Genomic DNA, 56,377 nt, shown 5'->3' with positions numbered 1-56,377 from the left:
CAACGCCCCCCGGCGACTCCGACCGGAACGGACGGAGCGGGAATCGGACTGGCAATCATTGACTATCAATAAGATAAGTAGTACAGACACGCTCTTGAGTTCTCAAACCACCACCACACGCAAGGACCCGGCACCCGACCGGAAACCCCGGAAGGACCGCGCCGTGCGGCAGCAAGATGAAGAACTTACACGACCCCGCCCACGAACGCAACCCGACCGGCACACCGGACCCCGAAAACCATTGCAAACACACACAACCATCGGCGTGTCGAAAAACCACAAATCCACCGACGAATAGCTCCGCGAACGACGGAAATACGACCGCCGTGCCCTGAAAAATCCCAGAGCACGGCGTGTCACATGTCGTCATATCCGCAGATCGCGCCGATCAATCCTGATGGATGCGGAAGATCCTGGCCGAAGGCCTGTCCGTTACGGCGGCGGTCAGCCGCACATGGTTGCGGTCGGAACGGGTGATGCCCCATTCGGCAGCCTGCGGCGCATGGTCGCGATTCGCCGGCGAGGGGAACACCTGCTCCATATGCGCGCTTTCGGGGATTTCGATATCGACCGATGCTTCGCCGTCCCGTCTCCACGCAATCACGTAGCCGTCTGCGGCAGTGCCGAATCCGCGCAGGCCGGAAACCAGCCAATCGCCATTGAAATCAGGCAGACCGGCCGGCCACCATGGAACCAGATCGTCGGCGATTTGTTCGGCCAGCACCTGACGATGCAGGGCAACGGCATCACGGACCAATCCCAAACGCCGCTCGTCCATGCGATTGATGAAGCCGGACAGGTACAGGCGTCCGAGAACACCGGTCGCCAAAGTCAACACCGCGGTCTCATCATCCATTTCCTGCTGCGCGTAACCCCAGTTGCCCTGCTGCTCCGGCAGAATCGTCAAGCCCGCTCCGGCGGCGATCGCCGCATAGATCAGCGGATCGCACTGGTCGGAAGTGGATTGCAGGTCCAATCGCGCCAGCTGCGCGTAGTCGGCACGCATCGCGCCCGACCCGCAATTCTCGATCATGACGTCAGGATGCCTACGACGCAGGTCGTCCAGCCAGTCCAGGTATGCACGGCAATGGCCGAGCAGCGCGTCGCCTACAGACTGCGTATTCGTATCGGTGCCGACACCGGGAATCGTGTTGTAGTCGAATTTGAAGAATACCGCGCCGAATTCATCGATCAGACGGTCAACGGTGCGAGTGACGTGCTCGCGAGCGGCGGCGCAGCGGAAGTCCAGCAGATATCGGCCGGAATCGCTGACCCGGGCGCCATGACGGGTGAAGAACGCTTCATCCGGCAAAGCCGCGGCCAACGGCGAATTCACGCCGATGACTTCCGGTTCGAGCCACAAGCCAAGCCGCATGCCATGCGCGCGAATATTTTCGGCCAGCCCCGCAAGGCCTGCATCGCCGAATCGATTGGTGGAGGGCGCCCATTCGCCGACCATGTCCCACCATCCGCCATCGGTGCTGTCGTACCAGCCTGCATCGATGCAGAAAACATCGGCGCCGACTTTCGCCGCGCCTTCTACCAATGGAAGTTCCTTGTCGATACGCGGGTCGCCGAACAGCGTATTCATGTAATCGTTGTACACAACAAGGCCTTGCGTATGCTCGAATTCAGGTAAACGATCAAGCTCGGCGGCCTTTTCCACGCGCAGCGCGCGGCGTTGCAGCGTCATTTCGGCGACGGCCTGCTGCCAATCACCTGCGGTTACGACGAAGGAGACGGGAACGGTGACGACGTCATTGCCGCTCCCCAGTGTGCTGAACCACTGATGGTCCCATTCTTCCGGGCCGAACGCGGTGATGCGCAATCCCGGATCGGTTTCGCTGATTTCCCACTCCCACGGGCCGTTGTGCTCGACCTGCCACATCACGGAAAACGGCCGGGAAGAGACGTGCCGCCCGCTCTCATCGACGTCTGCGGCATGATCGCCGCCGGCGGCGGCGCCGTCGATTCCGGCGTTGCCGCCGGGATTGATCTGCACGATACCGTCCGGAAGATGCTCACCCGTGCTCCATGTGGACAACGATTTCAAGGCGAACCGCGAGCTGGCAACGCCAGGATTGATGATCTGGTTGCGATCACGCAATGCCGTTTGACGGAGCGGGGCGCTATGCCAATCGTTTTCAACGGCCCACGCCGAATCGCCCCAGTAGAGGATGCCGGATTCCACTGTGCCGCCGTTGCAGTTCATCGGCACGGTCAGTTGCAACGATGAAATCGCTTCGACCGGATACCGTTCCGGCGATGCCACCTTCGTGTAGGCGCGCACGGCGGACAGGCCTTCAAATGCTTCGTATACGGAAATCACAGTCAGACCGCCTTCAATATATGATGACGTTCCACGTGAAACAATCCTGTCCGACAGATGTTCACATGTCTTATCGAGACGCTTGTATCGCGCGTCGGGCCGCAAATCATCAAAAGCCGCGTACTGCACGATTTCCAGTCGGTACAGTTTCAGGCCGCCAACGGAACCGCCCTTGCCCGAGACGCCTTGCGAGACGTTCTGCGGAATCTCCCGCACGGAAGTCGTCGCCCGAACAAAACGCAGACGGGATCCGGCCACGGTCTCGATGAACGTGAGACGGTTGTCGTTCGATCCGGTCGCGGTGGCATTCATCTCCACGATCGGACGCGGGTCGTTCTGCACGGACGGCCACTCGCAGATGCGATCCGCCGCGCCGCCGGCGGCGCAACCGCCTTCAAGCCCATCGACGGCGCCGGCCCCGCCGCCGGTCATGCCACGCCCCGCAAGGCCGCACATAAGCACAGGAGCGTCGCCCCGAACCTCGAACATCATCGACACCACGCCGTTGCCCCATACAAAACGCCCTTCGGCATTCGGGCATATCGCGGTTTCTTCAGCCACATTGCCTCCTCAAAACGACCGACGCGCAACGGAAACGCACCGGAAGCACCTCGACATGACGCATCGATACGCCATGCTGCAACACACTATTGTAGCGCTACATTTTTTAGCGCTACAATTCAATCAGTCATTCACACAAACGACGTGTGCAATGCAACATCCCATACGCTCTCAGGCAGTGGAGGCGAAAAGACACATGAGCTCAAATCCCGCGGAAATCATTCCCGCAACCACATTCACCACCGGCGACGGCGCCATCGAATGGACCGGCGACGGCGAATTCCTGCGCATCGAAGCGTGGGGTTCCAACAGCGTGCGCGTGCGAGCCCGCATCATGCAAGACATCGCCGACGCCGATTGGGCGCTGCTCGCGCCAGAGGCGACGGCAGCGACGACACCGGTCACAACCACCGTCACCGGCACAACGGCAACGCTCGTCAACGGCCTGATCACGGTGACCGCCGAAACCAACAACGAAGGCAGCGCCTGCCGCCTCACCTTCCTCAATACCGAAACCGGCGAAATCCTTCTGCGCGAAGCCGGTGACGGCGGCGCCCTACGTCTGCGCGCCCGCGCCCATCATCCGTTGGAAAACGGCTCGGAATCCCCCACCGTCACATTCAACGCATGGGACGGCGAACACATCTTCGGCATGGGCGAATACCAGCAGCCCGTCCTCGACCTCAAAGGCTCCACCCTGGAACTCGCGCACCGCAATTCGCAGGTCAGCGTGCCGTTCATGATGTCCAGCCGCGGCTACGGCTTCCTGTGGCATAATCCGGCGATCGGCACGGTCACATTCGGCGCGAACCGCACCGAATGGCACTCCTCCGTCTGCGATCAGATCGACTATTGGGTCACCGCAGGAACCACACCGGCGCAGATCGAATCGCAATACGCCGACGCCACCGGCCACGCGCCCGTCATGCCGGAATGGGGACTGGGCTTCTGGCAATGCAAGCTGCGCTACTGGAATCAGGAGCAGCTGCTTGACGTCGCCCGCGAATTCAAGCGCCGCGACATTCCGATCGACCTGATCGTCATCGACTTCTTCCACTGGCCATTGATGGGCGACTTCCGCTTCGACGAGGAATTCTGGCCCGATCCGAAGGCGATGGCCGACGAACTGCACAGCATGGGCATCAAACTGATGGTGTCGATATGGCCGCAGATCGACCTGCAGTCGGAAAACTACGATGAAATGCGCCGCAACAACTACCTGGCGAAAACGCGCCAAGGCAAGGACGTCGGCATGTGGTGGCCGCGCGACAACCAGTTCTTCGACGCCACCAATCCGGCGGCGCGCGGCTGGCTGTGGGACAAAATCCGACACAACTACACCGATCTCGGCGTCGACGCCTTCTGGCTGGACGAGGCGGAACCGGAATGGGGCGCCGATTACGATTACGCGCACTACCTGTATCATGCAGGCCCGGTCGGCAAGGTCGGCAACATCTACCCGCAGCTGTACAACAAGACCTTCTACGACGGACAGATCACCATCGGCCGCGAAAACGACATCGTCAACCTGACGCGCGCGGCGTGGGCCGGTTCGCAGCGTTACGGCTCGCTGGTGTGGTCGGGCGACGTGCATTCCACATTCGACGATCTGAAAGCCCAGATCACCTGCGCGATCCACATGGGCGTGGCCGGCATTCCCTGGTTCACCACCGATATGGGCGGTTTCGCCGGCGGCGACCCGAACAGCGAGGATTTCCGCGAACTGTACGTGCGCTGGTGCCAGTTCTCGTGTTTTTCGCCGGTGATGCGCAACCATGGCGACCGTATGCCGGCGACCCGCGTCCCCGGAAAACCGACATTCGACCGCATCGGCAATCCGATCGATCACATCCACACCGGCGCCGACAACGAGCCTTGGACGTACGGAGAAGAGGTCGAAGGCATCATGCGCAAATACATTCGGATCCGTGAAACACTGCGCCCGTATTCACGCGAGCTGTTCGACGCCGCCCACACCGACGGCCAGCCGCTGGTGCGCGGCCTGTTCTACGAATTCCCGGATGACGAGGCCGCCGCAAACGTGCCGGACGAATACATGTACGGCCCGGATCTGCTAATCGCGCCGGTCGTAGAGCTTGGCGCACGCAGCCGCGACGTGTATCTGCCGGGAGGCGCCGACACGACCTGGACGAATCTGCATACCGGCGAACGCTTCGCCGGGGGCCAGCAGGTCACGGCCGACGCTCCGCTGGACGTGGTGCCGCTGTTCGCCCGCAATGACGCCGACCATGGTCTGGCCGGCATGATCTGATTGCGGTTTGCGACGGCGGCGGACGCATACTTGAATACGACAGAAGGAGGATCCATGGTCACATTGGACGATGTCGCAGCACTGGCAGGAGTGTCTCGAATGACCGCGTCCAATGCGATGAACGGCAAGCCCTTCGTCAAAGCCGAAACGGCGCGGCGCGTGCTGCAGGCGGCCGCCGAATTGGGGTATCGCCCCAATTTGGCGGCGCGCCAGCTCAGCTCCGGGCGCACGCATGTCATCGGCATCACCATTTCCGATTTCGATCTGACCTTCCCCGCCGACGTCGCCGCACGCCTGTCCGATCTGGCTCAGTCGCGCGGCTATCAGACAGTGCTGCAGCAGACCCGATATTCCACTGATTTCGAGCAGCAGGTGCTGTCGAGCGCGGCGATGCAGATGTGCGACGGCACGATCGTGTGCTGGCCGAGCGGCACTGCGGCGCCCATCGTGGAATTCAGCCATGCGCATCCGGTGGTGGCGTTGGACGGCTTCACCTTGGCGGGGCATGTCGATTGCGTGTTCTCCCCATCATTGGAAGGCAGTGCCGCCGCGATTCGCCGTTTTGCGAATTGCGGGCGCACACGAATCGCGATTTTGGGAGTCGCGCCTTCCGATGCCGGCACGTCGGCGGAACGGCCGAATTCCGCCGCCTTACGTCTGGATGGCGCGTTGGCGGCCGTTCGCGATTATGGCCTCCCGCCTGTCGCCGATAGCGGCATCGCGCCTTGCACATGGAATCGACAGGGCGGCTATGACGCGATGTCACGGCTGATTCGCGAGCGCGGCAAAGGCGGGACGGCATTGGATTTCGATGCCGTTTTCTGCCTGACCGATTCGATTGCGGTCGGCGCGATGCGGGCGCTTGCGGATGCAGGCATTCGCGTACCGGGAGATGTTGCGGTCATCGGTTTTGACGGTTTGGATGAGGGCGCGTATTGTTCGCCGCGCCTGACCAGCGTGGGCGTGGATGCCGGCGAGGCTGCGCGCATTTGCTTGGATATGCTGGTTGAACGCATTGAAAACGCCGCATCCGAGCAGCCACGCTCCGTCACGCTTGACTATCACTTGCTGGAACGTGCGTCGGCTTAGGCGCCCCATTGCGATGACCGTCATTCCATGACTGCGATCGATCACACCGTGCATATTCACTGCGTATTGAACAATCGCCTTGGAAAAGCCGCCCTGTACTGGCCCGGCGTCAGGCCGACGCGGCGTTTGAACACCCGCATGAAATATTTCGGATCGTCATATCCGATTTCATGCGCGATGTCGGCGACGCTTGCAGCCGTGGAGGTCAGCAGCTCGCAGGCGCGGTCGATTCGGCATTGCGCGATCTGTTCGGCGATGCCGATGCCGAATTCGCTGCGGTACCTGGCGGTGAGATAGCTGGGTGAATAGTGGAATCGTTCGGCGATGCCCGCCACCGTGATGGGCTCGAACGCGTTGGCGCGTATCCAGGAACGCACCGCGGGCATCGCGACGCCGGCCGCCTTACACCGACTGCGCGCCCCCACACTTTCATGCATCCGCCTCATCTGCAGATTGACCTCAAGCAGTATGCATGTGGCGCAGTACGCCCCGTATCGGTCGGGCCGGGAGGCCGCATCGGAAAAGACGTCCACCAATTGTCCGAACAGCACGGTGAGACGGTCGGGATCGACCAACCGCATCTTTTCGGGCAATGCCAACAGGCTTTCGTCGGACGGCAGGCCGCCGTCCATGCCCGGCTCATGCCAGTGGGAAAGCTGGAAATGCATCCAGAAGAAATCCAATTCCTCCGCGATCGGCTCCGTTCCGGCATGCTCGATTCCGGGAGGCAGCAACGCCACTTCACCGGCCACCACGTGCAGCGAACGCTCGCCGACGCGTATGGGCAACGTTCCCCGACGTACGAATATCAGTTCGAATGAGTTGCTGATGCGTCGCACATGCCGCCATCCGGCTCCGGACACGAACTGTCCGACCACGAAGAAATCCACCGGTTTATCCAGTCGGCTGCATATGACCTTCACGCCCATCACCTTATCAGCCGCAAGCAACACGGCGACGAGCCGCGACGGGCGGCAGCCGACTGGGTCTTCTGACGGTTGTGGGCCGCCGTACGCGACGCGTCGCGGTCACAACCGTCAGAAACCCGGGCGCAAAGTACGCGAAAGCCGCGGTTATGCGTGCAGGAACACCGTCATTTCGGTTTCCCCACGGTTGGCCCAGGCGAAATACGGGATCAGCGTGACGCTGGTGGCTTCACGCTCGGCCGGCCGCCATGCCGCATACAGCGGACGGTGTTCGGCGTCGTCGGCCTTTTCCCGCCATGCGGGAACGGCAAGCGTGACCATCGGACGGTCGACCGCGTCGACTTCGCCCAATCCGGACTCGTCCTGCCCGGCGGCACCGGCATGGAACATCACATCGGAAACGGTGACGCGATTCGGGTCCTCGGCGATTCGTGCGGCATCGACATGCAACAGGTGCAGATTGCCGCCGTTGTCCACGCCTTCCGCGCAGTAGGCGATCGGCCCGCGTACGAATGCGACCTTGCCCGCATCCTCGCGCACCAGCGGATTGGCGGCTACCATGCGCACAGGCATCGGGAAATCGAAACGGATGACGTCTCCGTCATGCCATTCGCCGCTGAAATACACGTATCCGTCGCGAATATCACGGGTGATGCGACCGGCCGATTCGCCGCCGGATTCGCAAGAGACCTCACAGGAGGCCTCGCCGGAGGCATGAATCGCCGACGCCGCCTCTTCTCCGGCCCAGGCAGGCAGGCGGAACGCCAGCGTCGCCTTGGCCGGGGCGTCCACATGCACGGTCGCCGCTCCGTCGCCATGCCAAGGCAGATTCGCCGTCATCTCCAGGGTCAGCGCGGCGTGCGCGAAATGCGCGGAGACACGGCCTCCCATATACAGATGCGTATACAAGGTGGATGTTTCGTCGTTTACCGTATATGCGTACTGCTGCACGGATTCGACGATGCGGGCGATATTCGGCGGGCAGCAGGCGCAGCCGAACCATTTCTGGCGGACCGGCTTGACATGGAATTTGCGTTCGTCACGACGGCAGGCCTCCGGCACCACTTCCAACGGATTGACGTAGAAGAAGCTTTTGCCGTCCAGCGCCATGCCGGCCAGCGTGGTGTTGTACAGCGCGGATTCCATGACGTCCGCGTATTCGCCTTTCGGATGGATCTGCAGCATGCGGCGCGCGAAGAACGCGAGCGCGATGGCCGCGCAGCTTTCCGAATACGCGGTGTCGTTGGGCAGGTCGTAGTCGTAGGAGAAGGATTCTCCGACATGCGTCGCGCCGATGCCGCCGGTGACGTACAGTTTGCGGTCGACGATGTTGCGCCACAATGTTTCGCAGGATTCGAGCAGCGCCGGGTCTTCGGTCAGCCGGGCCACGTCGGCGACGCCGGAGTAGAAGTAGGTCGCGCGTACGGCATGGCCGACGGCCTCGCGCTGTTCGGTGACGGGGGTATGTGCCTGATAATAGGCGTAGGGCGCGGGAACATTGTCGTTCGGACGGTAGGTTTCGCCGTTCTCCTGCGCACGGCGATGGTCTTCCTGTTCGAAGTAGAGCGGCTGCCGGCCACGCTGGCGGACGAAGTATTCGGCCAGATCGGCATAACGCCGTTCGCCGGTGGTTTCGGCGAGACGCACCAGCGCCATCTCGGCGATTTCATGGCCCGGGTAGCCGCGCAGCTTGCCTTCCTCCGTGCCGAAGACGGAGCCGACGTAGTCGGCGAATCGGCATGCGGCCTGCAACAGCTTGTCTTTTCCGGTGGCCTGATAATATGCGACAGCGCCTTCGACGAGATGGCCGAGGCAGTAGAGTTCGTGATGGTCCTTCAGATTGGTGAAATGCCGGTCCATGCCGTTGAGGATGTAGTACGTGTCCAGATATCCGTTCTCGAGCTGAGCCGCGCAGACGATGTCGATGGCCGCGTCGGCGGTGGCTTCCAGCTCGGCGTCCGGATGTTCGGACAGCGAATAGCCGACCGCTTCGATCCACTTGGAGAAGTCGGTGTCCTGAAAGACGAATCCGTAGAATTTATCGGGTTCCGGATTGTTCGGGTCGTCGGGCAGCGCTTCGAATCCGCGGAACGTGTAGGTCGGTGGCGTAAAGTCCTTGCCTTGCGCCTCTTTGCGCGCGTTCTGCGCGGCGGCCGCCTTGAAATTATGCATGCAATAGCTGGGGGCTGCGCCCGGAACGTCGTCGTTCAGCGCTTTCCACTGGTATGGGATCACCGTTGTGCGCACCAGCTCCTGTTCGGCGCTCCAGAACGCATCGTCGACGACGACGTCGTTCAACGGTAGGGGCTTGCTGGTTTCCAAATCCGCCATGATAAGGTCCTCCTTGCGTAAGCGGCGACGCATATGCGGCATTTTCGTCCGTATATTCTCCGCATAGGCGCCCCGCGGCATACGCTGTCCACATTAGAAATCAGGACGCATTCCAAAGGTGGACAAATCGTTGTTCAGGAGTATTTTTCCAAGCCACGCAGTCATTCGAAACCGCCCGGCGTCACCGGCTCACGCCGATCGCGTCGACGGCAAGCACGTGCGCGTTCGCCAGGCGGAACGTCACCGTATGGCGGGCATATTGCAGGCCTTCCACGCGGAACATCGTACGCAGCGCGCCTTGAGTGGCGACCGTCGGCAGCGCCTCGCCCACCGCTTTCCCGTCAACGACCACATCAAGCCGGGCGCCGCCGTCGCTTGGCCCGAACAGATCGACGCCGGTGCCGTAGAACGTGTGCGACAATGATGCGCCGACCTGCGACGTGCGCGAGATCGAACGCATATAGGTGAACATGCTTTGGCCGTTCTCATGCGTCCAATCGCCGTCGTACACCAGCACCGGCGTACGCGAATCCGACCATGACGTCATGTGCATGTCGTCGATCAGCGCCGTATAGTACGGCGAATATCCGGCGACGCGTTCGACGCGCAGGTCGGAGAAGCGTACGCGGTCGAAGCTGGTGCCCAGATTCACGCGACCGGCCGATTGCGGGGCGTCATCCTTCCAGCAGGCCACGACCAGGCCGTTGACGGATGCGGTCACCGTATTGCCGGCGACTTCCAACATGACGGTGTTCCACGCGCCGGCGCCCGCCGCGAAAGGCTTCATCCCGGCCTTTTGCGCGGCCTTATGAGGGTCTTCGCAGTCGCCGCATATTTTTTCGTCGCCGTATCGCCGCAGCGCGAAACCGCCGTCCGCACGCAATCTGAAATCGTATGCGCAGATCGCGTTCGTGAATTTATCGCCGCCCATTTCGCGAGCGCCAAGCAGCATATACGGCGTCCGCCCGGCATACGCTTCGAACATCACGTCGACCGATACGCGGTAGTTCGTCCAACGCATGTCGCCGATCGCGGTGCGCGGGTCGCCTTCGATCCATGCGTCGCCGGCGTGCGGCGAGTCGATCTGCTGGCGCAGGACGCTGCCGCGGGAGGCGTTCTCGCAGACGGCGTCTCCGCAGACGGCGTCTCCGCAGACGGCGTCCGACACGATTTCGAATGCGCCGTTGCTGTCGGTGGTGTAGCGCGGCACCGCGCCGGAAGCGCCGCCGCGCGCGTCGAGATAACGCCTTTTGCGTTCCGCATAGGCCTCGCCGCTGCGGCTGACGCCGACTTCGGGCTCGTCCTCGTAGCGGAAATCGTCCGCATACAGCACGCCGCTGCCGGGGTCCACGTCAAGGACCGCGCGCGCCTGTTCGCTGGCGGCGGGCAGGCGCAGAGGCTGCACGTCATCCAGCGTCGACGCCGTGACCATCGACCAAGGTGCGACCTGCAGCACATACGTCACGTGGCCGGCATGGTCGCCGGATCGCTGATCTTCGGCGGAGACGTCGCCGATATGCCGCATCCAGCCCGCATCGTAGCGTTCCCCCGGCCGCGCCGCCGCGGTCTGCCATATGTGCAGGGGCGAATGCGACGCCGCGAGCGCCGTGTCGATCGCGATGCGGTAGGTTTTCGTATAGGCGCTGTCGTTGACGATGATGATGCTGCAGTCGCCGCCGTCGGGTGCTGCGAGCGTCAGATAGCTGGGTTCGCCGTGGCGGGCGCCGGATACGGGATTGCGGCCTGCGACCCGGCAGTCGCTGGCCTGCGGGATGGCCCGCCATATCGTATCGTCGGCGACGATGTCGGAGTTGACGGCCGGCGCCCATCCGAGATGCGCGAATTTCGCGAAATGAGCCAGCACCGCGCAGCCTGCGTCGTAATAGATCCAGCCGCTCCACGGATCGCGCGCGCTGATGATCTCCTTGGCCGCGTATTCCATATGTTCGTAGCATGAGCCGATGGCGGGCTGGTATATCACGCAGGTGCGGCGTGATTTCACGAATCCTTTGATGATGGTGTTCGCCATTTCCAGCGGGCCGCCGATGCCGCCGACCCCCGTGCCGGTTTCGCCGTTATCCAGTCCTTGGTCATTGGTGTTGTTGGGGCGATCGGCGGAATTGGAGAACACCGCCTGCGCTTCGGAATTCCAGATTTCCTTATCGAATTCGTCGGCGAGACGGGTGAAGCTGCCGTCCTCGTCATCGTCCACCGAATAGTGGTATGCGGCGATGTCGATGGCGTCGCGCAACGTCGCGCTGCCGGTCAGGGCCGGGCCGAACGTGCCGGTGGACTCTTCGTCGGAGGTGATGATGCGAATGCGATGGAACAGGTCGCGTTCCCTGTCGCTCACCCAGCCTGCATGCGGGTCATCGGCGGCCGCGCCGAGGAAGCCTTCGGCATCCGTGCGCACACGATGCGCGAACTCAGCCACCCATTCGAGATCGGCGGCGCGCTCGTTGATGTCGGGATTGACGGAATCCACCATGAACCCGTATTCGCGGTAGCAGGCGAGGATCGTGTTCTTGTACCAGCGATATACGTCGTCGTCATCACGTACCCAGGTCGGCGTGCACCAGCGCAGGATGCTCACGTGCAGACCGGGCTGGCAGCGCATGGCGTCGGCCGCCAGCTGGAATCCCGGCTCGCGCAGCACATTCGGGTAATCATCGCGATCGCGCATGGTGGCGGCGTTCGGACCTGTCGAATTGTTGCGGTCGTTGCCCATTTCGACCTTGACGGTGTTCATCAGCGGCCGTTCGCCGCCGAACAGGACTTCGACCAACCGCCAATACGCTTCCGGATGCTCCGCCTTGTAATCCATCAGCAGGGCGGAGGTGGCGTTGCCCGACAGCACACCGAAGCCTTTGAAGGTCAGGCCGTTGCGACGGCGCGCCGCGGCGCGCACTGCGGCCGAGTCGACGCTGATGTTCACGGGTGGATTGTCGTATGCCGACATACATGGTCCTTTCGTATCGTTGATGCTTCTTCCGCCTGCGCCGCGCTCACGGCCGGGTTGATCGCGAGGATCTCCTGCAGCACCGACACCCCGACGTCGAGGATCATCACGGAAAGCTGGAGGGAGATCCTGGCGAAAACCGGTCAGGCCACATGCACGTTCGCACTGGAACATATACCGCCATACGATGCGGGCGGCGTCCGTCATCTCGCCGATATGGTGGCGGACACCGGAACGACCGCCATGCTCGTCCACTCGGATTATCTGGCGATAGCCCTCGTTCAGGCGCTGGAGCATCGCGGATTGAACGTTCCGGATGACGTGTCGCTGATCTCCATCGACGGATTCGCCACGCCTGGCTCCAGACCGCTCACCGTGCTACGCGCGCATGGCCAAGCCCTTGCCCAGACGGCGGTCCGCCTGCTGGCCGCGCGCATCGACGATCCACAGGCACCGACCATGCACATATGCATCGACCCTATTCTCATCGACCGCGGATCGGTGGCGCAGCTGCGCTGAACGTGCATCCGCGGCACGGGCCGGCATGTGGACGGCACCACGGACGCACGTCACAGATCGAACAGATAATCGACCAATGCCCGCGGATATTCCGTGCCCGTCTCCGTCACGTTTGCGAACGCCAGCAGCACGTCGTCGCCCATCTCATCGGCGCCGTCAAGCGAATTCCACACCGAAGACTTCGTCAGATCCAGTGCCGCGTCCACGTCCTCCCTCTCCCCGCTACCCGGGTCAGGCGTCGTCATCTGCACGACCGCTCCCCGCTCCTCCAATGCGGTCACACGATCTTTCCCTAGAACATCAGCCAAGGGCGACACCAGTCCCCGATCCGTGCACATCATCGTGGTGGTGTCCGTATCGGCAATCAGCGTATTGACGTCACCGGCGGCCACCTCGGCGAAAAGCTGGACGGACGAGTCTCCATACGCGCTAGTCACGTCCCTGCGAATCATCACATCGTCGCGGTCTGCGATCAATTCAGCATCCAAACCGCTCTCCTCGACGAAACCTTGTTCAAGAGCGTCCAGCTGAGAGGTCACATCTCCCAGATTCACGCTCGCGATCGAAAGCTTCGCCTGTGGCGGCTTGGTCAGATATGTGATGGTCATCGCGACGACGAAAACGACCACGGCAAAGATGATGACGGCATACAGCAGGAAGTGTTGGACGAAATACGGCCACTTGTCCTTCATTGGAAGCTCTTTGAACGTCGTCCATATAGACTGGTGCTCATATTTGTTCGTTTTCGACAGCTCGGCAACCGCTTCCTGCTGTTCCTGCGTCAAAATGCCTTTGTTCGCCATTCAAGCCGCCTTTCCTCGCATAACGGGTTGCATTGTATAACGGCCGCAACACGAAAACCTGAAAGACCGGGATGACGCACGGACGCACGAAAACCCGACTCAGTAGTGAATCGGATTCACCTCCTCCGGCAATTGTCCGAACGCCGGGCACTCGCCCAGCGCCACCGGATACAACGACGCATGACACGCCCTCATGGCGTCAGCCATGTCTTCGTATTCCCGTAGGCATACGTCCACAAGACCAATCTGATAGTTTTCGCCATCGAACCTGCCCAACGTACCTTGGTCGTTGTACTGGAAGTAATGTGCGCCAACGAAATACTTACTGAGCAACGCCTGCTCAACGTAATACCGATAGGCTACGCCACGCTCATACTGCGTGGTCACGCCGCGTATACCGTGTGCGCTCAGCCCACGGTCACATGCACCGTGATGGAATTCACCCACCATCACCGGCATATCCAATTTGCGCCCCAACGACTCGACCTGGTCGAAACAGGTGCGCTGGTAACTGTTTATGGAAAACACGTCATAGCAGTCGGAACCAGCCAGCAAGGTGTCTTCGGTAATGTACGCATAACGCATACCGAGATTCAGATGATGTGGGTCGGCCTTGCGCAGTTCCTGCGCCGGAATACGCACATAACGATCGATAAGCACACGAGAGAAATCCTGCAAGTCCTTGGCGCACCGCCTATTCCCCTGCGCCAAGCGATATCTCGGTTCGTCGATGATCTCCTCGAAATTCCGAAAACCGGTGCCCCAAGCCTCGTTGAGGGCGCAGATATCACCGTCATAGCGGTTTCCCGCCCAAGCGACGAAATGACGTTTCGACGCCAGCTGCGCCGGATTGTTCAGCATTTCCTCAGCGAGATTCAACCCATGCACGAATGCCCAATTCGGCTCGTTGCGCATGAAGTATCCCACCATATTGGCATCGTCCTTCCATGCACACAGACCATGCGCGTACCGAGACGAATTCCGAGTGTATTCTTCGGAAAACACATCGGGGAAGTCACGGAACAGCATCGTAGAGGTCGAGGGGAATCCGACGCCGCCAAGATCATCGGCGGGCAACACATACGGCATATCGGCGTATCGAATAAACTCCGTATCCGACCAGTTGCCGATTGTGTTGATGCCCCACTCCTGCAAATGCCGCTTGGTAATACGGTTCCACGCGCCACGCGTCGCTTCGGGAAAGGCCCGGCGCAGGTTGGCCATCGCGTAATCGTAGAATGCGACGATACCTCCGCAGCCTTTCGTGTCATTCCGCCAGGAAAAATCCGGATCCTTGGCATGGACGTGCAGGTGTCCGGAGCCGTCCGCCGAATCGAATGCATGATACCCATCCGACACCTCGTCCAACAGACTCTTCACATGCTTGTCCACCCACGGGCGCACGGGATCCACACGAGTCTGGACACCCGGACGCACGCAGTCAACACCCGTGGACAGAAATGCGGCGCCGTCCGGGTCCACAAGCCAGAATCTGCCTTCATCATCCCTGGCAACATGGAACCATCCCGTCGCGTCAAACCGTCGTGCGGTATAACCGCCACGCCGATCCCAATGAGGAAACCGATCATATCCGGCCGACGACTCTTCGGCAAGCATCCGCATCATCGCGGTGCAGCGTTTGCGGTCGACGGTTTTCCCAGTCCAGTCGCGCCGATTCGATTGTCCCAGTTCATCGACCAACGGCCTCCATTCGTCCCGGACGCCTTTTATGTCGGCGACCGCCTCATCTCGCAGTTCCGCATCCCAAACACGCAACGGCCGCCCTTCAAAGCTCGGCATCGTCGACAACACAACGCGCTCCACATCAGAACGTCGCATGGGCTTGCCGAAAATCGTCATTTTCAGCCGACCCATCGTACGCGGGGCGAATAATGTCTGCCCGTCCAACCAAGTCAAGTCAAACGACACGGTGACGTCCGTGCCGGGCAGCAACCCAAACACGGCCCGCAATGTCGGACCGTCGCCCCGTTCAAACTGCCCGTTCTCGTAAAATGCCAGCTGCGCACTGACGGAATACCGATCAAGGCCCAACATCCGTACGGTCAGGCATGCCGCGGTCTCAAAATGCACCGCCGCATCGGGCATGCGGTCCCTGTCATAGACAGTCCAGCCGCAACCCGCTGCCGGACATGTCGTATCAATGGCCTCGCCATTCACACGTTCACCCGCATGTAGCGGGAGCAACGTCACCGTCATATCATTCAACTCCTTGGAATCAGCGTCCTAAAGGGATTTGACTCCCCCGATACGTCCGTCCCATGCCGCCAGACGCTCATATTCATCACGGGTCAGCGACAGCACTCCGCCATGCTTGGTATGAGGAGCCATATGGAAGCGATCCAATGGCAGGCATTCAAATCCGTCATCAAGATCGACGCTGACCATCGGACGATACCCGATGGAAGGAATGACGTCCACATACAGGTACCAGCGTTCGTCGCTGTGCGAAGCGAACAATGCCGGTCCTTCCACGCCGCCCGGATTGCCGTTCTCCACCCACTGCGCGCCGACGTTCTCCTGCACTACGGTCCATTGCGTATCCGGATGCCACCAACGCGGCGCATCCGTACGGTCCAGCCAGATATTGGCTTGCGGACCGTTGTCTTTGGTGGCGCGATACGTGCGCAGCGTGCCGTCCGGCAGCCGACGTTGCAGCATGGTGGCGTCGATGGTGGCATGACCTCGATCGATGAACACACCACCGAACCGGAATGTAGCGTTGGTGAAATCCATGGTCACGCCCCACATCACGCGGTCATATACCGACGGATCGGCATGGCTCTTGTCGTCATCGTCGAACAATGTGCTGGACCAATACATGACGAATGCGCCGCGTCCTCCAGGATGTCCCTCCGGGTAATAGTCCGGAACCCACATCGCTTCAGGAGCCCATGCCATGCCAAGCTCGGCGTGGCTGCCATCGGCGCGACGGCTTACATCCAAAGCATGAGGGCCGTTCCAATGCACCAAGTCATCGGAATGCCAAACGATCAGCTGTGTGCTGCCATGATGGGAGAACGTGTACCAGTCGCTGTTGGAATCCGAGCCTCCGCCTTGCCCGAACACACGCAGATCGGTGGCGATGATATATACGCGCCCGGTCTGCGGATTGCGCACCAGATACGGGTCGCGCACGCCTCCGGTGCCAATCGTCGAGGTCAGGATCGGAAGCCCGCCGTTCAGAGGAATCCAACGCTCCGGATCGTCCCCATCGGAAAGGTCAAGGTAGATGCGTTCCGCATGGTGTTCTGGGTCCTCAATGAAATGGATCAGCAGATAACCATACTGTTCACCGTCCAAATCCGAATTCATAGCAGATTATCCCATTCATCCCGCCAAGACAGCGTCGCCGACGCATTTCCGATTTCAATCGGCAACGTCACCAGCTTGGAGTTGCCTAAATCGTCGCGTTGCCAACGATCACCGATGTAAAGAAAACGCGTGGCATGCCACTGGTCTTCGCCGTCAAGCGGAATGATGATATCGCATTGCGACTGGAAAGTATGTGACCCTTCTGGAGCGAACGGCTTCCAAATACTCCAAGGACCGTACAGATCAACCGCAGTGGCGTACATGTTGTCATTGCAATCCCACCCTGTCAGCTGAGAGCCGAACCAATAATAGACGCCGTCACGTTTTATCATTATCGGACTTTCATAGCCAGCCCAATAATTCGTGCCCTTGAGACATGCCACATCCTCGACGATGCTGAGATAGTCTTCGGACAGACGATAAATATGAGTACCGTGCGGACGATCTTCACTCAAAACATAACCGCTGCCGTCTTCATCCTGGAACACTCCGATATCGCGAGACTCATACCCTTTGAACTGCATGGTGTTAAGAAATTCGAACGGCCCGGTCGGACTGTCCGATACGGCGGTGCCGATATGCGCATATGCATAATCGTCAATACCGTCTATATGCAGGTACATTACGTATTTACCGGTTGTCGGGCAACGCATCACCTTCGGACGTTCGATCACCCGATCGACGCCAATGATGGTGCCTTCCTCGCCGGCATCCAACACCACACCTTCATTATGCCAATGCACGAAATCCATGGTGCTGTAGCAGGCCACGCCTTTAAATAGGTGCCCGTTATCCGTTTTGATTTCGCCATATGCATACCAACGACCGTCGAATCGCTGCACGCCAATGCCATGCAGCTGCGCCACAGCCCCGGTGTCGTCATAAAACAGCTGAACGCCTTGCATCAAGGCCATTGAAAATCTCCCTTATTCGCTTACTCGTAATATGCCGCCGCCTGAAACAGCGGGTTTCTGTCTGATCACGGATTGCGCGCCGAATGACTCAGCAGTCCATGGAGGGATCAACGATGCCGTCCAAATCGGAACGATGCCGCCCCAATACAAAGCCGTCGTCGGTGATTTCGATCTCATAGATGACGCCATGCGAAACCAAAGGCCGGTCGTTCTGGTCACGACGGGTCATATTGGTATGCATGATCAGCAGCGGCGTTCCTTCGAAGGAACGGAAAATCATCGCGTGCCCGGCATCGTTCCGGTCAAGAGGCGGTAGCTGACGCCACGGTCCGCACATTTCGCCGGATTCGCTAATCGCTTGGGAAAGCACATATTCGCCGCCACTATATGACGTCCACAGACTCAGCAACGAGCCGGATGGGGTTGCAAGCACATATGGGCCGTCAGTAACGTAACCACCTTGTCCGTGACGAATCAGACCGTCCGCCTGCGGCGTGGAGAAATTACGATGCCACCCACCGACCGGCGCTTCGCCATCGTCTTTGTGCCACAGGCCTTCGCTGGCATCCCATAGATGCACCGGCTGCCCGACGGATCGCGAAACATCGTGGGGATCCAGCCTGACCGCCTCCATCGTGCCATCGAAAATCTGCACCCATTCATGGGCATAGACCATCCAAGGCATCCCATCGCGATCATATGCCAACGTGCCATCCAATGTCATATCATCTTCCGCGGTGATCGAATGACTCGGGTTCACCACGGTGAACGGCCCGGACGGAGCGTCGGCGACGGCTACGACCATGCCGCGACGTTCCGAAATCCATTTCTCATCCTTATACCACTGCGGACCGTCAATAGGATGCACTGGTCTTGGACGCTTGGCATGAAGCGTCATGAACATCCAAAAACGACCGTTCCATTCGTGAACTTCAGGAGCCCATGGGCAATCACAGTCGTCATACCATGCATCTTCGGGAATCATTTCCAAGTCAAAGACGTTGGCCGGCTCGGAAAAATGAACGAGATCCGGGCTGACGTAAAGCACCACTGACTTGCCATGTCCGAATTCCGCAGACGTGTATTGTCCGTAATTAGCGTTGTACAGGTAATACAAGCCCGTTGTTTTATCCGCCAACACGTATGGATCATGCAGCATGAAGTCATGCATGCGCAGACGGTATTCATTTCGAGGCATCATCGCACTCACTTCCGATAAGACTTCAACGGATATGGCCCATACCATGCCGGCCATCGGACGCGCATGGGCCATATCCTGTGTTGCACATCAGTCACCGACCAGGCATCAGCCCTTCACGGCGCCGATCATAACGCCCTTGTTGAAATACTTCTGAAGGAACGGATACAGAACCAGCAACGGCAGAGTGGAGACGATGATGACACCGTACTTGATCTGATCGGCCAGCTGCTGCTGTTCCATGACGTTCTGGCCACCGGAGCCAGACCCGAGCTGACTGGTCTGGTTCGCCAACAGGATGTCGCGCAGCACATTCTGCAGCGGCTGCAGTCCGCTTTCCCTGATGTAGATCAAACCAGTGAAGTAGTCATTCCAATGTCCTACAAAGTAATACAGGCCAATCACCGCGATGATTGCGGAGCTTAACGGAATGACTATTTTCACGAAATACCCGAAATAGCTCAGACCGTCGATCTGCGCGGCATCATGCAGGTCTTCGGGAATGGACGTTTCGAAGAAGGAGCGTGCGATGATGAGATTCCAGACACTCACAGCTCCCGGGAGGATGAACACCAACGGGTTGTCCAGCAGGTTCAGATCCTTGTACAGCAGATAGTTCGGCACCAAGCCGCCGGCGAAATACATGGTGAATGTGAACAGGAACAGCAGCGTACGACGCGGCTTGAACTCCAACCGAGCCAAGGCAAACGCAGCGGGAAGCGTCACGACAAGGTTCAGGATGGTGCCGACCACACTATAGATGATGGTATTGGTGTAGCCTGTCCAAATACGCGAATCCTGGAACACGCGCATATATCCGGCCAAGGTGAACCCTTTGGGCCAGACAGTGACTTCGCCGGCCGACACCGCCGTCTGATCCGAGAACGAGGCGACGACCACGAACCACAACGGATAAATCACGACCGCGACTATCACGACCACGAACAGTGCGATGATGATGTCCACGGTCCAATCGCCAAAGCTTTTCCGCTGATGCATATGCTTGTTCCACGGTATTTCCGAAGAATCCGTCTTGGGCGCGACGGACGGCGAAAGACTTGCAACGTCACTCATGATGATTCCCTTCCAATCGATCGAGATGCATCAGAAGATGCTCGTGTCGGACACACGCTTGGAAATCCAATTGGCGAGTATCAGGAACACAAAGTTGATGACAGTATTGAACAGGCCGATGGCTGTGCCGTAGCTGAATTGGAACGATTGAATGCCGATTTTGAAGGTGTATGTCGAGATGACTTCGGACCCAGGCATGTTCATGGCGTTCTGCATCAGCCATACCTTTTCGAAGCCCACATTCAGGACCGACCCCATGTTCATGATGAGCAGAATCACGCAGGTGGGCATGATCGCGGGCAAATCCACGTAACGAATCAGCTGCAGACGCCCGGCCCCGTCCATCTTCGCCGCCTCATACAGGCTCAGGTCCACGGATGATAGCGCCGCGAGATAGATGATGGCGTTCCAACCACAATGCTGCCAGACCTCTGAAATCCAATAGATCGGAGCGATCGCGTCCGGATTGTCCAGAACGCTCTGACTACCCAGGAAACGCCCGATCAAACCCGTCTCAGGCGTCAGGAAAATGTTCAGCATCGCCACGATGACCACAGTGGAGATGAAATGCGGCATGTAGGTAATCGTCTGGACGAAGCCTTTGATGCGCTTGGACCCGATCTGGTTCACCAGGAGAGCCAGCACAATCGGCGCCAAAAAGCCCAAAACCAGTGTTCCGAAGCTGATCTTGAAGGCATTGATCATCGTCGACGCGAACATCGGCGAGGTGAAGAACTGTTCAAAATATTGGAAACCGACCCATTTGCCGCCGGTCAGACCTTTCGCCGGAACAAATTCACGGAAAGCCAGCTGAATGCCATACATCGGCACATATGCAAACAGGCCAACGAACGCCATAGCCGGCAGAGCCATCAGCCACAGCTGCCAGTATCGCTTGAAATGCCACCCCAACCGCTTCGACAGCGGCCATGCACGACGAACCGCATTGTTATCGACTACACCGCGCTCATCCGTAACGGCAACCGCACTTTTCCTTGCCACTTGAAACTCCCTTGTCGTCTATGACCTGGCCGGATATACACGGTCGCCGACACCGATTCCGGGTCGGCGACCGAGGGCGTCTGGATTACTTCACGTACTTGTCGTACGCCTTCTGCCAGATTTCAGTGTTCTGCTCGATGTTGTACTTCTTCAGGTTCTCCTGGAACTCATTCCATTGAGCGTCATCTTCCGCGCCACCTTGCGCCAGCCACTTGGACACGACCGGAATCGCATAATTGAACAATGCGGTGTTGTTGTTAGCGATCGTGTTCTGGTCGGCCTCGCTGACACGCACATAAATCGGCATCAAATCCTTTTCATGGTCGTAATTGTCATACTGATCCGCGTACGGCTTATCGGCGGCAGCCACATGGTCCATGCCGCGATCGCCTTCAACGGTGACGTCATCGGAAATCCAACCCGCAAGACGGTCTTCCAGCGCAGGCACCTTCAGCTCATCCTGAGCCGCGTGGAACTTGTCCGTGACCTTATAGGAATGTTCTCCGGTCTGTTCGACGTAGCCGTCCGTCATGGAACCGTACAGCTGCTGGATGGAGTATTTCTCCGAATACAGCAGATCGATGACCTTCAGGCAGGCTTCCTTGTTCTTGGCATTCGCGGACATCGCCATGTGGTAGTCCTCGAAGCGATTCGCTTCCAAGGAACCGTCCCATACCGTCTCATCAGCGGACACACCATCCGCGGACGGAATCGGGATGGCCTCATACTGGCTGGCCAGCTCGGAGCCGTATGCACCGAACGCCGACTCATCCCAGCCGAATACCATGCCGACCTGAGCCGTCTTGCCGTCGGACTGGTTGCGTGCGTTATACTTGTCGTCCTTGATGGTGACCCAATCGGACGGAGCCCAACCGTTCTCCACCATCTCGTAATAGAACTCAATCACCTGTCGGAATTCGTCGGTCTGCATCCAGTTTCCGACCGTTCCATCCTTGACGTAGATGCCGGTCTGGGACGGACCGGAATTGAAATGAGTCGCGATACCGGTCGCATTCATCATCAGGAACGGGTTCCACCAATCACCGATCTTGGCCGTGACCAGCTCACGCGGATTGAAGGCGATTTCATCCGCCTGTCCGTTGCCGTTCGGATCCTGGGTCTTAAACGCCTCCATCACAGTGCGCATCTCATCCCAAGTGGTCGGGGCTTCCAGACCCAACTTGTCCAGCCAGGTCTTGTTGATAAGGAAATGCTGCCCAGACGACATGAATCCGGAGGTACGGCTGGAGGGCAGAACGGTGACCTTGCCATCGACCGTCACGAATTTCTCCGCAGTGGGCTGTTCTTCGAAGAACTGCTTGACGTTCGGCAGGCTGTCCAGATCATCGCCCAACACCTCGAAGGCAGAGGGATTACGCGAGGCGTCATCCGGATTGAAAGCGCGGATATTGAGGTCCGCGATATCGCCTGCAGCCAGGGAGGCGTTCTTCTGCTGGCTCCACTGATCGTCGGAGACTTCCTTCCATTCGATCGAGCAATCGCAGTCCGCTTCAAGCTCTTTCGCCCAGGTCATGTCCGACATCGGAGTCTGATTGGAATTCTTCACCACCAGCACGGTTACGATCGGCTTGCCGTTTTCGTCGGTCGCCGCCTCATCCGATCCACAAGCGGACAAAGCGGTCGCGATCATGGCAAGAGAAGCTGCGGCCGCAAGGGCTCGTACCGATGCTTTTTTACGAGTCATCCCATTGTTCCTTTCTGTGACCCCTTATGAGCATCAAAGAGCTGCTGCGTTGCAACGAAGTATGGCAGTATGTCTGTTTACGCTAACATGCATACATTCGCCTCGGCTCTCCGACACCTTCTGCGATTTCTTCATTGAAAAATCGCAACGATTCGATTATTGAGCAAAATAAAAAAAAAGTCAAATCATCAAGACACGCGCCGAAATCAAGCCGTTTAAAGCATAAATGGATACCACTCACAACATACTTCACTCAGTTACCAAACATGGATTCGCAACGATTCGATTTGCTTACGATATAATGAGGTTCCAGCAGTGATAATGCCTGCATGTTTGCAATAACATCCTCATAGGAGAAGGTGTTTATGGTAACGCTTAAACAGGTGGCCGCGGAAGCGGGCGTCTCCGTGTCGACGGCTTCGGCGGCGCTGCGCGGCATGGATATCGTCAAGCCGGACACCGCCAAAAAAGTCCTATCCTCCGCGGCAAAGCTCAATTACCGCACCAACCTGTCGGCAAGGGCTCTGCGTTCAGGCCGGTCCGGTATTTTCACCATGATCGTTCCGGATCTCGAGAACCAGTATTACGCGAAACTCGCCAATTCGCTTTCCGCGGCCCTGCTTGCGGAGGACAACCACCTCATCGTGCAGATATCGCAGTACGACAAATACAAGGAACTGGAGCAGATCAGGCAAATGAACACATCGTTGTGCGACGGGCTGTTCATTTGCTCCACACGAAACACAGGCAAAGAGGTCCACGCCACGGCCGGTCGATACCCGGTGCTGATGTTTGACGACATGAGCGAGTCGGAAAACGCTTATTACGACTCCATCGAAACCCCGAGCCAAAGCGGCATGCGTGCTGCGATCAAACATCTGGTCGAGGAGTGCGGACGCACCCGCATCGGAGTGGTCGGTACATACGATGCCGCATGCATGGAACACACCTTATCCGCCACACTGCGCCAGAATCGCTTCGACTTCGCGTATCAAGCGCTGCACGCCTATGGGCTCGCCGATTCCCATACGAAGGTGCCTTCGGATTGGGGGCTCAACGCCGGAATCGCGACAGCCCACACCTTGGTGGACAGAGGGCTGCCATATGACGCCTTATGCTGCATGAACGACGAACTCGCGCTTGGTGTCATGCGAGGCCTCGCCGAATGCGGGGTCAACGTGCCGGACGACGTCGCGGTCACCGGCTTTGATGGAATCGCCAGCGGCAGCTACACCACCCCGACGCTGACCACTATCGCCGTGGATTTCACCAGCATGGCCCAGACCGCGGTGCATATGATGCACGAGCAGATCGAGCGGACAGACGACATCCATGTCGAGCATCTTCCCAAACGAATCATCGTCGGATTCCAGCTGCTCAGACGAGAATCCACGATGGGACGGACCGCCTCCACCGGATTCACCACGCGCAGCCGTCAACAGGCAGCGCCCACAGGGCGATAAATCCGATCTGCCGTCACACAACCGACAAGGAGACTCATGAAACGCATTGCTCTCGGCTATGAATACCTCTGCCGCATGATAATGATGATTCTGACCGTCCACGTGGCGTTCATCCTGCATACGGCGGCAGGCCTGATCGTGGCCGGAACGTTTCCATCCATAGCAGCCGCGTATGCCACCTACCGGACCTGGTTCCTCGACGTGCACGACCGTTCCTGGACCATCAAACAGACATGGACGGTCTTCCACAAGGCGTGGAAATCCGAACTGCGCAGCGCCAACGCCTTCGGCTGGCCGCAATTCGTTGTCTGGGGATTCCTGATCTGGGAATACTGGCTTGTGCAGAACAACGACATGGGCGTTACCGGCATCGCGGTTTCCGGTGTGCTGCTGCTGCTTAACCTCCTATATGGGCTGTTCGTATTCGTCAGCTGGGCGATTCATACGAATTTTGATGAAAGGCCGCTATGGACGTTGAAGACATCGCTGTCCATGGTGATCGCACGCCCCTGGTGTTCCTTCATGATACTTCTGCTTTTCGTCGTCACAGTATGGGCATATGCGGTCTGGCCGGGACTGTTTATGGCATTCGGCCCATCCCTGCCGATTTTCGCCGTGATGTCGGCCATATATTCATGGGGAAGGATCCCCGGCATGGACATACATGTGCTTGAACCGCGTCAGTCGGCATAATCAGTAAGAATATGGCTGGCGTCTATCCCGACCGGGGCAGACGCCAGCCATATCACACGGCTGCCGCTACTGCCCCGCCTTGATCATCGCGTACTGCGATTCGTACAGGCGATAGTATGCGCCCTTCAACGCCAGCAATTCGGCATGGTTGCCATGCTCGACGATCTGCCCATGGTCGATGTAGCAGATCTCATCCGCATTCTCGATGGTGGACAGACGATGGGCGATGATGAAGGACGTGCGGCCCTTGAGCAGTTCGGCAAGGCCGGCCTGCAACGCCTCTTCCGTTCGCGTATCGATATTCGACGTCGCCTCGTCCAGGATCAGGATGCGCGGATCGGCGAGCAGCACGCGCGCGAAGGCGATGAGCTGACGCTGGCCTGCGGACAAGGTCGAGCCGCGCTCCTCCACCACGGTGTCGTAGCCGTTGGGCAGTTCCATGATGAATTCATGCGCGTGCACGGTCTTCGCCGCGGCCTCGATTTCCTCGTCGGTGGCATCCAGCTTGCCGTAGCGGATGTTGTCGCGAATATTGCCGGAGAAGATGAACGTGTCCTGCAGCATCACACCCATCTGGCGGCGCAGCGATTCCAGCGTCACGTCGCGCACGTCGTAGCCGTCGATCGTCACCGAGCCTTCCGCCACGTCGTAGAAACGCGACAGCAGGTTGATGATCGTCGTCTTGCCGGCGCCCGTCGGGCCGACCAGAGCGACCGTGCGGCCCGGTTCGACATGCAGGTCGACCAGGTTGAGGATGTTGCGGCCGCCTTCCTCATAGCGGAACACCACGTCGTTGAAGTCGACCTTGCCGCGGATCTGCGGCAGGTCGGCCGCGCCCTTGCGGTTTTCGATTTCAGGCTTGACGTCAAGCGTTTCGAAAATGCGTTCCAGATAGGCGGAGCAGGTGATGAGCTGGTTGTAGAAGTTGCCGATGTTGATGACGGGATTCCAGAAATTATTCGCGTATCCGATGAATGCGATCAGCACGCCGGTGGTCACGCTGACGCCGGCCAGGCCGGTGACGCCCACCAGATAGATCAGTGAAATCGTCATCACGGAAATGGTCTGCACGCCCGGCCACATCAGGAACTGCACGTGCACGGCCTTCATCCAGGCGGAGCGCACTTCGCCCTGCTGCTCCTGGAAGGTCCTGAACTGCGTCTGCTCCTGCGCGAAGGTCTGCGTGGTCTTCACGCCGGCGATCGACTCGTGGATGTAGGCGTTGAGGTTGCTCTGCTTATTCGACAGCTTCTGATACGCACGGCGCTGGAACACCTTGAGCACGCTCACCCATACGATCAGGACCGGGAACAGGATAAGGCTCCACAAGGCCAGTCGCCAGTCGATGACGAACATCACGATCAGCGTGATGAAGAACGTGAACACGTCGGAGATCACGTTGATCAGGCCGGACGACAGCGTATCGGACAGCGTGTTCACGTAATTGACCACGCGGATGAGGATCTTGCCGTGCGGGCGCGAATCGAAATAGCTGAACGGCAGCGTCTGGATATGCGTGAAGATGTCGCGGCGCATGTCCTTGAGCATCAGCTGGCCGACGCGCGTGATGGCCACGGTACGGTAGCGCAGGCCGAGCTCGTAGATCACGATCAGCATGGCGAGGATGCCGGCGAGCATGCCCAGCTGGCCCAGATCCTTGTTCGGAATCGCCTCATCGATCATGATCTTGGTCAGATACGGCACGCTGACGGCGATGCAGCTCATCGTCACGACCACGGCGAGGATGCGCAGCACGCGGCTCGTGTATGGCTTCAGATATGCGCCGATGCGGATGATGTCATGAAAGTTGATCTGCTCTTCAAGCTCTTCGTCTTCACGGTAGGTATTGCGTTGTGCCATGATGGCTCCTCCTTTCCTCGTGCCGTCGCCTACTCTTCGAATCCCTGCGAGCAGCCGGACTGCAGGCCGAGCTGCTTGCGGTATATCTCCCAATACCGCCCATGGGCCGCGACGAGACCCTCATGCGTGCCGCGTTCCACGATGCGCCCGTGCTCCAGGACAAGGATCAGATCGGCGTCCTTGATCGAGGAAATGCGATGGGCGATGGTGACGATGGTTTTGTTGTCGTCCATTTCGCGCAGATGCTTTTGGATCTCCGCTTCGGTTTCCATGTCGACGGCGCTCGTCGTGTCATCCATGATGAGGATCGACGGATCGTCGGCAAGCGCGCGGGCGAGGCTGAGGCGCTGCTTCTGGCCGCCCGACAGGCCGACGCCGCGTTCGCCGACGACCGTGTCGTAGCCTTGCGGCATTGCGCGGATGAAGTTGTCGGCGCCTGCGATGGCGGCCATGCGGCGAATGTAGTTTTCGTCGCGGCCGGCCTGTTCGCCCGCGCCGAATCCGATATTGCCGCCGATGGTGTCGGAGAACAGGAAGGTGTCCTGCGCGACGACGCACACCTGCGAGCGCAGCGTGGACAGCGGCCAGTCGCGCGCGTCGATGCCGTCGATGAGCACGTGGCCGACCGTCGGATCGTAGAAGCGGGAGATCAGGTTGACCAGTGTGGATTTACCTGCGCCGGTCTCGCCGAGGATGCCGAGTTTGCCGCCTGCCGGTATGAAGAAGTCGAGATCTTTCAGGATCGGCGTTTCCGGATCGTCGGGGAATGCGAAGCTGACGTGGTCGAAGCGGATTTCGCCGCTGATGCGGTCGGGGGCCGCCGGATGGGAGCCGCCGACCTGGCTGGCGATGGAGACGGCCTGCTTGACGGAGGCTTCCGCGTCGGGCTTCTCCTGGATGCGGGATTCGGCGGTGAGCAGCTTGCGGATCTTGATGCAGGACGCGTTGAAGCGCTGCCAATCGTTGATCAGCCAGCCGGATTGGCGCACCGGGCCGTCGATCATCCACAGGAAGGAGTTGAAGCTGACGAGGTTGCCGAGCGTCATGTCGCCGCGGATGACGAGGAAGCCGCCGAGTCCGAGCGTGATCAGCTGCAGCGAGAATCCCAGGCCGTCCAGCCATGGCATGTAGCGGCGGGAATTGTAGGCCAGGGCCATGTTGCGCTGCATGTAGTCGTCGTTGCGTTCGTCGAATTTTTCGGTTTCGTGGTCTTCGCGCACGAAGGCCTTGACGACGCGGTTGCCTTCGATGTTCTCCTCCACCATGGAGTTGAGCGAAGCGAGGGAGTTGCGGATCGCGTAGAACAGCGGATGCGCATGCGTGGACAGGCCTCTGGTCAGCAGGAACAGGAACGGCGTCACGCAGGCGAGCGCCAGGGCCAGCCGCCAGTCGATGGCGAACATGACGCACAGCGCGCCGATGAACATGACGACGCAGTCGAGCACCTGGTAGCTCACCCAGCTCAACGCATGACGGATGGCGTCGGTGTCGGACGTCATCCGGCTCATGATGTCGCCGGTGCGCGTGTGGTTGAAGTAGGTGAAGTCAAGCTCGTGCAGTTTTTCGTATTCGTCGCTGACGAGACGGTAGACGGAGTTCTGGCCGAAGCGTTCCATCCACATCTGGTAGCCGTAGCGTGAGGCGACGCGCACTATGGTGAACACGATCATCATCGTGCACAGGCGGCCGAGCTCGTCGACATGCCCCTGCATGATGACGCGGTCGACGATGAGGCCGGAAAGCAGCGGAATGATCAGGGCCATCGTGTTGTTCACGCAGAACAGCACGATCGAGCCGAGGATTCGCGGCAGGTCGGGTTTGCAGTAGGGCATGATCCATCTGAGATTGCCTTTGTCCTTATTACGGTTCGGATCGACATACATGGTTCTGGGGAACCCTCTCGTTCCTTGGTGATTGTTTGCTGGCTGGGTTTGTTTTTTCGCTGTGTTACGGCCATTCGTTGCCGTCACGATTCACGTCCGTCGTGTGTTCGAGCGTCCCGTTACCGGCGTTCTCTTTCGCCGGCCGAAACCCCTGTTCGGATTCGCAAACGGGGTTCATTTTATGCGAAACGGTATGGGATGCAAGTGGACTGTATGGCGTGTTGCGAAAACTGTCCGCCATTCGTCAAAAGCATTGCGCGGACTGGGGAAAAGCGGATTAATGTGTGTCATGAACACATGCATGACACACAGTCAAGCGCTGCACTCGTCCTTGCGGCGGGCTGCGCATGGAAACATCTGTCAACGAGCATGCATCGACAATGAAAGGACGACGATGAAGACGTATCCGCATCAGCTATCGGAGGAACAGATCAAGGCGGCCGAGGCATGGAGCGAGATCGACGGCGACCTTGCGGGCCTGCCGCAGGAACGCGCCGCGGCGATCCTGCGATCCCGGCTGGGATCCGTGGCCGCGGATACGCCCCGCTCCGAGCGATGGCACATTCCGGAAGGCATCGACATGATCGCCGATATCCCGTATCTGCCGGACGGCGGATACGACAAGGAGACCGGCCAATGCCGCGGCCACCTGCTGGACGTGTATCTGCCGCATGACGCAGTGCTGCGCTACGGCCGCACGCTGCCGGTGTATATCGATATTCACGGCGGCGGTTTCACGTATGGATACAAGGAACTGAATCGCCATTTCAACGTGCATCTGGCCGAGCAGGGATTCGCGGTGTTCTCATTGAGCTACCGGCCGGCGCCGCAGGCCGATCTGAAAGGCCAGCTTGCCGACATTCAGGCCGCATTGCGCTGGATCCGCGATCATATCGGCGATTATCCGGTGAATCCGGATGCCTTCTTCCTTACCGGCGATTCCGCCGGCGGCGCGCTGACGATGCTGACGCTGGCGATTGAAAACAACGCCGAAGCCGCCGCCGCATTCGGCGTCGACGAGCCTTCCGGCATCCGTTTCGCGGGCGCGACGCCGGTGTGCGGCGTCTATAGCCTTGCCGCGCCGGAACGTGTGCCGGGCGGCGGCATCGCGTATGACGCCGGAAAGCGCCGGATGCTGACGGATATGCTGGGCGAGGAGTTCTTCGCCGGCTTGGAGGACGCGCAGCGCTTCATGAACATCGAAGGATTGGTGGACTCCGTCGACCTGCCGCCGCTGTTCATCGTGACCTGCAGCGACGACTTCCTGGAGGCCGAAAACCTGGCGTTGGCGACCGCGCTTTCGCGCAAGGGCGCCGATTTCGAGCTGTTCGACCCGAAGGTCGGACGCCATGATGCGCTTGGCCACGTGTTCGTCATCGGCATGCCGTGGCTGGACGCCAGCCGCGAAGCCCTCGCTCGGATCCGCGACTTCTCCTACGCACGCTGCTAGCGCGTCCGCATCGGCTGGACGCCGGCCAGTGACAGGCGCCCAGCCGATGGCGTTCAGCCATTCAGCCATTCGGACGACGTGGCTCAGACAATGACGTTCACCCGATGACGATCAGCCGATGTGGCGTTCGAACCGGCGGAATCCCAGAATGTCGTCGATTTCCGCAAGCGCGTCCGCCGGTATGGTCACGCCGCTGGCGGCCAGGTTGCTTTCCAGCTGGCTTGGCTTGCTGGCGCCGACGATGACCGACGAGACCGCCGGCAGGCGCAGAATCCAGGCCAGGGCCAAAACCGGCATGGTCACGCCGAGCCCGTCGGCCACGGCGCTCAGCCGTTCCACCTTGTCGAGGTTGTCGTCGGTGAGCAGCGCATTGATCTGGCGGTCGGCCTGCCATGTCGCGCGCGAGCCTTCCGGCAGCGGCGCGTTCTTGTGGTATTTGCCGGTGAGCAGGCCTTGGGCGAGCGGGGAGAACGGCGTGATGCCGATGCCGTAGCGTTCGCAGGTCTCCACGATCTCATGTTCGATATAGCGGTCCAGCATGTGGTATTGCGGCTGGATGACGCTGAGCGGGTGGAGTCCCCGTTCGGAGATGATGCGCTGCGCACGTTCCAGACGGGCCGCGCTCCATTCCTCCGAAACGCCGTAATAGAGGATCTTCCCCTGGTCGACGAGGTCGCTGAGGGCCTGCAGCGTCTCCTCCATCGGAGTCCGTTCGTCGAATCGATGGCAGTAGTACAGGTCGATGTAGTCCGTGCCGAGATTGGCGAGGCTGCGTTCGCAATTGTTGAAGATGTGCTTGCGGCTCAGGCCCTGTCCGTTGACGCTGGCGCCGGTTTTGAAGAACACCTTGCTGGAGACGACGACGTCTTCACGCGGGAGGTCGGCGATGATGCGGCCCAGGAACCGTTCCGCGTCGCCGCCGGAATACGCGTCGGCGCAGTCGAAGAAGTTGACGCCGGAGTCGAATGCCCGCCGGGCGATCGCCGTCGCGTTCTCCACAGCGTCGGTGTCGTCCAGACGCGTCATCCAGCTGCCCAAAGCGATTTCGCTGACTTTGATGCCGGCTTTGCCTACGTTGCGATATTGCATGATGCTTCCTCTGCTGCCAATGGGTCCGAGTGGGTATCGGACGACCTCACGGTCGACGTATATGTTTCCTCCACACCCTAAAGGCTCAAGTGGGCTTGAAGTCAAACCGGACGCATGGCGGAGTCCGTATACCATGCAAAAGGCCGGCCCCCGTGGGCCGGCCTGCGACGTCGCGTCTTGGATCAGCGGCGCATCTCCGCCTCGATCTGCTCCAACGACTTCCCCTTGGTTTCGGGGATGAATCGCATCACGAACGGGATCGAGAGCGCGGCGAACACGCCGAAGATCGCGAACGGGCCTCCGACGTTGTTGCCGAATGCGGCCAGCAGCATCAGGAAGAACTGGGAGACGATGAAGTTGCCCAGCCAGTTGGCGGCCGATCCGAAGGAGCTGCCGATGCCGCGCACGCTCAGCGGGAAGATCTCACCGATCAGCACCCAGGCGATCGGGCCCCAGGAGACGGCGAAGCCGAGAATGTAGACGGCGATCAGGATCATGGTCGGCACTGCGAGCACTGCGACGTCGCCCATGAAATTCAGCACGGCAAGCGCGCCCAACGATACGGCCATGACGACGGATCCGAACATGAGCAGCTTCTTGCGCGGGAAACGGTCCATGATCAGCGTGGCGATGATGGTGCTGACGAAGTTGACGACGCCGATGCCCACCGACACCCAGATCGCCTGGTTTTCCGGGAATCCGAAGCCTTTGATGAACACCTGCGGCAGGAAGTAGATCACCGAGTTGATGCCGACGAGCTGCTGGAAGAGCATGATGCCGACCGCGGCCAGCAACGCCGGGCGGGCGATGCGGAACAGTTCGCGTACGCCGCCCTTGGTGTCCTGCGCGGCGACGGCCTTGATCTCGTCGAGTTCGGCGACGACCTGCGCCTGGTCGACGTCCTTGCGAATCAGGGTGAGCACCTTGAACGCGTTGCGCTCATCCCCCTTGCCGACCAGGTAGCGCGGGGATTCCGGCAGCAGGATGCCGCCGATCAACAGCAGAGCCGCGGGGATAAGCGCGGAGCCCAGCATCCAACGCCAGTCGCGGATGCCTGCGATGTTCTGCCCGAGGAATCCCAGGTTCGATGCGTAGGCGAGCAGAATGCCGAATGTGATCATCAGCTGGAACAGGGTGGACAGCGAGCCTCGACGCTCCTTGGGGGCGAGCTCCGCCAAGTATGCGGGAGTCAGGGCCGAAGCGGCGCCGACTGCGAGACCGAGGAGGATACGTGCGACCACCATCATGAGGAAGCCGGATGCGAGCGCGCACATGCCCGAGCCCAGCAGGAACAGCAGCGCGGAGACGATCAGCAGCTTCTTGCGGCCGAATCGGTCGGACAGCGAGCCGATGGACAATGCGCCGACGCAGGAGCCGATGAGCACGGACGAGGTGATGAAGCCGGTCTGCGCGACGGACAGATGGAAGTCCGATTCGATGAGCGGGGAGGCGCCGGAGATGATGCCGGTGTCGAAGCCGAACAACATGCCGCCGAGGGCTCCGAAGGTGAAGATGAATGCGCTGTTGAGCGGGAAGCGCGTGGACGTTTTGGAGCCGATGCTCTCCGGCAGTGCGGCGGTTCCGGATGCGATGGCGTCCGCCACTGCGGCGTCCGGCAATGTGGCCGAGGTGGTGCGGGCCCCTTGTGCTGCGGTCATGGTGAAAAGTCCTTCTATCCTCGTTGATGGCTGATGCGGGAGCGGCTTGCTGGCAAGTTCGCGGGGACGGCGCAGAGCGGCGTCACTGCGGCAACAAAAAAGACCCGGGAGGCACGTCCTGTGCCGTCCCGGGTCTTGCCTCGTTGTGAGTAACAATCCCATCTACAACGTCTTGGTGGATTCAGTATAGCGTCGGACAGGGCGCGACACTCCCGAAAAAATCATTTTTCAGCAAACGTTTACACAAAACGTTTCAACCGTCCACGAATCCTCTTCCGTTACAGGCGGGCCACACGCGCCTGGATCACCGCAACGGCCTGCCCGCGCAGCACGATGTCGTCGCCCAATTCGCAACGCCTCACCTTCGGCGCATGATGGAAGCGCGAATCCGTCAGCGCCGCCAGCTGGCGCGTCGCCGCGTCGAGGAACGTATCGCCGACGATATCGGCCGGACCGAATACGGAGACGTCGCCCATGTCCAGCAGGCAGGTGGGCACGGCCAAAGCGGTGGCCAGCATCGCACCGGCACCCTCGAGGATCTCGCGACGGCGCTCGGGCTCGCTTTCCAGCAGCTTGTGCAGCCGGACGGCGGAAATCATGGTTTCCAGGCATCCACGTTTGCCGCAGGGGCATTGCGGACCGTCCGGATCGACGACGGCGTGGCCGATTTCGCCGGCCGCGTTCGACGTGCCGTACACCAACTGGTCGTTCACCAGCACCGCAGAGCCGACGCCACGCGACATCTGCACGAATATGCAATCGGACGAGCCGTTGCCGAGGAACCGCTCCGCAAGCAGCGCCACGCTCACCTCGTTGCACACGTTCGTGCGCAATACGAATTCGCCTTCGATCATGTCACGCAATTCAAGGTCGGACCAACCGAGATTCGTCGACTGGACCACGCGCCCTTCCTTCGTCACCACACCGGGAACGGCGACGCCGATTCCCAGAACGTGGTCCCCGGCCTTTGCGAGCAGCCTGCGGATCATGTCGAATACGTCGTCGAGATCCACCCGGTTCTCGTCCTCCAGCGGCATCTCCATACGCAGCACGATGTTCCCGCACAGGTTCAGCAACGCGCCGCGCAGCACATACGGCTGCGAAAGGTCCACCGAGACGATGCGCCACACGTCGGGATTGATGGCCAGCATCACCGCACGCTTGCCGCGCCCGGTGCGCTCATCCACGCCTATCTCACGGAGCACATGCTTGTTCAGCATGTCGCCCACGGCCTCCGACGCGGCCACTCTCGACAGACCCGTCTGCCGGCCCAGTTCCACACGGGACATGGTCCGGTCCGGGAACAGCAGATCGAACATCAGCAATCGGTTGGTGGCGCGGACATCCGAGGGGTCCGCTTTGGAGCCGCTAAGGCGAAAAGTCATGGCCGTCCCCTTATCGTTCACCAGCGGAACCGGCACGTTGCGCCAGTGCAGCCACCGGTCCTTGAATACGTAAACCATCCTAACAGATTTTTTCCATGCCGGTGAAGCGTTTCTCGCAATCGCGTCCGGATCGCAGTATCCGGATTACCTCATCCGGATCGCCACATCCGGATGGCCACATCCGGACTGCGTACGCATCGCACGCGAACCGCGCGCAGGCCGCGCCTCATATGCCCCGAATCGCGCTTCATGCACGCTCTTCCAACAAGCAATGGTCCGCCACGCCCCATATGTTTCGAGTCGCGATCCACTCATGCCGGCTCATGCCGAATTAGCCGGCTCATGCCCTCGCCCTATTGCGGCTCATACCAACTTACGCCCAGCATATGCCCGGATGGCGGGCAAATCATGCTCGCCCCACCATCCGGATCCCGCCCGGCTCAAGCACGGCTTCCGTCCTATCTTCGCCCAATCAAAGAGAAAGCCGGCGGGGAGAGAAGGCCCGCCGGCTGAGAGAGAAGAGAGAAGAAGGGTTCAGTTATGGGGTTCAAATGAACCTCATCAGTAGCCTGTAACTGCTGACATGTCCTATATAACCGCCTAATACTTGGAGGAACGATACGTGTTCCTGTCAAATTCCTGAAAAATATGTATCAAGGATGTGACGGAACGTCGAAGCCTCCCGAACGCAGTTTCAAGGAATGCCGCAGCACGCTCCACCCACGGTTTCCGCGGCTTCCGTGGCTTCCGTCCGCGCAATGCGTCAGCGCCAGCCGCCATCGCATGCGCTCCACCGCATATATCCCACACCAGGTCTCCCACGGCACGAATCCCGCTGTGCGCATCCCAACTGCGCGCGTCCCGCTGCATGCATTCCGCTCGATATATTCCACCGCGCATATTCCATCAATTCCACCATGCATATTTCACCAAACGCGTCCCACACCGCACAGTCCGCCTGCGCATCCCGCTCGGGGCCACACGGCACATCCCATTCCGAGCGTTCCACACGGCGTCCCGCACCGCGCGCTCAAATTCCACCCGCGCACCCCGCGCTGCGCCCCAACACCACACCCCCAACACCACGCCCCAACACCATGGCATCCCACACTATGCTTCCCACACTATGCTTCCCACACTATGCTTCCCACACTATGCTTCCCAGCACTGCGCACCCCAACGCCACGCATCCCACACGCACAATGTGTTAGTGCCACCAGCACAATGTGTAGGTGCCACCCACACAATGTGCGCAGACCGGCCGCCACACGCACAATGTGCCCCGAACCAACGCACATTGTGCGCCGAATCCACGCACAATGTGCGCAATGTAAGCATGCGACGCACAATGTGTAGGTGCCACCAGCACATTGTGTAGGTAGCACCAGCACATTGTGCGTATGGAAAAGCGCTATGGCATTCGTGACCGCAGAAGCGCTGAAGTGCACCAGCACATTGTGCGTATGGCAAGCGCACAATGTGTGTGTGGAAACCGATCGGGGCAAGGGAAAATCGGTTATGACGGCGAAAAGCGCCGCCTATGACGAAGTCGCTGCGCGAGACCAGTCGTTTCCGTCCGTTTCTATAACGGTTTTGCGCAGCATCTTCGTTCAAGACGGCAGCTCCAACCGCCAATAATGCTGGCTACAGGCATCTGGGCGGATTGACACACGGCTGGTTTGCTCGGTTAGCGCCAATGCCAACTCGACAGAGACAGACAACACAGGAAACGCAACGCAAAAAAGCACAACGCAAAAAAGCGCCGACCGGCACGCAACGCGTGCCAATCGGCGCCCATGTCAGTTGAACGAATGCAGCCGAAAGCCGCCTACGCCAGCCGGCATCCGCATCGACCAGAGCCAGACGCCAAAGCGCCCGCGCCAGCCGGCCAGGCTTAGCCGGCCAGGACCGCCGGATCAGCCGTTCAGCTTGGCCTTTTCGGCAGCCAGACGCTGTGCTTCGGCCTCGCGACGGGCGGTGAGCGCCTCGTCGAAACGGGCCAGCTCCTCTTCCACGGCTTCCTTCGGAATCTTCGCGAAAATCGGCGTCGGCTTGGCGACCGGCGTGCCGACCACGATCGGCTCGCTCTTCCACGGATGCACGGTCTCACCCAGCACATAGTCGCCGGTGATGATCGGATACATGAAGCCCGGCTTGTCCAGATCCTCGACCTCTTCCATGCGCGGCAGCGGCGAGAACACGCCGGTGCCGCCGAGCGCCTCCCACACCTTCTGCGCGGAGTGCGGCAGGAACGGGGCCAGCAGATGGTTGGCGTCGGACACCGCCTGGGCTGCGACATGCAGCACGGTGCCGAGGCGGGCCGGATTATCCTTGATCTTCCACGGCTCTTCGGCGGAAATGTACTTGTTGATGTCGCCGACGACGCGCATCGCCTCGCTGAGCGCGTTCTTCTGACGATGCTTGTCGATCATGTCGCCGACGGTATCGAAGGCGGCGGCGGTTTCGGCCAGCAGCGCACGGTCGGCATCGGTCATGGAAGCCTCGTCGATGGCCGGGATCTCGCCGAAGTTCTTGTGGATCAGATTGGCCACGCGATTGACGAGGTTGCCCCAGGAGGCGGCCAGCTCTTCGTTGTTGTGGCGCACGAATTCCGCCCAGGTGAAGTCGGCGTCGGAGGTTTCCGGGCCGGCCACGGAAATGTAGTAGCGCACGGCGTCCACAGGATAGCGGGCCAGAATATCCTTCACATAGATCACGATGCCGCGCGAAGACGAAAACTTCTTGCCTTCCATCGTCATGAATTCGGAGGAGACGACCTGCTCCGGCATGTTCAGCGGGCCGAGCTTGCCCGTCTCGCCGCCCTTGGAGCCTGCGCCGTTATAGCCGAGCATTTCGGACGGCCAGATCTGCGAATGGAAGGTGATGTTGTCCTTGCCCATGAAGTAGTAGCCGGGCGTGCTCGGATCGTTCCACCATGCGCGCCACGCCTCCGGGTCGCCCTTGCGGCGCGCCCATTCGATGGATGCCGACAGATAGCCGATGACGGCGTCGAACCACACGTACAGCTTCTTGTTCGGGTTGTCGATCCAGCCTTCGACCGGCACCGGGATGCCCCAGTCGATGTCGCGCGTGATGGCGCGCGGCTTGACTTCCTTGAACAGGCCGATCGAGAAGTTGATGACGTTGGTGCGCCAGCCTTCGCGGGTCTTCAGCCATGCGAGGTTCGCTTCGGCGAGCGCCGGCAGGTCGAGGAAGAAATGTTCGGTTTCCTCGAAACGCGGGGTTTCGCCGTTGATCTTGGAAACCGGATTGATCAGCTCGTCCGGATCGAGTTCGTTGCCGCAGGCGTCGCACTGGTCGCCGCGCGCGCCATCGGCGTGGCAGATCGGGCATTCGCCTTCGACGTAGCGGTCCGGCAGCGTGCGGCCGGTGGACGGCGAGATCGCGACCTTCTGCGTGCCCTTGTAAATGTAGCCGTTTTCGAGACATTGGCGGAACATCTCCTGCACCACCCGCTCATGATTGCCGGTGGTGGTGCGGGTGAACAGATCATAGCTCAGGCCCAGATCGCACAGGTCCTTGGCGATCACGCGGTTGTAGCGGTTGGCCAGCTCCTGCGCCGTCACGCCTTCCTTGTCCGCCTCAACCAGGATCGGCGTTCCGTGCTCGTCGGTGCCGGACACCATGAGCACGTCGTTTCCTTTCATGCGCTCGTATCGCGCATACACGTCGGACGGCACACCAAAGCCGGCGACGTGGCCGATATGACGCGGGCCGTTCGCATACGGCCATGCAACATTCACCAAAATATGAGTCATAGCCCCGATTATCAGGCCCAGCGGGGACAGTCACGGCAATGGTCACGGCAATGGTCGCAGCGGCAATCACAGGACATGGCGCAAGCGGTCGCAGTGCCGTCGCCGGTAGCGTCACAATCCGAAAATCAGAAAAAACAAACGAATCAGACTGATTCGTATATCCGAATGATCGGCGATGCCGTCTTTCCTCAGACTTATCCACATTTTTATGCCTTCAAATACGGGTTATCAACAATTTCACAGATTCCTACAGCGTCCTGCCGTCACGCGCCGCCGCTCCGCTACGGTCGGTTTCATGACCGACACGACGAACGCAACAGACACAGATATGGCGGACGCTGACGCGATATCCGCAAACGCAGCGCCCGCGGGCGACGCAAGCGATGCCGCCGGCGCAGCCAACACCGCAACCGCAGATGACGAGGACACCGCAACACTTGCGGCCGGCGCCCATAGCACCGCCGCAAACAGCACCGCCACGAATGACACGCACAACACGGGCGCCGCAGCCGCCATGAATCGTGCGCCGTCCAGCGCCCGCTCGCTGACGCTGCCAACGCTGCTGAAGGATTCCGATTTGCCCGGCCCGCTCAGTCTCAATCGCCTGTCTTCGCTGGGATCGCTGCATAAAATCGACGCATCGAGCGCATATCTGACGCAGGACGCCAACACGCTGTACGGCCGCGCGTCGATCATCGCCGGCGTTACGCCGGACAGGGCCGCAGCCTGTGCGATGAGTGCGGTTTGGGTATGGTTGGGCGGCGAATTCCCCGCAACGATTGATGTGATTTCGTCCTCGCATTTTCGCGCACCGGTGCACGGCAGACGGATTCGCGTGTTCAATCGCAAGGCGCCGCCGGAGCATCTGATCAATATCGGCAGTTTGAAGATCACGACGCCTACGCGCACCGCCTGCGATCTGATCCTGATCGACATCGACGGCCTCGCGTCGGATGCCGCGATTGAATTCACATGCACGCTGATGCAGGAATATCATTTTCGCCCGGATGATTGCCTTTCGATCCTGCAGGCGAACCGGTATTGGCGCAATGCGAATCGGGCGCGGGCGTTCTTCAGGTCGATTCAGGGGTGCTTTCGATGACATTGCGGCGTTTGAAGCAGTATTTGAGACGTTTTGCGAAAGGGCGCGGGACAAGACGCCGGCATTCCGCAAGATTGCGCCGCGCCGCGTACGGTCGCCGATTGCGGGGCATTCGTCCTTCGCAAAATGCCGCGCCGAAGGAGCAGCCGCCCTCTCCCCCGTTGAAGCTGACGCCGGCGGTCGCCTGCGATCCGGATACGGATATGGAGATTTTGTGGCATATCGCCCGCGAGGTGCCTGAATTGCGGCGTTGGCTGGCAGCGAATCCCGCCGCCGACGCCGAATTGTTGGAATACATTTCGCAGGCCGGCGGCCCCGGTGTCAGGCATGCCTTGCAGGTGCTGCTGCAATCGATTGATGATTTCGAACAACGCACGAAGCGGTAGCGTCACACCCGAAACCCCTCGAATCCCTTTTGCCTTCCATTTGATTTTCTTGTGGCTCTCTTTTGCCTCGTAAGCATGAAAATGCGATCGCACGGCCACAAAACCGCCATTTTCCAACGAAAATCTCTTTTGCTTGTCCTTTGCTTTTCTTTTGCCAATAAAATCAGAAGAAAAGCAAAGGACGACCGGCCAAGCGCACGGCGACGCCGCACAACAGCGCGTCGCAGGCCGAAATTAAACGGCTGAGACGCTCAGGATTTTCCGGCGAGCACCGCCGCATACACTTGCTTGCGATTGGCGTAGCTGCCGTCCGGAAGCGGATGCTCCCTGACGACCTCGGTGATGGCGTCCTTGATGCGCACGCCTTCCGCTTCGGACCGTTCCACCGCCAATGCGGCCAGATCCTCGACGGAAAGCGTCGCGGGAGACGCCGCCGTCACTTCCTCGTCCGAAGCGCCGGCGATGACCAGCACCATTTCACCGCGCGGCGGCTCGTCGATGACGCTTTGACGGATTTCGGCGATGCTGCCGCGACGGATCTGCTCATAATCCTTCGTCAGTTCGCGGCATAGCGCCATGCGCCGGTCGGGACCGAAGACTTCCAGCAGATCCGCCATGGATTCGTCGATGCGATGCAACGTTTCATAGAACACCATGGTGCGGCGTTCGGCATGCAGCATGCGCAGATGCTGCACGCGCTCACTGTGCTTGCGCGGCAGGAATCCCTCATAACAGAAGCGGTCCGTGGGCAGGCCCGACAATGCGAGCGCGTCCAGTACGGCGGAGGGGCCGGGCGCGCAGGTGACGGGAAGGCCGCGTTCGATGGCGCGGCGCACGATGGCGAGGCCGGGATCGTTGATGGTCGGCATGCCTGCGTCGGACACGACGACGACGCTGGCGCCAGCCTCCACCTGGTCGAGGATTCCGTCGGATTTTTCACGTTCGTTGTGATCGTGATATGCGATGACGCGGCCCGATACGTGGATGCCGAGCCGGTTGGCGAGCGCGTAGAGGCGACGCGTGTCCTCCGCCGCGACGATGTCGGCGCGCTCCAGCAGTGCGACGAGTCTGGCGGAGGCGTCGGCTGTGTTGCCGATCGGCGTCGCCGCGAGGATTACCGTGCCGCTTGGAATGACGACCGTCGATGACGATGCGTTGGCCGTTTCCCGCTCAGCCGATGCCTCTTCGCCGTTTTCTCGCTTTCCGTCTGCCGCCTGCGCCGCCGGCGTTTGCGCCGCGAGCGTTTCCTGTTCCGATTCGTTAGTCATATCTACCAGTATCCCGCAGACGGGATACCGATGTCTTCATGCGCGGCGACACGGCGAAACATTCTTATTTATAACTTTATAAATAGGGTGGTATTCTAGTTTTTGTAATGCAAACGGCCTCAGACGCAATGATGCAGACCGAAAGGAAAGAGGAATGAAGTACGGACATTTCGACGACATCGCTCGCGAATATGTGATCGAGACACCAGCGACGCCGCTGCCGTGGATCAACTATCTGGGCAACGAGGACTTCTTCTCGCTGATCTCGAACACCGCAGGCGGCTACTCCTTCTACAAGGACGCCAAGCTGCGTCGAATCACCCGCTATCGCTACAACAACGTTCCGGCCGATGAAGGCAGCCGCAACTACTATCTGAGCCTGATGGACGGCAACGGCACCGACGCCAAGCCCGTCGACTCCTGGTCCCCGACCTTCCTGCCGTCCAAGAAGGGACTCGACTCCTACGTCTGCCGCCACGGCATCGGCTACACGGTCTTCGAAAGCTCCCGCAACGGCATCGCGTCCAAGCTCACCGCCTTCGTCCCGCTGCATACCCCGGCCGAGATCAACCGCATGGACGTCACCAACACCACCGACAAGCCTGTCGTGGTCGACGTGACCGGTTCCGTGGAATGGTGCCTGTGGAACGCAGTCGACGACTCCTCCAACTTCCAGCGCAACCTGTCCACCGGCGAAGTCGAAGTGGAACGCCTGCAGGACGCCACGCTGCTGTACCACAAGACCGAATTCAAGGAACGCCGCAACCACTACGCCTTCTACGGCGTGAACGCCCCGGTCATCGGCTTCGATACGAGCCGCGACGAATTCCTCGGCAAGTTCAACGGCTGGGACACCCCGCAGGTGATCGCCGAAGGCAAGGCCCACGATTCCGTCGCCCACGGCTGGTCGCCGATCGCGGCCAACCGCGTACGCCTCGAGCTGGCGGCCGGCGAAACCAAGTCCCTCGTATTCGCGCTGGGCTACATCGAGGTCCCGAACGAACTCAAGTGGGAGGACCCGAACGACCCGGCCAAGGTCGGCATCATCAACAAGAAGCCGGCCCATGATCTGTTCGGCCGCTTCTCCACCGTCGAACAGGTCGAGGCCGCCCTCGCCGAGCTCAAGGCCTACTGGACCGACCTGCTGAGCACCTACAGCGTGGAATCCGGCGACGACAAGCTCGACCGCATGGTCAACATCTGGCATCAGTACCAGTGCATGGTCACGTTCAACATGTCCCGTTCCGCATCCTACTACGAATCCGGCATGGGCCGCGGCATGGGCTTCCGCGACTCCAACCAGGATCTGCTCGGCTTCGTGCATCTCGTGCCGGAACGCGCCCGCGAACGCATCATCGACATCGCCTCCACCCAGATGGAGGACGGCTCCGCATGGCATCAGTACCAGCCGCTCACCAAGAAGGGCAACGCCGACATCGGCGGCGGCTTCAACGATGATCCGCTGTGGCTGGTGGCCGGCGTCAACGCCTACCTTGCCGAAACCGGCGACGCCAGCATCCTGAGCGACCCGGTGCCGTTCAACAATGTCGAAGGCTCCGAAGTCCCGCTGCTGGAACACCTGCGCCGCTCCGTCAACTTCACGATCACGCACAAGGGCCCGCACGGCCTGCCGCTGATCGGCCGCGCCGACTGGAACGACTGCCTGAACCTCAACTGCTTCTCCGACACTCCGGGCGAAAGCTTCCAGACCGTCGAGAACAACGACACCGGCATCGCCGAATCCGTGTTCATCGGCGGCATGTTCGTGCTGTACGGCGGACAGTATGCCGATATCCTCGAACACTTCGGCACCACCGTCGACATGAGCGAAGCCGAGATCGCCGACGAAGTCGCCGCCATCCGCGAGCAGATCGCAGCCGTCAGCGAAGCGGTCAAGACCGCCGGCTGGGACGGCGAATGGTTCCTGCGCGCCTACGACGCGTACTCCCGCCCGATCGGCTCCCATACCGACACCGAAGGCCAGATCTACATCGAACCGCAGGGCATGTGCGTCATGGCCGGCATCGGCCTGGAGGACGGCAAGGCCAAGCAGGCGCTGCAGTCCGTCAAGGACAAGCTGACCTGCGATTGGGGCACCGCCATCCTGGCTCCCGCATATTCGACCTATCGCATCGAATTGGGCGAGATCTCCACGTATCCGCGCGGATATAAGGAGAACGGCGGCATCTTCTGCCACAACAACCCGTGGGTCTCCATCGCGAACGCCCTGGCCGGCAACGACGATGAGGCCTTCGCCGTGTATCGCCGCAACTGCCCGGCATTCGTCGAAGACAAGTCAGACATCCGCAAGGTGGAACCGTACGTCTACTGTCAGATGGTCGCCGGCCCGGAAGCCCCGACCCCGGGTGAAGGCAAGAACTCCTGGCTGACCGGCACCGCCGCATGGACGTTCGTGAACGTGTCGCAGTATCTGCTCGGCGTGCGCCCGACGCTGGACGGCCTGGCCATCGAGCCGCATCTGCCGGCCGAATACACCGACCTGACCGTCACCCGCGTCTATCGTGGCGTCACCTACCGCATCACGATGCACCGCACCGGCGAACGCTCGGTTGCCGTGAACGGTACCATTGTCGAAGGCAACACCGTTCCGGCTCCGACCGACGGCGCTGTCGAGGTCAATGTGAACGTCACGTTCTGATCCGCATATCTTCGACCATCAGGAAGCGATATGAAGTATTTCGAAGACACAATCACCGGAATCGACGGCACTGAAGCCAAATTCGTCGGCTATTGCATCGACAACAGCGACGAAGTCGATCCAAACCGTCACCGCCCGGCAGTGCTGGTCATCCCCGGCGGCGGCTATGCCATGACCTCGGACCGCGAAGCCGAGCCGATTGCGCTGCAGTTCGTCGCAGCCGGCTATCAGGCGTTCGTGCTGCGCTACTCCGTAATGCCTTCCGTATATCCGACGGCATTGCTGGAAGCGGCGGAAGCCGTCAGGCGCATTCGCGAACATGCCGACGAATGGCATGTCGATCCGAACGCCATCGCGGTGTGCGGTTTCTCCGCAGGCGGCCATCTGGCGGCCAATCTTGCGACCACCGCCGGCGACGACGTGATGCGCGAACACGGTTATGACCCGGACGCGGTGCGCCCGAACGGCCTCATGTTGGGATATCCGGTAATCACCTCCGGGCCGCTCGCCCATCGCGGCAGCTTCGAAGCCCTGCTGGGCGACCTCAAGGACGACGCCACGATGCTGGATGCCGTGTCGATCGAAAAGCATATCGACGCGAAGACGCCGCCGGTTTTCGTCTGGCACACCGTGCCGGACGATTGCGTGCCGTTCGAGAACACGCTGATGCTGGTTCAGGCCTGCAAGGACGCCGGCGTCACCGTCGAAGCGCACCTGTTCCCCGAAGGCGGCCACGGTCTGGCGCTCGGCACCGAAGAAACCGCTTGGGGCGGCAAGGGCAACGTGTTCGAATGCATTCAGATCTGGCCGCAGCTGGCCGTCAAGTGGATGCGGCGCGTCTTCCGCTGATGCACCCCTGATCGCAGCGACGCATCATCCGCTGCAAAACGCATAGGAATGACGGCGGGAATCATCTGATTCCCGCCGTCATTTTCATATCGCAAGCGGATGACCGTCGTAGGTCGCACCCATAGATTGTTTTTCCGCAGGCCGGACGTGACCCCGACCGAACCATGTGCCGAAATCGTCAAAACCCAAACTGGCATCATGGTCTTGGACGTCTTCGCGTGCATCAGAATTAGCTATGACAAAAACCAGCGTGTCTTCGAGGATGAGCTCGTCGCCGATTCAAGCGTTGAAGATGTGGACGTCGAAGTCCCGGGCCGGTACAAGGCCCTGCTTAGGACGGATGCGTCTGCCGAGCAGGTCCTGCGAAGCCGCCGATTCATGCGCGATGGTCGTCTCACGGTGGCCGGGTTGCTGCTGTTCGGAAATACCCTTCCGTCTTCCTGCCGCAGGCCCGTGTGCGCATACTACGGTTTGACGGCGTCACAATGGAAACGGGCAGAAGCCTCAACATCACCAAAGGTGTCACGTTCGACGGCCCATCCCGAAGGTCGTCGACAGCGCATTCAATCTCATCTCGGGCATGCTGAGGGAGTTCCAATTCCTTGGCCGCGACGGCAGGTTCCAGACCGTTCCCGAATACCCTGAGTTCGCCTGGTTCAAAGGTCTGGTGAACGCCGTGGCACATCGCGATTACGCCTACGCAGGCGACTACATCCGTATATCGATGTACGACGACCGTCTTGAGATACTGAGTCCAGGAAGACTTCCCAACACTGTCACATTGGACAATATGCGAGAGACCCGTTATTCGAGGAATCCCAGAATCGCGCGCACTCTTGTCGAGTTCGGATGGGTGCGCGAGCTCAACGAGGGAGTAACGCGCATCTACAGCGAAATGCAGGCGATGTTCCTCAACGCCCCATCCTTCAGCGAACCAGACAAATCGAAGGCGCAACTCACCTTGGAAAACAACATCGTCGCTAGGACGTTAAGACAACGCGAGGCCGTCAAAAGCCGAATCCCCCAAGAGGTCCTGAACAACCTTGATGAGTACGAGCTCACCGCGGTCCGGGCCGCCTACGCCAGAGGAAGGATCACGACGAAGATCCTGTCAGAACTCATCGGCAGGAGCACAAAGTCGTCCGCCACGGTCCTCAAATCCCTTGTTTCGCGCGGCGTGCTCACATGGCACGGCATTTCCACAAACGATACGTCACAATACTATTCACTCGACTAAGGATATGATTTCAGGACTGTTTCGGAGTAGCTTCGGACCATTTCGGAATAATTCGAAGTCGCATCGCAATAATAGAACATCCCGTTCCCTGTGTCCCGTTCTATTCACGAGCATATGCCGCGGAACAGGACAAAGAACGCCGGTAACGGATTGTTGGCGGAATCCGAGAACCCACACGAGCAACGCGATTCAGCAGAGCGGAATACCGTGGCAAAATCAACGTTTCAGCAATGTCATGATTGAGCAAACGACGTTCATGGAGCTCGTCCTCCCCCATCAACAGCAGCACATCATAGCCATAAGTCCGCAACCGTCTGGCGACGCCGAAAAAATATGGCGACCAGTTGCCGTAATCGGTGTCTTCATCCATGGGAGAGCTCAATGCGACAATGTTCGTACGTTCGCCACGCAGCATGCGAGCACCGGCATTGGAAAAGTAGTTCAGCTCATGCGGACCTCCTCGTTCAATCACGCACAATATCCTGCCACACAGCAAAAACGTTGAAAATTCAAGCAAAAATCATTGTATTCGTTATTTAATCAATTATAATTAGGGAATAGAATCATATAGGAAACCTGTGCGGCGATGTCGCCGACGAAAGGATGCAGCAATGGCAGTTGAAGCATGGTACCGCTTCCTGGACGACGAATCCAGCTGGCCGGAGGCTTCCCGCACCACGAACAGCACGTCGGCCCGCAACGTCACCGCGAACACCACGTTCACCAAGCGCAAGCGCATGTCGCCGGAGGAGCGTCATCTGCAGATCATCCAAGCCGCGACGAAAATCATCGCCACCAAAGGCTTCTGGGGCATGTCGCTGCAAGACATCGCCGACGAAATCGGCATCACCGAAGCCGCGCTGTATCATTACATCTCCTCCAAAGACGACCTGCTCAACATGGTCATGTCCGAAGCATACGACACGCCTGAAGCCGACGAATACAATGCGAAAACGGCTTCGGTCACCGATGCGGACGGCCATTCGGTGTTCTTCTACCCGCGTTACTGCCTCAACACCGTGCTGTTCAACCTGCAGCGGCCGGAAATGGTGCAGCTCTACTCCATGCTGTACGGCGAATCGCTGAATCCGAAGCATCCCGCACATAGCTTCTTCATCGGCAGGCATCTGCGCAATTGGGACCTCATCGGCTCGATGAACTGGATCGTGCCGGACGGCTATGACGAGGAACGCTTCTACCACACCTATACGCTGGCGATGAGCGCGATGGATGGCCTGCAATACCGTTGGCTGTCCGACCAGTCCACGAATATGCTGGACGAATGGATGCGTTTTTCCGATGAGATCTTCTCCGAACCGCAATGGGTGGGCTTCCGCGATCCCTCGGAATATGATGCTTCCACCGGAGAATGCCTGCAACCGTATACGCTGCTCAATCGAATCGCCGCGGCAGAGGAGAGTGCGGGCAAAGCATAGATCACGCTTCCGAGACGCCGACTTCCGTGATAAACGCATAATATGCGCCGATCAGACCGGCATTGGCCGAATGGCGGCAGCGTTTGACCGGGACCGGGAAATCAGCCCAGAACGGGATACGTTCAAGCGCTTCGTTCACCAACGGCAGCAGCTGTTCGGATCGGCTCAATTCGCCGCCCAACAGCACGCATTCCGGACTGAACACCGACACCGTGTTGAAGATGGCGATCGCGACATAATCGGCCCAATGTTCGACGACTGCGCGCACACGCGGCTCATCCAGACGGCGGAACAGGCTGGAAGCGATCACATCGTCGGAAGACACTCCGAATTCTTCGGCGTAACGCTTGCCTAAAGCGCGTGAGGACGCGTAATCATGCAGCGTCCGATACCCGCCGTCCTCGAAATTCGCGATCATCATGCCCAGTTCGCCGCAGCGCCATTCATAGCCGCGACGAATGCGGCCTTCGGTGAAGATCGCGCCGCCGACGCCGGTGTCCAACGTCAGCAAGGCGAAATCATTCAGCGTGCGCGCGTTGCCGCTGAGCTTTTCGGCCATCGCAGCGCAATTCGCGTCGTTTTCGATCCATGTGGGGATCGGAGCGCCCAGATATTCGTTCAATTCCTTGCCGATGCTGCGACGATACAGCAAAGGCAACGCAGCGGTCGTCGTGCGCTGCTTCTCCACGTTGACGACACCGGGCACGCTGATGGAAATGCCGGCCAACGGCACACGCTGCTGCCTGACCACACGCGCCAGCGCCTGATAAAAGGATTCCGCACTATTCTGCGGCGTCGCAATGCTCACTGGAATGGATGATTTTCCATTGGTGAACAGCGCATATCGGGTGATGGTCGCCCCCACTTCGAATGTCAGAATATTCGTCGATTCCACCATTGATACGCCATACCTCTCCGTATCTACCCTTCAATACCATGATTGTCCACCCCCCCCCGACACCGTTTCGAATGGTGACGGCGGCGTCATCGGTATCGTCGGAGAATTCGCCGTTGAACATCAGAACCGTTCAACGGCGAATCCTCCGGCAATGCCATCGGACTGCGCGAGATCAGACAGCGTCCGCCGCCCGACCGCGACAGCCCGTCAGACCAATCGAATCACGCTGACGCCATACGGCTCCAGCGAGACCGTGCCGTCGACGGCGGCGCCGGCAAGCAGGTCCTCGCCCTTGAGCGAATCCGCCGTGACCTCGCAGGCCGCATTGGTCACGTTCACGACGATCACAAAGGCGCTGCCGTCATCACCGTAGCGCAGCGACACTTCCACACCTTCCGGCGTCGTGAAATTGGGCACGTTCATCGCATCGATGATCGGCGCGAAGAACGCGTCCATCGAAGCGGCGTCCAACGGCGTGCCCACATAGTAGGCGGCGCCTTCGCCGAAACGATTGACCGTCACGGCCGGGGTGCCGGCGTAGAAATCGTCGCCGCCATACACCGCCAACGGTTCGGCGCCTTCCAGATGCATGATGCTGGCCACGATCTCGCCCTTGCCGTCCAACGGCACGGAAGCGCCCGGAGCGGCCTTGACGTCGATCGTGCCGCCAGGAGCGAGCGCGTCGATCTCCTCGGCCCACACGCCGCACAGATTGCGCAGCTCGCCCGGATACCCGCCCGGGACGACCAGATCATGCTCGTCGTGAATGCCCGACATGTAGCCGGTGACGAAGCGGCCGCCCTGCCGCACGTAGGCTTCCAGATTCCCGGCGACGCCCGGCTTGACCATGATCAGCGCCGGAGCGACGACCAGTTCGTAGCGTTTGAGCTCCTCCAGCGGCGTCGTGCTCGGAATGATGTCGACGGCGACGTTGCGGCGGTTCAACGCGCGGTAGAAACGATGCACTTCCTGCGGGTACTGGAATCCGGAGGTCGGGCCGACGCAGCCTTCCAACGACCAGTAGCTTTCCCAATCGAACATCACGGCGGCACAGCTGCGGATCTCGGAGCCCATCAGCGGGGCGGCCGCACGGGCGAGGCCTTCGCCCAGCGCCTTCGTTTCGTTGAATACGCGGGATTCTTCGGTGCCGTCATGCGCAATCACCGCACCGTGGAAGCGTTCGCAGCCGCCGATCGACTGGCGCATCTGGAAGAACTGCACGGTGTCGGCGCCATGGGCCACGGCCTGCCAACTCAATGCGCGCACTTCACCGGGGCGCTTCACCTTGCAGAACGGGAACCAGTTCTGCTGATTCGGCGTCTGCTCCATCAGCATGAACGGCTTGCCGCCGCCCACGCCGCGCATCAGATCGTGGCACATGGCCGAATAGCTCGGCGGCGTATCCATGCCCGGATAGTTGTCCCAGCTGACCACGTCCATTTCCTTGCCCCACTCGAAGTAGTCGAGGTCTTTGAACGTGCCCATCAGATTCGTCGTGATCGGCGTCGTCGCATCGTAACGGCGAACCGCGTCACGCTCATTGATGTAGCAGCCCAGCTGCGCTTCGTTCTGGAAGCGACGATAGTCCATCAGCAGGCCGGAGATCACGCTTTTTTCAGTGCCGATGCCGTCGCCGTGGCTCACCGGCGGCACCACGTCGGCCCATTCGGTGATGGTGTGGCTCCAGAAATTCGCGCACCATGCCTGGTTGAGCGCTTCGACGGTGCCGTATTTGTTCTTCAGCCAGCCGCGGAATGCTTCGGCGCAGGTGTCGCAGTAGCACATGCCGCCACCGCCGCCGTATTCGTTGCAGATATGCCATGCGACGAGACCCGGGGTGCCGGCGTAGCGTTCGGCGATGCGCGCGGCCAGTTCACCGCTGAGCTTGTGGAAGACTTCGGAATTCGGGCAGAAGTTGTGTCGGCCGCCGAATACGTGACGGCGCCCGTCGATTTCGGTGCGGATCACTTCGGGATGCGTGCGCACCAGCCATGCCGGCAGCGCGGCCGTGGCCGTTGCGAATACGATGTTGAAATCATGTTTGACCAGCAGCGCCACGATTTCATCAAGCATGCCGAAATCGTAGGTGTTTTCATTCGGCTGCAGCAGCGTCCACGAGAACACGTTGATGGTGGCCTCGTTGATATGCGCATGCTCCAGCATTTCAATGTCGCGCTCCCAGGTTTCGCGCGGCCATTGTTCGGGATTCCAGTCGCCGCCGAACAGGAAGCTGTTGAAAAGTGGCTTCATTGATCGTTCCTTTTCGTGTGCGACGTTGCGGTGTGCGATACCGCAACGTCGCAATGATTTGATGTTGGATTGCCGATTATTCGACTATTCGTCGCCGTCATTGGTCGGCGTATAGGCGACGTCACGGAATGCGACGGCGCCCGCGCCATGTGCGTACACGCCCAGCAGCGTACCGGTGAAACCGCCGGCATTGGAGAAGCTTAGCACCTTGCCCGGCACGCAGCCCATCGGGATGATCGCGTCGCTGTCGTCGAGCTGGGCGGTGAAATGGTATCCGCGGTCGTCGCCGACGATGGTGAAATGTATTGCCGCGCCTGCGGGAATGACGGTGCGGCCGACGATGGATACCAGGCCGGCGTTGTGCACGGCGGCTTCCAATTGCACGGCGTCATGTTCCGCGGCATGCGCGCACAGCGTCATGTAGTGGTCGGCGTTCGCGTAGACGGCGACGCCGGCTTCGCCTGCGAGCAGGCTCTTCGGATTGACAAGCGTCGCACGGAAGGTGAAGTCGAAATTGGTCTGGCGCGTGCCGATCATGGACGGACCGCGGGACAGGTCGAATTTCTGCTCCACCGCTTTGACGGTGATCGTCGTGCCGCCGTTATGGGTGACCTCATATCGTCCGTCGGTATCGATGGACGGCGTGATCCAGGCCACGTCGGCTTCAAGGGATTCCCCACAGCCGTTCAGAGGGCAGTCATATGACTGGTCGCACAGAACAGGCCAGCCGTCCTTCCATTCGAACCACACTGCGTACGGTTCGCGGCCGATCCAACCCTGCGCCGGGTATTCACTGTTATTGCGGGTGCCGTGGAACACCATCAGCGTGCGGTCCTGGTCGAAATGCGCGCAGTCGCAATGGCCGATGGCCTGCAGCGTCAGATGCGTGCTGCGGTTGGTGATCAGCGGATTGCCGGCATGCATTTCATACGGGCCGGTCGCCGAGGCGGAGCGTGCGATGTTCTCCATATGGCCGGATTCGGTGCCGCCTTCCGCCCACATCAGATAGTACATGCCGCCGCGCTTGTACATGTGAGGACCTTCCGGATTGGATCCGGTGATGCCGCCGCAGATGCGCTGGCGCTTGGTCAGCACGGTGCCCGTGGCCACGTCGATTTCCGACAGGTAGATGCCGGCGGGCTCGTATTCGCCGTTTTCGTCGGGGCTGCCGCCTTCGTTGCCGCAGATGTACACTTTCCCGTCATCATCGAAGAACAGGCTGGGGTCGATGCCCGGCCACCCCTCCACCCAGATCGGGTCGGACCAGCCGTTATGCGGGTCCTCGGCGGTCAGGATCATATTGCCCTTGTTCACGTTGGTGACGATCAGATAGTAGACGCCGTCATGCCAGCGCAGCGTCGGCGCATAGATGCCCTGATTGTTGCCCATGGATTCGTATGGGAATTGGCTGGGGCGGTCCATCGCATTGCCGATTTTCGTCCAATGTTCGCCGTCTTCGCTTTCGAACACCGGCATTCCGGGGAAGTATTCGAAAGAGCTGTTGACCATGTAGTATCCGCCCTCGGGCTTTTCGCAGATGGTCGGATCGGGGTGGAAGCCGGAGGCGATGCGTCGCGCTTCGGTGCAGTTGAACAATGTCATCGTTGATTTGTTCCTTATGATGATGGAGGTTGTGTGCATGACGCCTGCTGCCGCGGCGATACGGCAGCAGACGTCATGCGGTCACGGCGGGATCCGCCAGTGGAAAGTTCCGATCGGATGTTCCGACCGGAACTTCCGATCAGACGTTCAGCGGATCGGAGCCCGGACGCACCAGCACCGGCAGGGTGTGGTAGTCGTAGGTTTCCGTGTACCAGCGGCCCGGCTCGTAGGACTGCTTGGTCAGCAGGTTGACCCACGGCTCGCCGGCATGGTCGCCGCCGGCGTCCGGCACGTAGAAGCGCGCGGTGCCGTCTTCGCTGAACACCGGAGCGACCAGCAGGTCGCCGCCCAGCATGTACTGGGTGTCGATGTCTTCGCAGGACGGATCGTCCGGGAATTCCAGCACCATGGCACGCATCATCGGAACGCCGGTTTCGTGCGTGATCTGCATCTGCTGCAGCAGGTACGGCTTGAGCTGGAGCTTGAGCTCGGTGAATTCACGGGAGACTTCCACGGCCTCTTCGCCATACAGCCACGGGACCTTGTATTCGGTGGAGCCGTGATAGCGGGAGTGCGAGGAGAGCAGGCCGAACTGGGTCCAGCGCTTGAACAGGTCCGGGGTCGGCTTGTCTTCGAAGCCGGCGATGTCGTGGCTCCAGTAACCGAAGCCGGACATGCCGAAGCTCAGGCCGGCACGCAGGCTTTCCGCCATGGACGGATAGTTGGAGGAGCAGTCGCCGCCCCAGTGGACCGGGAACCGCTGGCCGCCGACGGTGGCGGAGCGGGCGAACAGGATGGCTTCGTCCGCGCCCTTGACCTCGGCGATGACGTCGTACACGGCCTTGTTGTACAGGTACGTGTAGTAGTTGTGCATCAGTTCCGGATCGGAGCCGTCGTAATACTGCACGCCTTCGGTCGGGATACGCTCGCCGAAATCGGTCTTGAAGCAGTCGACGCCCTGGTCCATCAGGTGGCGCAGCTTATCCTGATACCACTTGGTGGCTTCCGGATTGGTGAAGTCGACGATGGCCATGCCGGCCTGCCACTTGTCCCACTGCCATACGGAACCGTCGGTGTTCTTGATGAAGTAGCCCTTGGCGGCGCCTTCTTCGAACAGCGGGGACTTCTGGCCGATGTAGGAGTTGATCCAGACGCACACCTTCAGGCCGCGGTCGTGCAGCTTCTTGAGCAGGCCTTCCGGATCGGGGAACTTGGTTTCGTCCCACTCGAAGTTGCACCATTCGAGTTCCTTCATCCAACGGCAGTCGAAGTGGAACACGCTCAGCGGAATGTTGCGCTCGGCCATGCCGTCGACGAATTCCATGACGGTCTTCTCATCGTAGTCGGTGGTGAAGGAGGTGCTCAGCCACAGGCCGTAGCTCCATTCCGGAACCAGCGGCGGCTTGCCGGTCAGGTCGGTGTAGGTGTCGAGGATGCCCTTCAGGTCCTCGCCGCCGATGACCGAATAGCTCATCTCTTCGCCCGGTACGGAGAACTGCACACGGGAAACCTTTTCGGAACCGATTTCGAAGCTGACCTTGCCCGGATTGTCGACATACAGGCCGTACTTCTTGTTGGACAGGTAGAACGGGACGTTCTTGTACGCCTGTTCGGTGCCGGTGCCGCCGTCCTCGTTCCAGATGTCGACGGTCTGGCCGTTCTTGATGAAGTTGGTGAAGCGTTCGCCAAGGCCGTAGATCTTTTCGCCGACGCCAAGGTCAAGCTGTTCGGTGACATGCAGGCGGCCTTCCGGATCGGTGACCAGGCCCTTTGCGCGCCAGCCGGAGTGGGCGATTTCCTTGCCATCGTACAGATACTTGAAGTCAATGGATTCGCCCTTGGCGATTTCCAGGGTGAGGCGGCCGGAGGTGTAGCTCCACTTGTCGTCGTCTTCGGCGATGGAAACGTCCGGATCGGATTCATTGAGCTTGAAGGCCGGGCAATGGGAGCGGTCCTTCTTGAAATTGATGAGACGGGTGGTGATGATGTCTTCGCGCGGAGACGTCACTTCGATGGTGAGGATGCCGCCATCCAGGGTCTGGCCAGGATGATGGATCGGGACGCCGAACGGGCAGAACAGCGTCAGCTTCTTGCCTTCCACCTTGGAGGCGTACACATTGGCCGCGTACTTGACGTTGAATCCGTCCTTGATCAGCCAGCCGCCATTGAGAAACTTCATTGGTTTGTGCTCCTTTGCATTATATGCGTTTTCGATATTTATAAGTTTATCAATAAGCTCACGCGACACAAGCGGACAGGCGGATATCCTGCACGGATTCGCCTACATACACCTTGGCCTGCGCGGCGAGGGCGAATCCGCCCCGCTCGTTCGACCAATAGCGCAGCGCATCGTCGGCGGGCATCGCGATTTCGACCTGACGCCGTTCGCCGGCCTCAAGTTCGACCTTGGCGAATCCCTTCAGTTCCTTGACCGGGCGATCTTCGTCGGTGCCTTCCAAACCGAGATACACCTGCACGACGCTCTTGCCGGCACGATCGCCGGTGTTCTTCACCGTGCACGCCACGCGGATCTCGCCGTCGATGCGGCGCGCCACAAGATCGGAATAGTCGAAACTCGTGTAGCTCAGGCCGTGGCCGAAGCAGAAGCGGACCGGCACGTCCTTCGTCTCGTAATAGCGGTAGCCGACGTAGATGTCTTCCGTGTAGTCCACGTGCAGGCCGGGGCCGAACGTGCCGACGGAATGGGCCGGGCAATCGGCCAGCGCGACCGGGAAGGTCTCCGGCAGGTGCCCGCTCGGATTGACGCGGCCAAGCAGCGTCTCGGCCAATGCGACGCCGCTTTCGCAGCCGGCATACCAATTCCACACGATCGCCTTGGCGCGTTCCGCCCATGGCATTTCCACCGGGGAGCCGGCGACGAAGACCAGCACCGTGTTCTCAGCCGCGTCCAGCAATGCTTCGATCAGCTCGTCCTGGCCGTACGGCAGCTTCATGTCGGTGCGGTCGCGGCCTTCCAGATCATGCTCGTGATCCAGGCCGCCGACGAAGACCACCGGGTCGCCGGACGCCGCGAATTCGCGGGCCAACGCCACGGCTTCGTCGCGCAGTTCGGCCGCATGCGCGGCGTCGTTTTCGTTCGAGCCGATGGAATTCTCCAGGCTTTCCTCCTGCCAGGATTCATCCTGATTGACCTGCTTCGCCTCATAGCCCAACGCGTAGGTGATGTCGACGTTGCCGCCGAGCTGGCCGTTAAGGCCCAGCAGCGGGGTGACTTCATGCAGCGCCTTGATGACGGCGCTGCCGCCGCCGTTGGAGTGGATGCGATCGGCGTTCGCGCCGATGACGAGCATGCGCTTCATCGTATGCTCGTTCAGCGGCAGCACGTCGTCTTCGTTCTTGAGCAGCACGATGGATTCCCGCGCGACGTCCAGCGCGGCGGCGGCATGGTCGACGGTCGCGTAGCGGCCCGCTTTGCGGTCGGCGCCGCCCAGCATATGCAGCGCGTCCATGACGGCGAGCACGCGCAGCACCTTCTTGTCGACGTCGTCCTCGCTCACTTCGCCGGCTTCGATGGCGCGACGCAGCGGATTGGCGAAATAGTATTCGTCGAAATTCGGCGTCACCGACATTTCGACGTCAAGGCCGACCTCGGCGCTTTCCTTCGTGCGCTTGACGGCGCTCCAATCGGAGACGACGAAGCCTTCGAAATCCCATTCGTCGCGCAGGATGTCGTCGAGCAGTTCGGACGATTCGCAGCACTGCTTGCCGTTGACCAGATTGTAGGCGCCCATCAGGGACAGCACGCCGCCGTCCTGCACGGCGGCTTTGAACGCCGGCAGATAGATTTCGCGCAGCGCGCGGTCGCTGATGGTCTCGTCGACTTCCAGTCGGTCGGTCTCCTGGCTGTTCGCCGCGTAATGCTTGGCGCAGGCGGCGACGTCGCTTTCCTGCACGCCCCGGATGTAGGCGACGCCCTGTTCCGCCGCCAGCTTCGGATCCTCGCTCATGTATTCGAAGTTGCGGCCGCACAGCGGGCTGCGCTTGATGTTGATGGACGGTCCCAGAATCACGTCCTTGCCGCGTCCGCGCGCCTCCTCGCCCAGCACTTCTCCGGTTTTGCGGGCGAGCTCGCGGTTCCAGGTCGAAGCGACCGCGGAGCCGCTGGGCAGGTAGGTCACATAGTCGCGGGTGTTGTACAGCGGCGTCCATGAATCGTTGTGCAGTTCCGCGCGTACGCCCATCGGGCCGTCATCCATCTTGAACGGCGGGATTCCCAGGCGTGGCACGCCTTCCGTGCGGAACAGGCCTGCGGCGTGGATCATGTCGATTTTTTCGTCGAGCGTGAGCTGGGCCAGCAGTTCGCGCGCTTTCGCCTTGTTGGATTCGGTGATGACAGTCATTATCGATTCCTTTTTTTATTGATGATTTTCGGTGACGCGATATCGCTTATTCGA

At 60.2% G+C, this 56,377-nt stretch carries 39 protein-coding genes (1 of these 39 running past the window's edge); 13 read left to right on the top strand and 26 right to left on the bottom strand.

What is annotated here, in order from left to right; all coding sequences use genetic code 11:
- Positions 1 to 388: 388 nt before the first annotated feature.
- Entirely contained in the window at positions 389 to 2,821 is a 2,433-nt protein-coding gene (locus AC1AX7_RS07770; protein ID WP_476509521.1) for a beta-L-arabinopyranosidase, read from the bottom strand.
- 265 nt (positions 2,822 to 3,086) lie between these two features.
- Between AC1AX7_RS07770 and AC1AX7_RS07765 the strand changes: the two genes are divergently transcribed.
- Both AC1AX7_RS07765 and AC1AX7_RS07760 read left to right on the top strand, forming a co-directional pair.
- Complete coding sequence (locus AC1AX7_RS07765; RefSeq protein ID WP_476509517.1) at positions 3,087 to 5,162, top strand: glycoside hydrolase family 31 protein; 2,076 nt, start codon at positions 3,087 to 3,089, stop codon at positions 5,160 to 5,162.
- Between the two features lie 54 nt (positions 5,163 to 5,216).
- Entirely contained in the window at positions 5,217 to 6,251 is a 1,035-nt protein-coding gene (locus tag AC1AX7_RS07760; protein ID WP_476509516.1) for a LacI family DNA-binding transcriptional regulator, read from the top strand.
- A gap of 56 nt (positions 6,252 to 6,307) precedes the next feature.
- On the opposite strand, the gene AC1AX7_RS07755 is transcribed toward AC1AX7_RS07760, so the two are convergent.
- The 3 genes from AC1AX7_RS07755 to AC1AX7_RS07745 all read right to left on the bottom strand — a co-directional run bounded on the left by AC1AX7_RS07755 (position 6,308) and on the right by AC1AX7_RS07745 (position 12,467).
- The gene (locus AC1AX7_RS07755) at positions 6,308 to 7,180 is read right to left on the bottom strand and encodes a helix-turn-helix transcriptional regulator (protein WP_476509520.1); all 873 of its coding nucleotides are present in this window, start codon (positions 7,178 to 7,180) and stop codon (positions 6,308 to 6,310) included.
- A gap of 144 nt (positions 7,181 to 7,324) precedes the next feature.
- A complete protein-coding gene (locus tag AC1AX7_RS07750; RefSeq protein ID WP_476509515.1) occupies positions 7,325 to 9,508 on the bottom strand; it encodes a glycoside hydrolase family 127 protein in 2,184 nt (727 codons plus the stop codon).
- Between the two features lie 181 nt (positions 9,509 to 9,689).
- The gene (locus AC1AX7_RS07745) at positions 9,690 to 12,467 is read right to left on the bottom strand and encodes a hypothetical protein (protein WP_476509514.1); all 2,778 of its coding nucleotides are present in this window, start codon (positions 12,465 to 12,467) and stop codon (positions 9,690 to 9,692) included.
- Positions 12,468 to 12,524: 57 nt separating this feature from the next.
- On the opposite strand from AC1AX7_RS07745, the gene AC1AX7_RS07740 reads away from it, so the two are divergent.
- Positions 12,525 to 12,986, top strand: coding sequence for a substrate-binding domain-containing protein (locus AC1AX7_RS07740; RefSeq protein ID WP_476509513.1), 462 nt, complete (start codon positions 12,525 to 12,527; stop codon positions 12,984 to 12,986).
- Positions 12,987 to 13,036: 50 nt separating this feature from the next.
- On the opposite strand, the gene AC1AX7_RS07735 is transcribed toward AC1AX7_RS07740, so the two are convergent.
- The 8 genes from AC1AX7_RS07735 to AC1AX7_RS07700 all read right to left on the bottom strand — a co-directional run bounded on the left by AC1AX7_RS07735 (position 13,037) and on the right by AC1AX7_RS07700 (position 23,015).
- On the bottom strand, positions 13,037 to 13,789 hold the full coding sequence (locus tag AC1AX7_RS07735; RefSeq protein ID WP_476509512.1) for a hypothetical protein: 753 nt from the start codon (positions 13,787 to 13,789) through the stop codon (positions 13,037 to 13,039).
- 99 nt (positions 13,790 to 13,888) lie between these two features.
- Positions 13,889 to 15,490 (bottom strand): beta-galactosidase, encoded by a 1,602-nt coding sequence (locus tag AC1AX7_RS07730; protein ID WP_476509511.1) that lies wholly within the window; start codon positions 15,488 to 15,490, stop codon positions 13,889 to 13,891.
- Positions 15,491 to 16,033: 543 nt separating this feature from the next.
- Positions 16,034 to 17,122, bottom strand: a complete 1,089-nt coding sequence (locus AC1AX7_RS07725) for a glycoside hydrolase family 43 protein (protein ID WP_476509510.1) — start codon at positions 17,120 to 17,122, stop codon at positions 16,034 to 16,036.
- A complete protein-coding gene (locus AC1AX7_RS07720; protein ID WP_476509509.1) occupies positions 17,119 to 18,036 on the bottom strand; it encodes a family 43 glycosylhydrolase in 918 nt (305 codons plus the stop codon). The genes AC1AX7_RS07725 and AC1AX7_RS07720 overlap by 4 nt, the downstream gene beginning before the upstream one ends.
- Positions 18,037 to 18,124: 88 nt before the next feature.
- Positions 18,125 to 19,237 (bottom strand): family 43 glycosylhydrolase, encoded by a 1,113-nt coding sequence (locus tag AC1AX7_RS07715; RefSeq protein ID WP_476509508.1) that lies wholly within the window; start codon positions 19,235 to 19,237, stop codon positions 18,125 to 18,127.
- 105 nt (positions 19,238 to 19,342) lie between these two features.
- Positions 19,343 to 20,308, bottom strand: a complete 966-nt coding sequence (locus tag AC1AX7_RS07710; RefSeq protein WP_476509507.1) for a carbohydrate ABC transporter permease — start codon at positions 20,306 to 20,308, stop codon at positions 19,343 to 19,345.
- 30 nt (positions 20,309 to 20,338) lie between these two features.
- Positions 20,339 to 21,310 (bottom strand): ABC transporter permease, encoded by a 972-nt coding sequence (locus AC1AX7_RS07705; RefSeq protein WP_476509506.1) that lies wholly within the window; start codon positions 21,308 to 21,310, stop codon positions 20,339 to 20,341.
- An 85-nt stretch (positions 21,311 to 21,395) separates the two neighbouring features.
- A complete protein-coding gene (locus tag AC1AX7_RS07700; protein WP_476509505.1) occupies positions 21,396 to 23,015 on the bottom strand; it encodes a type 2 periplasmic-binding domain-containing protein in 1,620 nt (539 codons plus the stop codon).
- A 365-nt stretch (positions 23,016 to 23,380) separates the two neighbouring features.
- On the opposite strand from AC1AX7_RS07700, the gene AC1AX7_RS07695 reads away from it, so the two are divergent.
- A complete protein-coding gene (locus tag AC1AX7_RS07695) occupies positions 23,381 to 24,478 on the top strand; it encodes a LacI family DNA-binding transcriptional regulator (protein WP_476509504.1) in 1,098 nt (365 codons plus the stop codon).
- Positions 24,479 to 24,514: 36 nt separating this feature from the next.
- Entirely contained in the window at positions 24,515 to 25,171 is a 657-nt protein-coding gene (locus AC1AX7_RS07690) for a YesL family protein (protein ID WP_476509503.1), read from the top strand.
- A gap of 66 nt (positions 25,172 to 25,237) precedes the next feature.
- Here the strand turns inward: AC1AX7_RS07690 and AC1AX7_RS07685 are convergent, their stop codons facing one another.
- Together AC1AX7_RS07685 and AC1AX7_RS07680 are read right to left on the bottom strand one after the other, a co-directional pair.
- Positions 25,238 to 27,031 (bottom strand): ABC transporter ATP-binding protein, encoded by a 1,794-nt coding sequence (locus AC1AX7_RS07685; RefSeq protein WP_476509502.1) that lies wholly within the window; start codon positions 27,029 to 27,031, stop codon positions 25,238 to 25,240.
- 29 nt (positions 27,032 to 27,060) lie between these two features.
- Positions 27,061 to 28,914 carry an ABC transporter ATP-binding protein gene (locus tag AC1AX7_RS07680; RefSeq protein ID WP_476509501.1) on the bottom strand — a complete coding sequence of 618 codons (1,854 nt, stop codon included), beginning with the start codon at positions 28,912 to 28,914 and terminating at the stop codon, positions 27,061 to 27,063.
- A 394-nt stretch (positions 28,915 to 29,308) separates the two neighbouring features.
- Between AC1AX7_RS07680 and AC1AX7_RS07675 the strand changes: the two genes are divergently transcribed.
- Positions 29,309 to 30,364 (top strand): alpha/beta hydrolase, encoded by a 1,056-nt coding sequence (locus tag AC1AX7_RS07675; RefSeq protein ID WP_476509500.1) that lies wholly within the window; start codon positions 29,309 to 29,311, stop codon positions 30,362 to 30,364.
- 111 nt (positions 30,365 to 30,475) lie between these two features.
- On the opposite strand, the gene AC1AX7_RS07670 is transcribed toward AC1AX7_RS07675, so the two are convergent.
- The 3 genes from AC1AX7_RS07670 to AC1AX7_RS07660 form a co-directional block, all read right to left on the bottom strand.
- A complete protein-coding gene (locus AC1AX7_RS07670; protein WP_476509499.1) occupies positions 30,476 to 31,453 on the bottom strand; it encodes an aldo/keto reductase family protein in 978 nt (325 codons plus the stop codon).
- Between the two features lie 182 nt (positions 31,454 to 31,635).
- Positions 31,636 to 33,111, bottom strand: a complete 1,476-nt coding sequence (locus tag AC1AX7_RS07665; protein ID WP_476509498.1) for a sugar porter family MFS transporter — start codon at positions 33,109 to 33,111, stop codon at positions 31,636 to 31,638.
- 278 nt (positions 33,112 to 33,389) lie between these two features.
- Entirely contained in the window at positions 33,390 to 34,496 is a 1,107-nt protein-coding gene (locus AC1AX7_RS07660; RefSeq protein WP_476509497.1) for an ROK family protein, read from the bottom strand.
- Positions 34,497 to 35,909: 1,413 nt separating this feature from the next.
- Between AC1AX7_RS07660 and AC1AX7_RS07655 the strand changes: the two genes are divergently transcribed.
- Positions 35,910 to 36,134, top strand: coding sequence for a hypothetical protein (locus tag AC1AX7_RS07655; protein WP_476509496.1), 225 nt, complete (start codon positions 35,910 to 35,912; stop codon positions 36,132 to 36,134).
- Between the two features lie 278 nt (positions 36,135 to 36,412).
- Here the strand turns inward: AC1AX7_RS07655 and metG are convergent, their stop codons facing one another.
- Complete coding sequence (metG, locus tag AC1AX7_RS07650) at positions 36,413 to 38,275, bottom strand: methionine--tRNA ligase (protein WP_476509495.1); 1,863 nt, start codon at positions 38,273 to 38,275, stop codon at positions 36,413 to 36,415.
- A 328-nt stretch (positions 38,276 to 38,603) separates the two neighbouring features.
- Between metG and AC1AX7_RS07645 the strand changes: the two genes are divergently transcribed.
- Both AC1AX7_RS07645 and AC1AX7_RS07640 read left to right on the top strand, forming a co-directional pair.
- Positions 38,604 to 39,377, top strand: coding sequence for a hypothetical protein (locus tag AC1AX7_RS07645; protein ID WP_476509494.1), 774 nt, complete (start codon positions 38,604 to 38,606; stop codon positions 39,375 to 39,377).
- A complete protein-coding gene (locus AC1AX7_RS07640) occupies positions 39,374 to 39,763 on the top strand; it encodes a variant leucine-rich repeat-containing protein (protein WP_476509493.1) in 390 nt (129 codons plus the stop codon). The genes AC1AX7_RS07645 and AC1AX7_RS07640 overlap by 4 nt, the downstream gene beginning before the upstream one ends.
- A gap of 251 nt (positions 39,764 to 40,014) precedes the next feature.
- Here AC1AX7_RS07640 and rsmI read toward each other — a convergent pair whose 3' ends face one another.
- Positions 40,015 to 41,031, bottom strand: coding sequence for a 16S rRNA (cytidine(1402)-2'-O)-methyltransferase (gene rsmI / locus AC1AX7_RS07635; protein WP_476509492.1), 1,017 nt, complete (start codon positions 41,029 to 41,031; stop codon positions 40,015 to 40,017).
- A gap of 154 nt (positions 41,032 to 41,185) precedes the next feature.
- Here rsmI and AC1AX7_RS07630 point away from each other — a divergent pair, with 154 nt between their 5' ends.
- From AC1AX7_RS07630 to AC1AX7_RS07620, 3 genes are all read left to right on the top strand, one after another.
- The gene (locus AC1AX7_RS07630; protein WP_476509491.1) at positions 41,186 to 43,690 is read left to right on the top strand and encodes a glycoside hydrolase family 94 protein; all 2,505 of its coding nucleotides are present in this window, start codon (positions 41,186 to 41,188) and stop codon (positions 43,688 to 43,690) included.
- A gap of 30 nt (positions 43,691 to 43,720) precedes the next feature.
- The gene (locus AC1AX7_RS07625) at positions 43,721 to 44,539 is read left to right on the top strand and encodes an alpha/beta hydrolase (RefSeq protein ID WP_476509490.1); all 819 of its coding nucleotides are present in this window, start codon (positions 43,721 to 43,723) and stop codon (positions 44,537 to 44,539) included.
- A gap of 580 nt (positions 44,540 to 45,119) precedes the next feature.
- Positions 45,120 to 45,776: an ATP-binding protein gene (locus tag AC1AX7_RS07620; RefSeq protein ID WP_476509489.1), complete on the top strand. Its 657-nt coding sequence runs from the start codon at positions 45,120 to 45,122 to the stop codon at positions 45,774 to 45,776.
- 100 nt (positions 45,777 to 45,876) lie between these two features.
- Here the strand turns inward: AC1AX7_RS07620 and AC1AX7_RS07615 are convergent, their stop codons facing one another.
- Complete coding sequence (locus AC1AX7_RS07615) at positions 45,877 to 46,248, bottom strand: hypothetical protein (protein WP_476509488.1); 372 nt, start codon at positions 46,246 to 46,248, stop codon at positions 45,877 to 45,879.
- 139 nt (positions 46,249 to 46,387) lie between these two features.
- Here AC1AX7_RS07615 and AC1AX7_RS07610 point away from each other — a divergent pair, with 139 nt between their 5' ends.
- Positions 46,388 to 47,212: a TetR/AcrR family transcriptional regulator gene (locus AC1AX7_RS07610; RefSeq protein WP_476509487.1), complete on the top strand. Its 825-nt coding sequence runs from the start codon at positions 46,388 to 46,390 to the stop codon at positions 47,210 to 47,212.
- Position 47,213: 1 nt separating this feature from the next.
- On the opposite strand, the gene AC1AX7_RS07605 is transcribed toward AC1AX7_RS07610, so the two are convergent.
- The 6 genes from AC1AX7_RS07605 to AC1AX7_RS07580 all read right to left on the bottom strand — a co-directional run.
- Entirely contained in the window at positions 47,214 to 48,110 is an 897-nt protein-coding gene (locus AC1AX7_RS07605; RefSeq protein WP_476509486.1) for an ROK family protein, read from the bottom strand.
- Positions 48,111 to 48,317: 207 nt separating this feature from the next.
- Positions 48,318 to 50,360 (bottom strand): beta-galactosidase, encoded by a 2,043-nt coding sequence (locus AC1AX7_RS07600; protein ID WP_476509485.1) that lies wholly within the window; start codon positions 50,358 to 50,360, stop codon positions 48,318 to 48,320.
- Between the two features lie 84 nt (positions 50,361 to 50,444).
- Positions 50,445 to 51,962, bottom strand: a complete 1,518-nt coding sequence (locus tag AC1AX7_RS07595) for a glycoside hydrolase family 43 protein (protein WP_476509484.1) — start codon at positions 51,960 to 51,962, stop codon at positions 50,445 to 50,447.
- 139 nt (positions 51,963 to 52,101) lie between these two features.
- On the bottom strand, positions 52,102 to 54,141 hold the full coding sequence (gene yicI / locus AC1AX7_RS07590; protein ID WP_476509483.1) for an alpha-xylosidase: 2,040 nt from the start codon (positions 54,139 to 54,141) through the stop codon (positions 52,102 to 52,104).
- A 58-nt stretch (positions 54,142 to 54,199) separates the two neighbouring features.
- Complete coding sequence (locus tag AC1AX7_RS07585) at positions 54,200 to 56,323, bottom strand: beta-glucosidase (RefSeq protein WP_476509482.1); 2,124 nt, start codon at positions 56,321 to 56,323, stop codon at positions 54,200 to 54,202.
- 46 nt (positions 56,324 to 56,369) lie between these two features.
- Positions 56,370 to 56,377: the final stretch of an alpha-L-fucosidase gene (locus tag AC1AX7_RS07580; RefSeq protein WP_476509481.1), read on the bottom strand. Its footprint extends 1,318 nt past the window's final position; the window shows 8 of its 1,326 coding nt (coding positions 1,319-1,326); the start codon falls outside the window, past its right edge — the gene reads right to left on this strand; its stop codon occupies positions 56,370 to 56,372.

It is taken from the genome of Bifidobacterium sp. LH_449, assembly GCF_056356755.1.
The sequence above is the reverse complement of the archived record's forward strand: the minus strand, read 5'-3'. Positions and strand labels throughout refer to the sequence as shown.

Excerpts from the sequence above, each read along its gene's own strand:
- AC1AX7_RS07625 (WP_476509490.1), top strand. The coding sequence starts at position 43,721 with ATGAAGTATTTCGAAGACACAATCACCGGAATCGACGGCACTGAAGCC.
- AC1AX7_RS07665 (WP_476509498.1), bottom strand. The coding sequence starts at position 33,111 with ATGACCGCAGCACAAGGGGCCCGCACCACCTCGGCCACATTGCCGGAC.
- AC1AX7_RS07595 (WP_476509484.1), bottom strand. The coding sequence starts at position 51,962 with ATGACATTGTTCAACTGCACCGAAGCGCGACGCATCGCCTCCGGCTTC.
- AC1AX7_RS07585 (WP_476509482.1), bottom strand. The coding sequence starts at position 56,323 with ATGACTGTCATCACCGAATCCAACAAGGCGAAAGCGCGCGAACTGCTG.
- metG (WP_476509495.1), bottom strand. The coding sequence starts at position 38,275 with ATGACTCATATTTTGGTGAATGTTGCATGGCCGTATGCGAACGGCCCG.
- AC1AX7_RS07610 (WP_476509487.1), top strand. The coding sequence starts at position 46,388 with ATGGCAGTTGAAGCATGGTACCGCTTCCTGGACGACGAATCCAGCTGG.
- rsmI (WP_476509492.1), bottom strand. The coding sequence starts at position 41,031 with ATGACTAACGAATCGGAACAGGAAACGCTCGCGGCGCAAACGCCGGCG.
- AC1AX7_RS07645 (WP_476509494.1), top strand. The coding sequence starts at position 38,604 with ATGGCGGACGCTGACGCGATATCCGCAAACGCAGCGCCCGCGGGCGAC.
- AC1AX7_RS07720 (WP_476509509.1), bottom strand. The coding sequence starts at position 18,036 with ATGGCCTTGATGCAAGGCGTTCAGCTGTTTTATGACGACACCGGGGCT.
- AC1AX7_RS07640 (WP_476509493.1), top strand. The coding sequence starts at position 39,374 with ATGACATTGCGGCGTTTGAAGCAGTATTTGAGACGTTTTGCGAAAGGG.
- AC1AX7_RS07620 (WP_476509489.1), top strand. The coding sequence starts at position 45,120 with ATGCTGAGGGAGTTCCAATTCCTTGGCCGCGACGGCAGGTTCCAGACC.
- AC1AX7_RS07745 (WP_476509514.1), bottom strand. The coding sequence starts at position 12,467 with ATGTCGGCATACGACAATCCACCCGTGAACATCAGCGTCGACTCGGCC.
- AC1AX7_RS07690 (WP_476509503.1), top strand. The coding sequence starts at position 24,515 with ATGAAACGCATTGCTCTCGGCTATGAATACCTCTGCCGCATGATAATG.
- AC1AX7_RS07695 (WP_476509504.1), top strand. The coding sequence starts at position 23,381 with ATGGTAACGCTTAAACAGGTGGCCGCGGAAGCGGGCGTCTCCGTGTCG.
- AC1AX7_RS07600 (WP_476509485.1), bottom strand. The coding sequence starts at position 50,360 with ATGAAGCCACTTTTCAACAGCTTCCTGTTCGGCGGCGACTGGAATCCC.
- AC1AX7_RS07715 (WP_476509508.1), bottom strand. The coding sequence starts at position 19,237 with ATGATGCCTCGAAATGAATACCGTCTGCGCATGCATGACTTCATGCTG.
- AC1AX7_RS07680 (WP_476509501.1), bottom strand. The coding sequence starts at position 28,914 with ATGTATGTCGATCCGAACCGTAATAAGGACAAAGGCAATCTCAGATGG.
- AC1AX7_RS07685 (WP_476509502.1), bottom strand. The coding sequence starts at position 27,031 with ATGGCACAACGCAATACCTACCGTGAAGACGAAGAGCTTGAAGAGCAG.
- AC1AX7_RS07670 (WP_476509499.1), bottom strand. The coding sequence starts at position 31,453 with ATGCAATATCGCAACGTAGGCAAAGCCGGCATCAAAGTCAGCGAAATC.
- AC1AX7_RS07735 (WP_476509512.1), bottom strand. The coding sequence starts at position 13,789 with ATGGCGAACAAAGGCATTTTGACGCAGGAACAGCAGGAAGCGGTTGCC.
- AC1AX7_RS07755 (WP_476509520.1), bottom strand. The coding sequence starts at position 7,180 with ATGGGCGTGAAGGTCATATGCAGCCGACTGGATAAACCGGTGGATTTC.
- AC1AX7_RS07765 (WP_476509517.1), top strand. The coding sequence starts at position 3,087 with ATGAGCTCAAATCCCGCGGAAATCATTCCCGCAACCACATTCACCACC.
- yicI (WP_476509483.1), bottom strand. The coding sequence starts at position 54,141 with ATGAAGTTTCTCAATGGCGGCTGGCTGATCAAGGACGGATTCAACGTC.
- AC1AX7_RS07725 (WP_476509510.1), bottom strand. The coding sequence starts at position 17,122 with ATGAATTCGGATTTGGACGGTGAACAGTATGGTTATCTGCTGATCCAT.
- AC1AX7_RS07750 (WP_476509515.1), bottom strand. The coding sequence starts at position 9,508 with ATGGCGGATTTGGAAACCAGCAAGCCCCTACCGTTGAACGACGTCGTC.
- AC1AX7_RS07660 (WP_476509497.1), bottom strand. The coding sequence starts at position 34,496 with ATGACTTTTCGCCTTAGCGGCTCCAAAGCGGACCCCTCGGATGTCCGC.
- AC1AX7_RS07605 (WP_476509486.1), bottom strand. The coding sequence starts at position 48,110 with ATGGTGGAATCGACGAATATTCTGACATTCGAAGTGGGGGCGACCATC.
- AC1AX7_RS07700 (WP_476509505.1), bottom strand. The coding sequence starts at position 23,015 with ATGACTCGTAAAAAAGCATCGGTACGAGCCCTTGCGGCCGCAGCTTCT.
- AC1AX7_RS07770 (WP_476509521.1), bottom strand. The coding sequence starts at position 2,821 with ATGATGTTCGAGGTTCGGGGCGACGCTCCTGTGCTTATGTGCGGCCTT.
- AC1AX7_RS07675 (WP_476509500.1), top strand. The coding sequence starts at position 29,309 with ATGAAGACGTATCCGCATCAGCTATCGGAGGAACAGATCAAGGCGGCC.
- AC1AX7_RS07630 (WP_476509491.1), top strand. The coding sequence starts at position 41,186 with ATGAAGTACGGACATTTCGACGACATCGCTCGCGAATATGTGATCGAG.
- AC1AX7_RS07655 (WP_476509496.1), top strand. The coding sequence starts at position 35,910 with ATGGCATTCGTGACCGCAGAAGCGCTGAAGTGCACCAGCACATTGTGC.
- AC1AX7_RS07760 (WP_476509516.1), top strand. The coding sequence starts at position 5,217 with ATGGTCACATTGGACGATGTCGCAGCACTGGCAGGAGTGTCTCGAATG.
- AC1AX7_RS07710 (WP_476509507.1), bottom strand. The coding sequence starts at position 20,308 with ATGAGTGACGTTGCAAGTCTTTCGCCGTCCGTCGCGCCCAAGACGGAT.